Origin of the sequence: Cognatundibacterium curvum (assembly GCF_014284235.1) — a bacterium.
Lineage (GTDB): Bacteria > Pseudomonadota > Gammaproteobacteria > Burkholderiales > Burkholderiaceae_D > Undibacterium > Undibacterium curvum.
This window is the reverse complement of sequence record NZ_JACOGD010000004.1, coordinates 230,687-288,357: the sequence shown is the minus strand read 5'-3', so window position 1 is coordinate 288,357 and position 57,671 is coordinate 230,687. Positions and strand designations below refer to the sequence as shown.

The following is a 57,671-nucleotide window of genomic DNA, read 5'->3' as shown; positions in this document are numbered from 1 at the left end:
TTCGTGCATGACTGACCAGCGGCCATCGGGCAGTTTGCGGATGATGCCCAGATGGGAAAAACGCAGCTGATATGCCGACAAATCCTGACCCGCGCGTGCAATCAGCGCCACTTGTGCGCCGCTGGCCTCCAGCGTTTGCCGGACTTTTTCGGCAAACTCCAGCGCCTGCATGGTTTTGCCAGGATTGTAGGCGGGTGGCTCGCAAGGACGACCCGCATGGGCAGGCTGGCTCATTAACATTAGACAGCTCAGCAAAGTCAGTAAGCTCAGCAGACTCCATGCGCTGAAGTGACGCGGTCTTGCTAAGCTGGCCGACGGCTGCGGTGTAGTTACATGCGTCATATCAGCCTCCGCCTCAGGCGCGTTGGTGGTGCAACAGGGCTTTGCCGATTTCATTCGGGATGAAGGCGATCGCCTTGCCGGAGGCGATCAGTAAATAGCCGGTGCTGACCGCACTCAGTTCCAGTACGCTGCCCGCCACCAGCGAGGTTTTCTCCAGTGCCTTGCCCGACAATTCGATGACCGTTGTGCTGGCCTGACCGGAGGCTTTGACCACCACAGATACGCCGTTGGCTGTGCCTTCCACGGCAGTGACGACTACCTTGCCAGAGCCTGCGAGTGCTGAGGCGCTGCCCAGCACCACGACACCCATCCCCAGCGAAATTGCTTCTGATCCTTTGGCTGAGCCGCAGGACAGACAGGGATCTGCCGCGTAAGCCATCGCGCTGCTGCTTAGTAAGGCCGCCAGCAAGCCGTTCAGCATGAAATGGCGCAGCTTAGCTGCAGATGAGGAAGTTGAAGTCGTTTGCATGATCTGTCTCCTGTTGTTTGGGGTAGGGACAGCATACTGGTTGCGTGCTAGCGTTCCAGCGTTGAATCCAGAGTCGCATGGCCTGTGTACAGAAGTAGCAGCTTGTGCGACCTTGCTCTAAAAAAATGGCTGCACCGCTGAGTCGCAGGTGCAGCCATTTTTTAGGCTAAACGCAGGGCAGTGCTTACCAGAGTTTGACGCGCTGTTCCGGTGGCAGGTACATCTTGTCGCCGGGTTTGACTTCGAATGAAGTATAGAAATCCGGGTGATTGCGTAAGCTGCCATTGACGCGGAATTCGCCGGGTGAATGCGGATCGGTCTTGATCAGCACCAGTGCCCGTGATTCACGTGCTTTGAAGCGGCGTGCCTGAGCCAGACCAAAGAACAGGCGCTGCTCCGCCGTCCAGCCATCGATCACCGGTGCCGGTTTGCCGCCCAGCGATAAATGATAGGCTTTGACCGCCATGATCAGACCGGCATTGTCAGCGATGTTTTCACCCAGGGTCAGCTGACCATTGAGGAAATTGCCAGGGACCGGAGCATAGCCATTGTATTGTTCGACCAGAATCCTGGTGCGTGCATTGAATTTTTCACGGTCTTCTTTAGTCCACCAGTCGCGCAGATTGCCGTCACCATCGTATTGCGAGCCGGAGTCATCAAACGCATGGCTGATTTCATGGCCGATAGAAATGCCGAGTGCGCCGTAATTGAAGGCGTCTTCTGCATCGACGTTGAACAGCGGTGCTTGCAGACGCGCTGCCGGGAATACGATTTCATTCATTTCCGGGCTGTAGTAGGCATTCACCGTTTGCGGTGTCATATGCCACACGCTTCGGTCTACCGGTTTGCCCAAACGTGCAAATTCACGTGCATGATCGGCCTGACGTATGCGCTTGAGATTACCCGTCAGATCATCTGGCAGTATGCGTATTGCGCTGTAATCGCGCCATTGCGCAGGATAGCCCACCTTGACGCTGATTTTGCTAAGTTTTATCTGCGCCTGCTTCTTGGTTTCCGGACTCATCCAGTCCAGTTCCTCTATGCTGGCTTTGAATGCAGCCAGAAAGTTCGCCACCATTTTTTCTGTTCTGGCCTTGGTCTCTGGTGCGAAATAACGCTGCACATACAATTTGCCTACGGCCTCGCCCAGCATCTGATCGGTCAGTGCCACTGCGCGTTTTTCAGCCGAACGGTTTTCTTTGATACCACTCAGGAAGGTGCCACGGAAAGCAAAGTTCTCATCGATAAAGGCTTGCGACAGATGCGGGCTGTAGGTATTCAGTAATTGCCAGCGGAAGTAAGCCTTCCAGCTTGCGAGACTGTGTTTATTGAGTACAGTTTCCAGACCGCGCAAATAGCTGGGTTGCTGTACCAGCACTTGCTGCAGGCCATTGCCGACGTGACTGGCTTTCAGATAACTGGCCCAGTCCAGGGAAGGTGTCAGCGCGCGCAGTTCAGCCAGGTTCAGCTTATTGTAGGTACGAACAGGATCGCGGTTTTCTACATTACTCCACTGGATAGAGGCCAGATCGGTTTCCAGCGCCAGGATGGCCTGCGCATGCGCGTCGGCCTCAGTGTCACCAGACAGTTGCAGGATTTTGCTGACATGGCTCAGGTAACGGCTGCTGATTTCCTGATTGCGTGCCTCATCCTGCTTCAGATAATAATCGCGGTTAGGCAAACCGAGTCCGGATTGGCCCAGCGTCAGGATGTATTGTGTCGATTGCCGGCTGTCTTGCTCGACGCTGGCATGGAAAGGCGTGGTCACACCAATTTGCTGCAGATGCGCGATCAGTTTAGCGAGTTCGCGCAGGTTCTTTACCGCATCAATTTTTTTCAAATCGGTGGCTAAGGGACGCCATCCTGACTGATTCAGTTTGTCCTGATTCACCACGCTGTTATACAGGTCACCGATTTTTTGCAGATTGGCATCCGTGGCGGCAGCGCTTTTACTCGCGGCGCTGAGTGCGGCCTGTTGTATCAGCCCGCGCAATTGGGTTTGCACCTCTTCGCGCGCCTGGGTAAATGCACCCCAGTCGGAACGGTCGGACGGGATCGCAGTATTGTTGAGCCAGCTGCCTTGCGCATGGCGGAAAAAATCATCCTGCGGTCTGACGGCCGGATCGGACTGGCTGCGGTCAACGCCGGAGCCGCTCGCAGTGCCGGCTTTGGTCTGGGGGGCGCTCGCTGTTGCGTGTTCATGCGCATGACTGACGCCAGTTGACAGGCTCATCAGGCTGAGTGCCAGGGTAGTGAGTAACAAAGGTTTCATAGCAAGGAATAGAGTTGAGCGCTTGTCTGCTGCGATAAAAAGGGCAACAGGAATTCAGCAGGAATGTGGCCAGAAAAAAAGGAAGGCTATCAATCACCATCAGCAGACACCTTGTGTCTGCATTAAGTTCCCGATTTGCTTACTTTTTTACACCAACTTCTGAGCAGACTACGGTGCAGCTGATTGCTGTTCGGAAGTCAGCGTCAAAGCAAAAAACGCATGTCCGCGTTTGCAGGCATGCGTTTCGTACTTCAGGTCAGCGTCTTCAGTGGTATCAGCAGCTGAGCGCTGAGCCTGGTTTTCAGACCTGAGCCGGGGCGTTTTCGTGGCGCGCTTTTTGGCAATGCGGGCAAGACACCCCAGCGATATACCAAGGTGATAATTGCTCACGTGGTGTGACCACGGCACGGCAGGCGAAGCATTGTTTGGTGTCGGTCGCTTCCAGCTGAGGATTGAGCGCTGTGCGGTAATCGAATACGAAGCAGTCACCGTGGTAATGCGCACCGCCGACTTCTTCAAAGTATTTCAGGATGCCACCTTCGAGCTGGTACACGCTGTTGTAGCCCACATTTTGCATATGGATTGCCGCCTTCTCGCAGCGGATACCGCCGGTGCAAAAGGTCACAACAGTTTTGTCGTTCAGTTCATCGCGGTGCTCTTCTATGACTTGCGGGAATTCGGTGAACTTGGTGATGCGGTAGTCGATGGTGTTATCGAAGCTGCCCACATCGACTTCAAAATCATTGCGGGTATCAACCATCACAACTGGTTTGCCATTATCGTCATGGCCCTGATCCAGCCAGCGTTTGAGGGTTTTCGCATCGACCGATGGTGCGCGGCCTTCTTCCGGCTTGATCAGCGGCATACGCATGGTGATGATTTCTGCTTTCAGCTTGACCAGCAATTTAGTGAAAGGCTGACGATCGGAAAAACTCTCTTTGGCGACCACATCGGCGAAACGTGGGTCTGCGTGCAGCCAGTCCATATAGGCATCGATTTCATGACGCAAACCAGCCAGGAACATATTGATCCCTTCCGGCGTCAGCAAGACGGTGCCTTTCAGGTTCAGTTCATTACATTTATCGATAAATTCCTGACGCTTTTCGGCAGTGTCATCGAAAGTGATAAATTTGTAAGCAGAGATATTGACGTAAGGCGTCTCTGGGGACAGGGTGGCAACAGGCATAATTAGGTGATATCGGAGACTAAATGAAGGATGACTCAGTCATACTGACTAAGTCTTTGATTTAGCAGCATTATAGTTGAAATCCCTGCTGCTGGCAGGGCTATCCTGGCTGCGCAGACTGAAGTATCAGTTGCGGCCGCTGCTGAGCAGCATGTCGATATGCGGTATATCGTCCTCCAGATACAGTTCCGACACCTGGACGAAACCAAAACTGCCATAAAATTTTTCCAGATACGCCTGCGCGCCGATGCGGATGGCGGCTTGCGGATAGATCTCACGCAGTGCAGTGATGCCGCGCATGAGCAGTTCCCGCCCTACGCCACTGCCGCGCCAGCTGGCGCTGCTGAGCACACGGCCCAGCGAGGCTTCTGCAAAACTGAGGCCGGGCGGCACGATGCGCAGATAGGCAGCAAGTTGTTGCTGGCTGTCCCAGGCCATCAGATGATGTGACAGCGGGTCTTTATGATCAATGTCCTGATATACACAATTCTGTTCCACCACAAACACCGCATTCCGCGCTGCGTAAATCTGATACAACTGATGTACGCTGAGTTGATCAAATGGCAGGCATTGCCAGTGTAAATTTTCACATTGCTGTTTTGATTGGGATTGCTCGCTCATACGATATTCGGTGTCCTGGGTAGTAGGGGCGTACTGCTTCACATCTGGCGGAACAGATGCGCATAGACGCGGCTGACGCTGAGTTTATCATCGCTGTCACGCAGCTTTAGCGTGACTTTGCCTGCCTCATCCCGCTGCGCCAGACTGACCTGACGGATATTGACCACGGTACTGCGATGGATTTGCCAGAACAGGCTGCTGTCCAGCTGCGGCAGCAATTCGCGCAGACTGCTGCGTATCAGCGAAGAATGCTCGCGCGTCACGACATTGATGTATTTGTCGGTCGCTTCGAAATACAGCACATCTTCTATCGCTATCATACGGACATTGTTACCGACCGCGGCCCGTATCACGTGCAATTTGTAAGCGCTGCCCGTGTTGCTACCGGTCTCTGCGCTGCTGGCAGCTTTGTTTGCGGGAAGCGCGTGCGTAGTCAGCCCTGCGCTTTGCTGTGCAGGCAGCAGATTGCGTAACTGGCCCAATACCCGTTCCAGCTCGTCACCGGCATTGTTAGTGGTTTTGCTTTGTAAGCGCGCCTGCAGCCTTTGTATGGTTTTTTGCAGACGTTCTTCGCTGACCGGTTTTAATACATAGTCTGAAGCAGAATGCTCAAATGCCTGCACCGCGTATTCATCATAGGCAGTCACATACACGATCAGCGGAAAGGCGTGCTGCTCCGGCCATTCTTCAGCCAGCTCCTGTGCTACATCCAGCCCGGTTTTACCCGGCATTTTAATATCGAGGAACAGGATATCCGGCTGCGTTTCCAAGGCCAGTTGTACCGCTTGCACTCCGTTTTCTGCAAGGTGGCAAATCTCAAGTTCCGGCCACAGTTTATTCAGCATACGCTGCAGTGTCAGGGCGAGTATCGGTTCATCTTCGGCGATGATGGCACGTATTGGCTGGCTCATAGTGATGCTTGTGCTTGAGTAGGTAAGGGGAGAGTGATGACAGCTAAAGTACCTTCCGGTGTGTTCGGACCTAAGCGGAATGCGGCTTGCGGGCCGAAAATGGCCTGCAAGCGTTCACGGATATTGATGTTGCCGAGTCCGTGACCATCGGCCGTGTTGGTGCTGCGTTCTACATAGTCAAATGCCAGTCCCAGACCGGTATCGGCAACCCGCAATTCCAGTTTGTCTGCATGCCGCACTGCGCTGATGTGCAGGCTGCCGCCTTCGAGCTTGGGTTCCAGTCCATGTTTGATCGCATTTTCCGCCAGCGGTTGCAGCAGCATGGGCGGGATGGACAACTGTGTCAGTTCTTCGGGTAAATCCAGCTGATACTGCAATCGTTTTCCCATACGGATCGCCAGCAAGTCCAGATAGGCGCGCAACAGGCTGAATTCGTTTTGCAAGGTGGTGCTTTCTGCGCGTGAGGCACTCAGTGTGGCGCGCAGATAGGTGATCAATTGGGCCAGCATGTGCTGGGCACGTTCAGGATCGATGGCGATCAGTCCCTGCAGATTGGCCAGGGTATTGAACAGCATATGCGGTTCAATCTGGGCTTGCAGCACCTGCAATTGCGCTTGCACCGCTTGTCGTTCTATCGCAGCAAAACGCGCTTTCTCGGCTTCGGCGGCGGCGGTCAGTTCGGTAATCCTGATCCGGTTCCACAGCGACCAGGCGGCCACGGTGCTCACGATGCCGCTCAGTATGACAAAGCCTTGTACATAACGCCATTGCATGGCGAGTACATTCTGCACCGGATAGCCATACAGGTAAGCCGCCAGCAGCGTACCGCAAAAGAAACCAAGCGGCGCGAGCAGGATGCAGGTCAGATAAAACGCCAGGGATCGCGGATTTTGATTCGGCCAGATCAGAATTCTGGCGGCGCGTATCAGCACATAGCAGCAAAATCCTATGCAGTTAGAGAACACCCAGTTTTCCAACAGGCTGCTGTTATGTCGCATCACATACGTCACCAGCACGGTACAGATGACATTGATGGCCAGGATGTAGGGTAATTCGGACAGGATTTTTCTTGCAGATGCACCTGAAACCGCAGTGCCTACCTGCTGCCAGTAAGTGGTGTTTGGTGTGTCGGGGGTGGTCATAGTCTGCGCCGGTTCAAAGTGAGCTGCGATGGATAGCAGCGTAGTGTAGGTACTCGCCCTTGCCTGTGCCATGGACTTGCGACCAAAGGCAGCAGGCGTTCGCGAAGCAATCAGGCGATGGCGCAAACTGCATTTCCAATTTCAATGCGCTGCGCCGGATTGCATTCCTGTCAGACGACTTTGCGTGCACGCAGTTCAGCGATGCGCTCTGCGTCATAGTGCAGCAGATCGCTCAAAATCTGCTCAGTATGCTGCCCCAGCAGCGGTGGCGCGTTGCGATAGCTGACCGGTGTGGCGGACAGCTTGATCGGACTGGCGACCAGTGGTGCGCTGCCAGCACTGGGGTGGGGCAGGCTGATCTGCATCTGGCGCGCCTTGACCTGAGGATCATCAAACACTTCATTGAGGCGGTTGATCGGACCGCAGGGGACGCCAGCCTGTTCCAGCAACGTAATCCATTCCTGCTTGGATTTCAGCCTGACCATCTCCGCCAGCAGCGGTATCAGTTGCTCACGATGTTGTACCCGCGCCGGATTGCTGCTGAAGCGCGCATCGTCAGCGAGTTCGGGACGACCGCCGATTTGCACAAATTTTTTATACTGGCTGTCATTGCCTGCAGCGACGATGATGTGTCCATCTGAAGTGGCGAAGGTTTGGTAGGGCACAATATTGGCATGCGCATTACCCCAGCGCTGAGGCGCGACGCCAGTGGTCAGGTAATTCATATTCATATTCGCCAGCATCGCCACCTGGACATCGAGCAAGGCCATGTCGATATACTGGCCTTCGCCAGTCCGGTCGCGGTGACTGAGTGCTGCCATTACCGCAATGGTGGCATACATGCCCGTCATCAGATCAGCAATCGCAACACCGGCTTTTTGTGGTCCGCCACCGGGCAGATCATCGCGCTCGCCGGTCAGCGACATGAAACCGCCCATGCCCTGCACAATGAAGTCATAACCAGCACGCGCCGCATACGGGCCTTCCTGACCAAAACCCGTGATGGAACAATAGATCAGATCGGGTTTGATCTGTTTCAGTGAGGCGTAATCCAATCCGTATTTGGCAAGCTGACCGACCTTATAATTTTCCAGTACCACATCAGATTGTGCTGCCAGCTCACGGATAATTTGCTGACCTTCCGCCGTTGCGATATCGACTGTGATGGCGAGCTTGCCGCGATTGGCGGTCAGATAGTAAGCAGCTTCTGAAGTGTTTGCTCCATCCTCATCGCGCAGATAAGGTGGTCCCCAGCTACGGGTATCATCGCCCGCGCCGGGGCGCTCGACTTTAATCACTTCCGCCCCTAAATCGGCCAGATTCTGGGCGCACCATGGACCCGCCAAAACACGGGTCAGATCGAGTACGCGTAAATGTCCTAATGCTGTTTTTGTTGATGTTGTTGCTGTCTCCGTACTCATCCTGGTTTATCCTGTTATGAATTATTTTCGTTATTGTATTGGGACTGCTGTAAAACTGTCGCTGCGACGCGATGGCTGCGCTGGATTGACGGTTCTCACAGTTCAGACCTGTTTATATACTGTGGTCAGCTTGATCAGCGTGATCTGCTTTGTTTCATGCAAACGTGCTTATCCCCCATATTGCTACAGATGAAGGAAAGAAAATACCATGTGGCCTTATCCTAAAGTGTTAGCGCATCGCGGTGCAGGTAAGTTGGCGCCGGAAAATACCCTGGCCGCCTTGCGTTGCGGTCTGGCACTGGGTTTTCATGCGGTCGAGTTTGATGTGATGTTATCAAAGGATAGCGTCCCTGTGCTGATGCATGATCCCGAATTTGGGCGCACTGTGGCGGGAAGTGGACTGGTTGCCGGGACGGATGCGGCAGATTTACTGACTATGGACGCGGGTAGCTGGCTGGATGCACGCTTCCAAGGCGAGCCAGTACCCAGCTATGAGCAAGTCATCCATTTTTGCCGCGAACAGCAGATCTGGATGAACGTCGAGATCAAACCCAGTCCTGGCCATGAAGAAGTGACCGGACGCATTGTGGCCGCGCTGAGCGCAGCTTGCTTTGCAGATGTGGTGAGCAGCGATCCTGCACGGCTGCCCTTGCTCTCATCATTTTCAATGACTGCATTGCGTGCTGCCAAAACCGCAGCACCGCAAATTCCGCGCGCCTTGCTGCTGGATAGCCCGCATCCCGATTGGAAATCCATGCTGCAGGAGCTAAGCGCAGTTGCGCTGCATGTGAACCACAAACACCTGAGTCAGGAATGGGCGGCGCAGGTGAAAAATGCGGGCTACGGCCTGTTCTGCTACACCGTCAATGAGCCTGAACGTGCACACGAATTGCTGCGCTGGGGTGTGGATGCGTTTTGTACCGATTATCCGGACCGTATTCCAGCTGATTTCTAACCGCAGCCTGCGCTAAACTGGCTGCGTGATTTTTCATAGCATGATGCGGGTTGTCCGCGACTGGTATTTTTCATCCTGATACAGTGTGCAGAGTCTGCTACTCCCCGTTACATGCGCATACAAAACCGTGTCAGCGCGGAGTTCGCCAGCCCGTTATACAGCTAAGAATATCAGTGCGCCAGTCATCACGCTGCGTTCTCAGACCGCTGCTCAATACCTTGTTGAGCCTTATCTCTACCGACCAAAACAGGAGTCACAATGAAAGCTCATCCATTTGCCATGCTGGCCCTTATTAGCCTGTTTGCCGCACCGGCTTTTGCACAAAACACCAATACCCCGAAAATCGATCAGCGTCAGGTGCGTCAGGAAAAACGCATTGCACAGGGCGTCAGCAGCGGCGAGCTGACAGCCAAAGAAAGTGCGAATCTGGAAAAACGTGAAGCGAAAATCGAAGCCGACAAGCAGGCAGCGAAAGCTGATGGTGTGGTGACTAAGCAGGAGCGCGCCAAACTCAGGCATGAAGAAGATGTTGCCAGCCGTCGCATAGAACAGAAAAAGCACAATGCACGCAAGGTAACGCCTTGATACGCTGATACGCTGACCCGCCAGACATCTCAAAGAAAAACCGGCTTAGTGCTGGTTTTTCTGTTTTTGTTTTCTTCTATAGCCACTTTAGACTGAGATGCAGTCTGGCTGTGGGCGGGCTGCGCAGCTGACTATAAGCGGGACAGCGAAGCGGGCGGGGGATGATGTTGCTAATTTGAGCAGCTTTTGGATTCGGGCAGGTTTGGGGTGCCGGAGTCCAGAATTTATACCGTATAATCAGACGTTAACTTCATTTTCAGCAAAATTCTCACTATCTATGAACTCGTCCGAAATCCGCGATAAATTCCTCAGCTTTTTCGAATCTAAAGGCCATACGCGTGTGCGTTCTTCCAGCCTGATTCCCGGTAATGATCCTACGCTGCTGTTCACCAACTCCGGTATGGTGCAGTTTAAAGACGTGTTCCTTGGTCAGGACAAGCGCGCCTATACCCGCGCCACCACGGCACAGCGCAGTGTGCGCGCCGGTGGTAAGCATAACGATCTGGAAAACGTGGGCTATACCGCACGTCATCACACTTTCTTTGAAATGCTGGGTAACTTCTCTTTCGGCGATTACTTCAAAAAAGATGCGATTCACTATGCCTGGGAATTGCTGACTACCGTGTATCTGCTGCCTAAAGAAAAGCTGACCGTGACCGTGTATCAGGAAGACGACGAAGCCTACGATATCTGGAAAAATGAAATCGGCGTGCCCGTCGAGCGCATCATACGTATCGGCGACAACAAAGGCGCACGCTACGCTTCCGATAACTTCTGGCAAATGGCCGACACCGGACCTTGTGGCCCATGTACCGAAATTTTCTACGACCATGGTGCTGATATCTGGGGCGGTCCTCCGGGATCTGCTGAAGAAGACGGCGACCGCTACATTGAAATCTGGAACCTGGTGTTCATGCAGTTCAATAAAGATGAACACGGCGTACTGCATCCATTGCCTAAACCATGCGTGGATACCGGCATGGGTCTGGAGCGTTTGTCTGCAGTGCTGCAGCATGTGCATTCCAACTATGAAATCGATACCTTCCAGGCCCTGATCAAAGCCGCCGCACGTGAAACCGGCTGCACCGATCTGGAAAACAATTCCCTGCGCGTGATTGCTGATCATATCCGCTGCGCCGGTTTCCTGATTGTGGATGGCGTCATTCCAGGTAACGAAGGCCGTGGCTATGTGCTGCGCCGTATTACCCGCCGCGCACTGCGTCATGGACACAAGCTGGGTCAGAGCCAGCCTTTCTTCTTTAAACTGGTCAATGATCTGGTGCAGGAAATGGGAGGAGCCTATCCTGAGCTGGCCGAGGCTGCTGAACGTGTGGCACAGGTGATTCGTCAGGAAGAAGAACGCTTTGGTGAAACGCTGGAAAACGGTATGAAAATTCTGGAGGCGGCGCTGGCGAAAGATGGCAAAAACCTCGATGGTGAAACTGCTTTCACTTTGTATGACACTTATGGTTTCCCGCTTGATCTGACGGCCGATATCTGCCGTGAACGCAGTGTGACGCTGGACGAAGCAGGCTTCAATGCTGCGATGGAATTGCAGCGTAAAAAAGCACGCGAAGGCGGCAAGTTCAAGATGGCAGCTGCGATTGAATATAGCGGCGAGAAAACCCGCTTTGTCGGTTACGAACAACTGCAACACGAAGCTAAAATCATCGCTCTGTATGTGGATGGCAGCGCCGTGAATGAAGTGCAGGCTGGCCAACAGGCTATCGCGGTACTTGATACTACGCCTTTCTATGCTGAGTCCGGCGGCCAGTGTGGTGATTCCGGCGTGCTGGTCGGCAGCGACGGCGCGGTATTCGAAGTCGCTGACACCCAGAAAATCCAGGCTGAAGTATTCGGTCATCATGGTGTTCTGAAGTCTGGCAAGCTGACTATCGTGCAGACCGTGAAAGCAGAAGTCGCCGCTGATGTGCGTGCGCAAACCATGCGTAATCACTCTGCCACCCATCTGATGCACAAAGCGCTGCGTGAAGTGTTGGGCAGTCATGTGGCACAGAAGGGTTCGCTGGTGGATGCAGATAAGACCCGCTTTGACTTCAGCCACAATGCAGCGATGACGGCTGAGCAAATCCGTCAGGTTGAACAGATCGTAAACCGCGAAATCCTGGCGAACGTCGCGACCCAGGCGCAGTTGATGGGCTTTGATGATGCTGTTAAACACGGTGCAATGGCCTTGTTCGGTGAAAAATACGGTGATGAAGTGCGCGTGCTGGACATCGGCTCCTCACGTGAGCTGTGCGGTGGTACCCACGTCAGCCGTACCGGTGATATTGGTCTGTTCAAGATCGTGGCAGAGGGTGGCGTTGCTGCCGGCATCCGTCGCGTTGAAGCTGTTACAGGTGAAGTCGCGCTGGCGCTGGTGCAGAACCTGAACAATCGCGTGCTGGAAGCAGCGGCAGCATTGAAAGCTCAACCGGAAGAGCTGACCCAGCGTATCGCGCAGGTGCAGGATCATGTCAAAGCGCTGGAAAAAGAACTTGCTACGCTGAAGTCGAAAATGGCATCCAGCCAGGGCGATGAACTGGTGAATCAGGCAGTCGACGTGAAGGGCATCCGCGTACTGGCAGCGACGCTGGAAGGCGCAGATGTGACGGCCTTGCGTGAAACCATGGATAAGCTCAAGGACAAGCTCAAAACAGCGGCTATCGTGCTGGCATCGGTCAGCGATGGCAAGGTCAGCCTGATTGCGGGCGTGACTGCTGATGCGACTGCACGTCTGAAAGCGGGTGAGCTGGTCAATTTCGTGGCCCAGCAAGTTGGCGGTAAAGGCGGCGGCCGTCCTGACATGGCGCAGGCCGGTGGTACCGATCCATCGGGCTTGCCAGCAGCATTGGCTGGTGTCGCTGATTGGGTTAATTCACGCGTATGATCCACATCCGTCGCGCAGAACTCTCTGATGCGGCCCAGATCCAACGGGTCTATGCAAGTTCCGGCGCCTACGCCGGAACGCTGCAACTGCCACATCCCTCACTCGATATGTGGCAGGAAAAATTACGGCATTTTCCTGCCGAAGATGTCTTGCTGGTCGCAATTTATGATGGCGTGATCGTGGGAACGGCAGGATTGCACACTGAGAAAAAACAGCGACGGGCCCATGCGGCAACACTGGGTATCGGTGTTGCCGATTCTTTTACTGGCCGTGGAGTCGGTACGGCACTACTCACGGAATTACTTGAGTTCGCCGATAACTGGCTGCCGATATTGCGTATAGAGTTGCACGTGTTTTGTGATAATGCTGCAGCCGTACATCTGTATCAGAAATTCGGTTTCGAGATAGAAGGTACACACCGTGCGCATGCCTTGCGTCACGGCAGTTATGCTGATGTGTATTCCATGGCCAGGCTGCATCCACGCCAGCCGTTACTGCCATTACATCAGCGCTGATGAACTTACGTTATTGCCCGGTCTGCGCGCAGACCCTGACCGAACGTGCTGATTCCGGTGAGGGTGGCAAACTCAGGCTGGCCTGTCCTGATGGACATTGGACACATTGGGATAATCCTTTGCCTGTTCTGGCAGCTCTGGTTGAGTACGAAGGGAAGATTTTATTGGCACGTAATGCGGCCTGGCCTGAAAAAACCTTTGCACTGATTACAGGCTTCATGGAGCGTGATGAAACGCCGGAGCAGGGCGTGGCACGTGAACTCAAAGAAGAAACCAATTTGCAGGCGGAGCAGATCAGTCTGATTGGTGTGTATGAATTTATGCGCAAGAATGAGTTGATTATTGCCTACCATGTGCGTGCATCCGGCGAAATCCGCTTATCTGAAGAGTTGATTGAGTATCGCCTGATTGCGCCGGAAAAACTGCGACCCTGGCGTGCGGGAACTGGTCTGGCCATGGCGGACTGGATGCGCACGCAAGGCTTGGAACCGGTTTTTACAGATTTCTAAATCTGCATCTGAAAAATCCAGATTGTCATGTTGTTTGCAGCATAATTAAAAGCAATGCTTTAGCAGTTTTTTGTTTCTTTGCTGCATTTTGGTGCAAAAATATTGGTAGAAAATTCAGAAAATGTTGTTAGTGTGCTGCATTGCACCATGTCTGTCGAAATTCCGGTAGAATTGGTGCATCACAAGTTTTGCGAATGGTCGTAATCCATTTGCTGCTACAGGAAAAATCATGCAATTCAATAAAGAACTGGATGCCCGTGGACTGAATTGTCCACTGCCTATTCTGAAGACTAAAAAGGCGCTGGCCGAGATGATTACCGGCGAAGTGCTGCATGTGCTGGCGACCGATCCAGGCTCAGTGCGTGACTTCAAGGCATTTTCCAAACAGACTGGCAATGAATTGCTGGCGCACGAGGAAAAGAGCAGTGAGTTTGAGTATTTCATCAAACGCAAATAAGCACTGCTGGCAGTTTGTGTCTGTGCCATATATACGCACAGACTATTCTCAGCCTAAGATGTACGTGTTAATTTCAAGCATCATGCTAATAATAAAAAACCCGCTAAACAGGCGGGTTTTTTATTATTAGCTATTTATCCGGCGTCGCTGTTGTATTTGACTGTTTGGGCTAATTACCGACAGGATGTCGCAATTTTGCAGGTATTTCTGGGGATTAGACCTACTGCTCTAGCTTCAGTTTGCGCAAAAAAGGAACGATCGTGCTAAATTTGCGGAAATGTTGATAGTTTCGATTTATAATTCTTAAGATTTACGTATACGTCAATTTGAGTGCGCAATTGGCCCAAAACGCTTAAGATGCTTTATTTGTACATCAACGATGTTGCTACAAAGTTTAAATACGCTACGCGTAGATTTCCTGTAAATGCATCCTGTTAGTTAAGTAGGACTTACGCAAAACCGCCCCAGCGGCGTTATGGCTCCTTGTCGTACACTGCGTACTGCCTGCGTCGCTATGCCTTGCTGGGACAATTTTGCGTAAGTCCCATTAAGTATTTTAAGTATTTAAATTTTAACTTTTCTGTATCCCTCATTAGCTCATAAAGGCAGAACTATGAAAGTCCTGGTACCAGTCAAACGAGTAGTCGATTACAACGTCAAAGTACGTGTTAAATCCGATGGCACTGGCGTTGATATTGCTAACGTCAAAATGTCGATGAACCCATTCGATGAAATCGCGGTGGAAGAAGCTACCCGTCTCAAAGAAGCTGGTGCGGTCACTGAAATCGTTGCGGTTTCCTGTGGCGTTACACAATGCCAGGAAACATTGCGTACTGCGATGGCCATTGGCGCAGATCGCGGCATATTGGTGGAAACCGATGCTGAGCTGCAACCATTGGCAGTGGCAAAACTGCTCAAGGCATTGGCAGACAAAGAACAGCCACAACTGATCATCCTGGGTAAGCAAGCGATTGATGATGACTGCAATCAGACAGGTCAGATGCTGGCCGCATTGCTGGGCTGGCCACAGGCGACTTTCGCATCGAAAGTCACAGTCGCTGACGGTAAAGCAACAGTGACCCGTGAAGTTGACGGCGGCCTGGAAACAGTCGCTCTGACGCTGCCAGCCATCGTAACGACCGATCTGCGTCTGAACGAGCCACGCTATGTGACTTTGCCTAACATCATGAAAGCAAAGAAAAAGCAGCTGGACAATGTGAAACCTGCTGATCTGGGTGTGGATGTGACTTCCCGCGTCAAGACACTGAAAGTCGCTGAGCCAGCAAAACGCAGCGCCGGTATTACCGTACCTGACGTCGCGACACTGGTGTCCAAACTGAAAAATGAAGCCAAGGTACTGGGCTGATTTGCCCGGCTTGCTTGCTGATACAGACACATCTTTTACGAATCTTTGCACCAGATCTGATGCTGGTGCTTTATTAAGTGGAAAACATCATGACTACACTCGTCATCGCTGAACACGACAATGCTGGCCTGAAGGGCAGCACTTTGAATACCGTTACTGCCGCTCTCCAATGCGGTGGTGATGTGCACGTACTGGTTGCTGGCTCCAATGCTGGCGCCGCTGCTGCTGCAGCTGCTCAAATCGCTGGCGTGAGCAAGGTATTGCACGCTGACGCGGCACATTTTGCAGATGGACTGGCAGAAAACATTGCTGAACAAGTGCTGGCAGTTGCTGCTGCTTACAGCCATATCCTGGCACCGGCAACCGCTTACGGTAAAAACATACTGCCACGCGTCGCAGCGAAGCTGGACGTAGCACAGATTTCTGAAATCACTAAAGTTGACGCACCAGATACCTTTGAGCGTCCTATCTATGCCGGTAATGCTATCGCTACTGTGCAATCTTCCGATGCAGTCAAAGTCATCACCGTGCGTAGCACAGGTTTTGATGCAGCTGCTGCCAGCGGTGGTTCTGCTGCTGTAGAAACAATCGCTGCAGTTGCTGATTCCGGCAAGTCTGCTTTCGTTTCGCGTGAGGTGGCGAAATCTGATCGTCCAGAACTGACGGCAGCCAAAATCATCGTTTCCGGCGGTCGTGGCATGGGTTCTGCTGACGCGTTCAAAGTACTGGAACCGCTGGCAGATAAGCTGGGCGCGGCGATGGGTGCATCCCGTGCTGCGGTCGATGCTGGCTATGTGCCAAATGACTGGCAGGTTGGTCAGACCGGTAAGATCGTTGCGCCTCAGCTGTACATTGCAGTCGGTATTTCCGGCGCGATCCAGCATTTGGCAGGGATGAAAGACTCCAAAACTATCGTTGCTATCAATAAAGATCCGGAAGCACCGATTTTCTCTGTGGCTGACTACGGTATCGTTGGCGATCTGTTTGAGATCGTTCCGCAACTGGTTGCTGAACTGGGCTGATTGCAGTTGGCTTGAGTTGACATGAAATACCCGTGGATATGCAGCTTGCCTGATATCCACCGAGGACAGAGTGAGTGGTTTGTCGCGTGATTGACAGCATAGAAATTGTTGTTGTGACACATTGCTGATTCTGTCCTTTTTTTACGACCAGCGTTTGTGCGTGTTGCTCTGAGCACGATTAGCAAGGTTTGAATAATTGTAGGTCCTCACTATTTTGGGAAAAGCTATGAGTTATGTTGCTCCTGTAAAAGACATGCTGTTTGCGATCAATGAACTCGCCGGTTTGTCTGATGTGAACGTATTGCCGGGTTGCGAAGATGCTACTGCGGAAACGGTTGAAGCCGTGTTGGAAGAAAATGCCAAGTTTGCCGGTGAAGTCGTTGCACCTTTGAACTGGGAGGGCGATAAGGCGCCAAGTTACTGGCAGGATGGTCAGGTATTCACCACTAAGGGCTTCAAAGAAGCATTCAAACTGTTTGGTGAGGCGGGCTGGCAGGGTGTTCAGCATCCGCAGGAATTCGGTGGTCAGGGCTTGCCTAAGCTGGTTGCGACGCCGTGTATCGAAATGTTGAATTCCGCCAGTATTTCCTTTGCTTTGTGCCCTTTGCTGACTGATGGTGCGATTGAGGCTTTGCTGACAGCGGGTAGCGATGAGCAAAAAGCGATTTATCTGGAAAATCTGATTTCCGGTAAATGGACTGGTACGATGAATCTGACCGAGCCTCAGGCTGGTTCTGATCTGGCCATGGTACGCAGCCGTGCAGTTCCGCAAGGCGATGGTAGCTATAAAATTTTCGGCACTAAAATTTTCATCACCTATGGTGAGCACGATATGGCAGAAAATATCGTCCATCTGGTGCTGGCACGTACGCCGGACGCGCCTGAGGGTGTCAAAGGTATTTCCCTGTTCATCGTGCCTAAATATCTGGTCAATGCCGATGGCAGCCTGGGCGAGCGCAACGATGCGCATTGCGTATCGATAGAACATAAGCTGGGTATCAAAGCCAGCCCGACTGCGGTATTGCAGTTCGGCGATCACGGTGGTGCGATAGGCACGCTGGTCGGTGAAGAAAACCGTGGTCTGGAATACATGTTCATCATGATGAATGCAGCCCGCTTTGGCGTTGGTCTGCAGGGCATAGGCGTGGCTGAGCGTGCTTATCAAAAAGCCGTTCAATATGCGCGTGACCGCGTGCAGTCGCGTGATCTGGCAGGTTCTGCTGGTCCGGTTGCGATTATTCATCATCCTGACGTGCGTCGCATGCTGATGTCGATGCGCGCACAGACTGAAGGCGCGCGCGCATTGGCTTACGTGGCTGCGGGTTTCAGTGATATTGCACATCACCATACCGACGCGGCAATTCGCAAAGAAAACCAGGCTGTCTATGAATACCTGGTGCCTATCGTGAAAGGCTGGTCGACAGAGATGTCGCTGGACGTGACTTCGACTGGTGTGCAAGTGCATGGCGGTATGGGCTTTATCGAAGAAACCGGCGCAGCACAGCATTACCGTGACGCGAAAATCCTCACGATTTACGAGGGTACGACCGCAATTCAGGCGAATGATCTGGTGGGCCGTAAAACGGCACGTGATGGTGGTGCCACTGCCAAGGCATTGATCGCACGTGTGCGTGAGACAGAAGAAGCGCTGGCTCTGCTGGCAACCACAGACAGCGTCGCGATTCAGCATCAGCTGGCGGCGGGTTCTGCTGCACTGGAAGATGTAGTTAACTTTGTGGTGGCAAATGTGAAGCAGGATATCAAAGGCGTATTTGCTGGCAGCGTGTTGTATCTGAAGCTGGCTGGTATCGTGCTCGGTGGCTGGCAAATGGCGCGTGCCGCAGTGATTGCGCAGCAACAATTGCAGGCGGGTCAGGGTGATGCTGACTTCCTGCAAGCCAAGATCGCCACTGCGCGTTTCTTTGCTGACCATATCCTGTCTGCCGCGCAAGGTTTGCGCTCTGCTATCGTGGATGGCAGTGCAGGCGTGCTGGCATTGCGTGAAGATCAGTTCTGATTCAACTGGTGTTCACCGCCTGATTTCTGGGCAGTGACGGAATCTAAAAAGCCCGGGTGCAGTTCAAACTGCCCCGGGCTTTTTTACGCGGTTCTCAGGGCTGGGGTTTTAGCCGTAGGCGCCGCCAGTGTAAAGCAGGTCAAAGCTGCGTGCTAACACGCCTATCAGGGCTATTGCACCGACACCGGTAGCCAGCACCAGTAGCAAGGCCAGCAACCAGCCAGAATCACTGTAGCCGGGGGCACCTGGATTATATTGCGCGTCCCATTTCTCATCCGCAGTCAGGCCGAATACCAGGCCGCATAGCAGTGCAATCAGAAATGACAGGATGAGTAAGCCGTAACTGAACAGGCCTGGCCAGCCAAAGAAAATGCTGGCGATCAGGGCGGAGACCGGTAAGCTGCTAAAATGCAACCAGCCCAGCTTATCGCGCCAGCCGTGTAAATAGAAGCGATGTGCACCCAGGCTGCCCAGGGTAATCGCCAGTAAGCTCGCCAGCGTCTTGTTTTTCGGGGATGTGGTCATGGCTTTAGCAGGTAGTCTCAGAGGGGTTGATTGTAGACTAACACTCTGCTGGTGTCGAAAAGCAGACGGGGTGACAGGATATCTTGGATAATCCTTGCTTCTTTTGATTTAAGCGGGCTATAATCTACAGCTTTTTCCGCGTTTAGTACATTTTTTTTGGAAATATTATGGTCGTTATTCGTTTAGCTCGTGGTGGTGCAAAAAAGCGCCCTTTCTACAATATCGTTGCTGCTGACTCTCGCAATCGTCGCGATGGTCGTTTTATCGAACGCATCGGTTTTTACAATCCAGTAGCAACTGGCAATGCTGAAGAAGTTCGCGTTGCTGCAGACCGTCTGGCTTACTGGCAAGGCGTAGGCGCACAACTGTCCCCATCAGTTGCACGTCTGGTTGCTCAAGTTGGCAAAAAAGCAGCTTAATAGTTTGCTTTCTATGTCCGCAGGAGTTCATGTTCCTGAAGATCTGGTCCTGGTGGGCTATGTCTCGGGAGCATTTGGCATTCAGGGTTGGGTAAGGATACGTCCTTATTCTGCCGACGCAGATGCGATGTTATCCGCTAAAGACTGGTGGATAGACCGGCCGGAATTGCAGGAAATCTCACGCCTGGAAGCAAAAATCCATGGCGAGGATGTCGTTGCAAGACTGAAGGGCGTCGCTGACCGGAATGCAGCTGAGGCACTGAAAGGTGCGACAGTTAAAATTTCACGCAAGCATTTCCCACCTCTGGCTGAAGGGGAGTTTTACTGGATAGATCTGGTAGGGCTGGAAGTTCGTAACCTGGCCGGCGAAAGTCTGGGCGTGGTACGCGATCTGATGGATAACGGTGCGCATCCGATTTTACGGGTGGCGGCGCCGGATGTTCCTGAAGCTGAATTGCACAAGCACGAAAAGCTGATCCCATTTGTTGAACATTTTGTCAAACAAGTAGATCAGGCTGCGCGCAGCATACAGGTCGACTGGGGTACGGATTATTAAGCGAATGGAATCAGAACGCACAAGTCTGCAGTTTGATGTCATCACGCTGTTTCCGGAAATGTTTGCCGCGCTGACGCAGTCTGGAGTCACGCGCAGAGCATTTGAACAAAATAAATGTGGCTTGAAGTTGTGGAATCCACGTGATTTCACGACTGATCGGCATCGCACCGTGGATGACCGGCCGTACGGCGGCGGGCCAGGCATGGTGATGATGGCTAAACCCTTGCAGGATGCCATACAGGCAGCCAAAGACAGGCAAATCGCGGCTGGTGCGCAAGCGCCAAAAGTGATTTATCTGTCGCCACAGGGACAGCGTTTGTCGCATCAGAAAGTGATGCAACTGGCTGATTTGAGTGGTGTTGTGCTGCTGTGTGGTCGCTACGAGGCAGTTGACCAGCGTTTGCTGGATAGCTGTGTTGATGAAGAAATCAGTCTGGGTGATTTTGTGCTGTCTGGCGGAGAAATTCCGGCGATGGCCTTGATGGATGCAGTCATTCGTCAAATCCCCGGTGTGCTGCATGATGATGCATCTGCAGTCGAGGATAGTTTTGTCAACGGTTTGCTCGATTGCCCACATTACACGCGCCCTGAAGTGTTTGAGGGTGAAGCGGTACCTGCCGTGCTGTTGGGCGGGAATCATGCCGAGATCGAAAAATGGCGTCGTCAGCGTGCTCTGGAAGCGAGCGCACAAAAACGACCAGACCTGATTCAGAGCGCACGTGAAGCCGGCTTATTAAGCCGCGCTGACGAAAAGTTTTTAAGTAGTTTATAAGTTTCCTGTTTACGTTTTTTGTTTGCAGGGAAGTAAGGCGTATGCCAGTTGGCATACATGTTAACCCCCATCCTCTACCGGGCATCAGTCAGAATTTCTGCAGCGTCGGCAAGATGGTTATCGGAGTATAAAAATGGATCTGATCCAAAAATTAGAGCAAGAAGAAATTGCTCGCCTCGGCAAAAACATTCCTGAATTTGCACCTGGTGACACAGTTGTTGTTAGCGTCAACGTTGTTGAAGGTAACCGCAAACGTACACAGGCTTACGAAGGTGTTGTTATCTCCCGTCGTAACCGTGGTTTGAATTCCAACTTCATCGTTCGTAAAATCTCTTCCGGTGAAGGCGTTGAGCGTACATTCCAGTTGTACTCTCCACTGATCGCTTCGATCGAAGTGAAACGTCGCGGTGACGTACGTCGCGCTAAGCTGTACTACCTGCGTGAACGCTCTGGTAAATCTGCTCGTATTAAAGAGAAATTGCCAGCACGTAAAGTTGTTGCAGCAAAAGCAGAGTAATATCTGTTTCTGCCTGTATAAAAAAGGGATGCCTCAGGCGTCCCTTTTTTTATCACTGCGTTTTTTTACAAGTCGCTCCGGTCTGCCGATGATCAACCGTCAATGGTCAGCAGGCAAGGGCAGTCAGACCTTCGTATTTTGTAAAGTTTTTTCCGGAAAGCCTGTAGTGAGCCGAACACTGAACAACCCGCAATTATTTCCCGTCACTGCGATTGATGATCAAGGCATGCCAGCGGCTGAACGCATGACGGTCGCTGGCTTGCGTCAGCGCTTCCGCCAGACGCTGGATTGGCAGCCTGAAATCAATGTTGATGAACAGTCTATGCATAGCGGTGCCGCATTTCGTCCGGCCTCGGTGCTGATACCGGTCGTGAACCGAGCTCAGCCCAGCTTATTGCTGACGCAGCGCGCGGCTAATTTACAGCATCATGCGGGACAAATCAGCTTTCCTGGTGGTCGTTTTGAAGAGAGTGATGCCTCACTGATTGATACCGCATTGCGTGAAACCGAAGAGGAAGTCGGTTTGTCGCGCCAGCAGATCGAAGTGCTGGGCGTACTGCCCGAATATAGGACCGGCACTGGTTATCTGGTCACGCCAGTAGTTGCGATCATCGAACCACCGTTTGAGATACGTTACGACGAAGGCGAAGTGGCATCTGTGTTTGAAGTGCCGCTGGCTTTTCTGATGGATGGCAAACACCATGAGCGGCGCTTAGTGGCCATGCCAGACGGCAGGGAAAGACATTTTTATGCCATGCCCTATGAGCAGCACTTCATCTGGGGTGCCACCGCTGGCATGCTGCGCAATTTGTACCACTTTTTGCGCGCCTGATTTTTCTATTGTTGAATAACAAGCTGTGCTCAGTGCCGGGCAGTCAGCTTAATGCAATGAAATGAAGTGACCAGCGCAGGCAAATTGAGCTCGCTGTGGTCCGCACGCAGCAGAGCAGATTTAGTCTTGCTCATGATTATCAAAAGTAATCAACGCAAAGCTTCATAATCCCATCAAATCGGTTTACACTTGCCGCATTTGCAAACTATGCGCAGGCATCTGGTGCAGCCAGTACGGATCAGCCCACTATGACATTTATCTCGATATTGTTAGCTTTACTCATTGAGCAGTTGAAGCCTTTGCGGGCGGATAATCCCATTTACACGCAGATTCAGATTCTGGCCAATAAAATCGAGGCTTCCTTTAATGCGGGTACCGTCAAGCACGGTCGCCTTGGCTGGTGGCTGGTGGTGGGTTTGTTGACCGTTCCTACAGCGCTGATTTACTGGCTTTGTCTGCGCCTGAGTCCGTTTGCGGCGCTGGCCTGGAATGTGCTGATTGTCTACCTGACGCTGGGTTTCAGACGCTATAGCCATTACTTTACTTCTATTCAACTGGCACTCAGTTCCGGTGACGATGAAGCTGCACGGCGCTATCTGGCCGAGTGGACGCATCTGGATACCAGCGACATGGATGTCTCGGAAATTTCGCGTTTGACAGTAGAACGCGCGCTGATGGCGACGCACAGGAATGTATTTGGCGTGTTTTTTTGGTTCCTGATGCCGGTTGGTCCCGCCTGCGCGGTGATGTATCGGGTTGCCGAGTACCTGGCGCGGGCCTGGACCGAGCCTGAACATATGCAGGATGAGGCCTTTGGTCAGTATGCGACCAAAGTGTTTTACTGGATAGACTGGGTACCGGCGCGTTTGACGGCGGTTGCATTTGCGGTGGTCGGTAATTTTGAAGATGCAGTGTATTCCTGGCGTAATTATGCTGATCGCTGGAAGGACGAAGTGGTTGGCATTATTCTGTCTGCTGGCGGTGGTGCGCTTGGCGTGCGACTTGGCGAGCCGGAAGAAAAAGCCATGATCTTACAGGCTGACGCAAGTGCAGTCGATATCGATAGCCTGGATCTGGAAAGCCAGCCTGGTACGGAAGCTACACCGCGCGCGCTGCAGAGCGCAGTGGGACTGGTTTGGCGAGCTTTACTATTGTGGATGCTGCTGCTGGCCTTGTTATCATTTGCCGTCTGGATCTGACAAAACTCAAAAAACGCGATGCCTGCATCGCGTTTTTTTATGCCCGCTGATTTGTATAGTCTGCGGATGGGTATGTAGAAAACAGCGGATGCCGGGTTTTTATCATGCAGGAAATCGCCTATAGTGGAACGGCAAGCACGAAGCTGCTGTAACTGTAATATGCACCAAAAGAGTGATTTTATTCTGCTATCCTGTTGATTTTGCAAGTGTTTTTGGGAGGGCTGCGTCAGAAATCAGGCTTCGAGCCCTGCCTCCACAGATTTATCTGATGCACAGGTTTCGAACCAAGTCTTCTATAAGATATAATATGGAAGTATCTTGAAAGCTTAGTGTCACATAATGATGTTTTGCTTTTTTCAATTTTGCTTCACAGCGAGCCGAGCACATGGCCGAATCCAATAAAACACCTTCTCAGCCAGTCCGCGAGTTTTTCATCCTGGGTCTGACCAGCAGTGGAAAACAGTTCCGTCCCAGCGATTGGGCCGAGCGCTTATGCGGTGCCATGTCGTGTTTCAGTCCCGACGGGGGCAGGCATGCCCATTTGCAGTATTCGCCCTATGTGCGTCCGATTTTGCTCAATGGTGTGCGCTCTGTGGTGGTGAATGAAGCGATTCGCGATATCGAGCCCCTGGCCTATCACTTTGTCCTGAGTTTTGCCAAGGACAATGATCTGCAGATTATTGATGCCTGTCTGCTGCCGGATGAGGCAGAGACTAAAAGGTAAAAGAGTAGCCTGACTGGCTGGCCCGTTGTCCTATGGTAGCCCTTGTCACGCGCATTTCCCATGAGCCAGCACCTCATTCATAGCCTGCCAGTCAGCCTCAGTCTGTCGTCACGGGTGTTGGCGCCAGGGTGGCAGGTGCCACCGCATTGATCACCAACTCACGTAACCACAGATTGGCCGGATCCTGATCCACATTCTGATGCCAGTACAGATACACATCCCAGGTAGGCATGGCCAGCGGCAGGTGCAGCATCTGATGGCCAAACTGTTCATTCGCAATACGCGCATAGGCTTCCGGCATGGTCAGTAGCAAGTCGGTCTGACTGACGACCCGGCAGGCGGCGTAATAATGCTGGCAGCGCAGCCGTATCTTGCGCTGCAATCCCAGGCGACTCAGCTCCACATCTTCCAGCCCCGGTCCGTGCCTTCTCGAGCTCGCCAGTATGTGCTCCGCATGCAAATATTGCTCCAGCGAGATCTGCGCTTGGATTGCAGGATGTTCCTGCCTGACCAGTATCACAGTTTTATCCTGCAAAATGCGCTGACGCCGGATTTCACCCGACAGCGGCAGCAGCATATCGATCGCCAGATCCAGCGTGCCGGCCGCCAGTTCAGCCACCAGTTCGCGCCGCTCGACCTGGATAGCCTGTAGCTGTATCTGCGGCGCCTGTTGCGTCAGTTGATGCAGCAGCGGCGGCAGGATAGTGGATTCCAGCACATCGCGCAAAGCAAGATGACACTGCTTGCTGGCGGTTGCCGGGTCAAAGCGCGCATGTTCCTGCATACTCAGCTCCAGCCCGCGCAGTGCCTGCCTGACCGGCTCGATCAGGTTACGCGCCATTGGCGTAGACACCATGCTTTGTCCTTGCCGGATAAACAAAGGGTCCTGAAATAAATCGCGTAAACGTTTGAGTGCATGACTGATGGCAGGCTGCGTCAGGTTCAGTTGCTGCGCTGCGCGCGTCACGCTGCCTTCGGTGTACACCGCGACAAACACGACAAACAAATTCAGATCAACACGGGATAAATGCATAATATTTATAAATAATGATTACTAGTATTCATTTGATTGATTATAGGGCTGGACTTACACTGCGCACATACTTTTTAGTTTGTTGCAGCGCATTGCAGCTTGTCGACGTCTTCCCAGTCAGGCACTGCTGCAAGCAAGGAACTTCAGACAGCATTTCTATACTCAGCATTGAAGGGCAGATATGGCACAGATTTTTTTAGTGCGACATGGACAAGCTTCATTTGGCAGTGAAAATTATGATCAATTGTCGCCTTTGGGTGCTGAGCAGGCACGTCATCTGGGGCGATGGTGGGCAGAACGCGATATGCCGGTGGCGCGGGTCGTCACCGGAGCGATGCAACGCCATCACCAAACAGCAGCAGCTTGCCTGTCCAGCTGGCTGGATTTGCCTGAGGCCGCACTGGATGCCAGTAACTGGCAGCAAGACGCACGTCTGAACGAGTATAACCACCACGAAGTGCTGGCACGCCACACGCCGGAGTTTGATGATCCGCGTGTGGTAAAACGCTTTTTGATGGATACCCCGGACGGCAAGCATGCTTTTCAACAGATTTTTGCGGCCGCCATCACACGCTGGATTTCAGGTGAGTACGATAGCGAATACTCGGAAACCTGGCGCGCGTTCCAGCTGCGTTGCGTACAGGGTCTGCAGGCGCAAATGGCGTTGCAGGATGGTGCGAAGCACATTGTGATTTTCACTTCAGGCGGTACCATTTCTGCGATTTGCCAGCATCTGCTGGGCTTTGAAGATGCGCGCTTCGCCGGGTTTAACTGGTCACTGGTGAATACCGGTGTGACCCGTCTGCTGGTGCCGGAAGCTGGCCCCGGCGCCGGTTCCGCTTTTCTGACCGGTCTGAACCAGTATGCCCATTTAGAAGTATTGAATCAGTCTAAGCTGATTACCTTTGTCTGAAACGCATTTTTGAGAGCAAACAAATACTGACTTGCATCCGCGATTTCGGATTTCGGATCAAGCTCAGGAACTAGTCTACCCCCCACACATCAACGGAGCCCGCATGGATTTTCAATACAGCCAGAAAGTACAGGATCTGCAACAGCGTCTGATCGCGTTCATGGACGCGCATATTTATCCGAATGAGCGAGCCTTCTTCGATGAAGTGGCGGCCAACCGGGCTGCAGGTAATGCCTGGATACCGACCCGTGTGGTGGAGTCGCTCAAAGAAAAAGCGCGTGAAGCAGGTTTGTGGAATCTGTTTTTGCCAGAGTCAGGTCATGGCGCAGGATTGACGAATCTGGACTATGCACCGCTGTGTGAAATCATGGGGCGGGTAGTCTGGGCGCCCGAAGTATTCAATTGTTCGGCACCGGATACCGGCAATATGGAAGTGCTGGCACGCTATGGCACGCCGGAACAGCAGGCGCAATGGCTGCAGCCTTTATTGCGCGGCGAGATACGTTCTTGCTTTGCCATGACAGAGCCGGCAGTTGCTTCCTCAGATGCGACCAATATTGAAGCATCGATCCGCAAAGACGGTGACAGCTATGTCATCAATGGCCGCAAATGGTGGTCGTCAGGCGCGAATGATCCGCGCTGTCAGGTGTTTATTTTCATGGGTAAGAGTGATCCGGATAATGCCGATCGTCATCGTCAGCAATCCATGATCATCGTGCCACGTGATACGCCGGGCGTGCGCATATTGCGCGCCTTGCCGGTGTTTGGTTATGACGATGCGCCGCATGGTCATGGCGAAGTCTTGTTCGAGAACGTGCGCGTACCGGCTGCCAATATGCTGTTGGGTGAGGGACGTGGTTTTGAAATCGCACAGGGAAGGCTGGGGCCGGGCCGCATCCATCATTGCATGCGCCTGATCGGATTGGCAGAACGCGCATTGGAAAAAATGTGTCAGCGTGCGGTCACGCGGGTCGCGTTTGGCAAACGGGTGGCCGAGCAGACCGTGACGCTGGAACGTATCGCTGAATCCCGCATCCTGATTGATCAGGCGCGCTTTCTGGTGCTGAATGCGGCGCAGATGATGGATACCGTAGGCAACAAGGCTGCCGCCAAAGAAATCGCCATGATTAAAGTGGCCGCACCGACTATGGCTTGCCAGGTGATTGACTGGGCGATACAGGTACATGGCGGTGGCGGGGTGTCCGATGACTTTGGTCTGGCCTACGCCTATGCCCAGGCCAGAACCTTACGCCTGGCCGATGGCCCGGATGAAGTGCACCGCAATCAGATCGGCAAAATGGAATTGAAAAAGTATCTGCCTGCCCGTCCGCACTGATGCCTTGCAGCTTGTCGCGCTATGTGGCCTGCTATCTGTGTTAGCAGGCCACATAACACCATGTGTCTGCTGCTAATACCAGCTGGACTCTGACCGAGCACCTGTCAGGACTCAGGTAGCATTTTTCAGGCTTTTTTAGTCGGATATGCAGGACAAAAGCGCGCAAGCTGCGCGCTGTTGTCCTGCTGTTGCAATGTGCTGAAGATGGAGTGGCATACCAGTTCTCTTTTTCTGGAGAAATGTTGCATTATGTTCTAGTATGCAGGCAAATTATTTCCCTCAATAAGGTTTGCCCGTGTACCAAACTCAGCTTCAGACGCAGACGCCTCCCGCTGCGCGCGCGGGTGCGACAGTGCCGGTTTGTCGTGTGTTGATCCTGACTTTCGCCTATTGGGAAGGTTTGTCGCGCCTGCCTGCTGTGTTGCATCAGGCTGGCTGCGAAGTCAGCGTATTTGGGCCTCCAGCAAATTACCCCGCCTTGTCGCGCTATGTCACGCGCCGCACTTCGGTCGCCGGGGATATAGATCAGTTGCTGGATCAATTGCAGCAGTATCTGGCACAGCCCCAGCATCAGGCAGACTGGATCGTGATAGGCGATGATCCCTTATTGTATGCACTGGAAAAACGTCAGCAACAAGGCTGGGTGCAGCAAGTGCTGCGCCATTGCATTGCGCCGGATAAACTGGGGTTTGCTACTTCTAAGATACAGTTTCTGCAAGCTTGTCAGGCCGCAGACATTCTGGTCCCTGCATTTCAGATTTGTCATACCATGCAGGACTTGCAGCAGGCTGCGCAGCGCTTTGGTTTTCCGCTGGTACTCAAAGAGGCGCAAGGTTATGCGGGACTGGCGGTGCGCATCATTCACACTATGGAGGAGTGCGCGCAGATCGATCTGAGTCATGCCTGGATTGCGCAGGAGTTCATTACTGGCCGTTTGCTGAGCGCATCTGCCGTATTCCGTCATGGTCAGTTATTGAGTCTGTTTTCGTATTACCGCAGCCGTACCTGGGGCGAGCTGGGACCGTCCGCCGCGATACAGTTTCAGTCCTTTCCGGGGCTGGACGATATCGTGCAACGTAGCGGGACGTTGTCTGGTTTTCATGGGCTATGTGGCTTTGACCTGATACAGCAAGAGGGGAGCGGTGCTTTGTATTTGCTGGAACAGAATTTCCGTCCCACGCTGACGCTGGATCTGGGCCGCCTGGCCGGGGTGGATGTGGTCGCGGCCCTTAAGCGTATGCTGGCAGATGGCCAGGTCAGCGAAGAGTGGCGGCAGTCTGCGCAACATACTCAGCATAAAGCGGTGATTCCCTTATTTCCGCAAGATGTATTCCGCGCTGTGGATAGCGGTGATTTCGCGGGTCTGCTGCGCTGGATATGGGACCCACGTTACTGGCCTTACCTGCGCTGGCATGAGCCACGCATTGCCTTGCGTAACTGGCGCCATGTGGCGGCGAAACTGCGACTACGTATCCGGCATCGCCTGCGTTTTAACGCCACATAAAAAAAGCTGGCCTCCTTGCAGAGGCCAGCTTTTTTGCTGAGCTATTTCAGTTTCAGGATTTCTGACTCAGGGTGCTGTGCACAGACAATGCGTCAGTGCGGTGTACCCATTGCTCCCCTTGTTGACTTCATTGAGCCAACTGAAATCATTCGCGATCTGCTGTGCAGCAGCCGGTGCGATACCAGTTGGTACCAGCGCGACTTTGAACTGATCGTGCAGGATTTTCGCAGTCTGCGCTCCCAGCAATTCAAACAGCTTATCGACGCGGGACATTTCCGGTTCCACATAGCTGATGCGATAGTCGCTTAGCTTGGCACGTTTGGCTGCAGTCAGTATCGCATCGTTATAGCTGCCGGTACGGTCGATCAGGCCACGTTCTTTGGCCTGGGTGCCAGTCCAGACCCGGCCTTGTGCCACTTCATCGATTTTCTCAGGCGTGGTTTTACGTGCAGCAGCAGCCTTGCCGGTAAAGTCGCTGTAAATATGATTGATACTGCTTTGTACCAGCTCAGCAAACTTAGGATTGAGCGGGCGCAGCGGATTGTAAGGCTCAGCCAGCCAGGTGGTGGTGGTGCCCGCAGTATGTACGCCTAACTTGTCGATCGCTTTTTCTGCAGTCGGTAAAATCGCGAACACGCCGATAGAACCGGTAATGGTCGCTTCATCAGCGATGACTTCGTCAGAAGACATAGAGATCCAGTAGCCGCCTGATGCTGCCACATTACCCATAGAGATCACGACTGGCTTCCCGGCTTTACGGGTCAGTTCCAGTTCACGGCGAATCAGCTCAGAGCCAAATGCACTGCCGCCAGGTGAGTTCACACGCAGTACCAGTGCTTTGACGGAGTCATCTTCACGTGCTTTACGGATCAGCGAGGATGTGGACAAACCACCGATAGAGCCAGCTGGCGCCTTGCCTTCACTGATTTCACCTTCAGCCACGATCACGCCGACCGCATCACCAAACAGCTTAGGTTTTTGCAGCGCGAGGTAGTCATCAAAGCCGATCTGACGGAAGCTCTTGTTGTGCGCGTCACGTGGTGCAAATTTGTACATGTGCTCACGCAGCTCGTCGCGGGTTTTCAGGCCATCGACCAGCTTCATATTGATTGCCATCTTGGCTGCATCGTCGCCGGCTGCTTTCATCAGTTCCGGCAACTGATCAATACCGGCATTGATACTGCCCGCCGCTAATTTACGGGATTGCTCCACGTTGTCGGTATAGGTCTTCCACATGGCGTTGTACAGGAAGGCTTCTGCTTCGCTGGCGGCTGGTGACGGGCCATTGGCGATATACGGTTCAGCAAAGCTCTTGTAGGTGCCAACTTTGAGCAGATTCACTGTCACGCCGACTTTGTCGAGCGCATCTCGGTAGTAATTGCGATAACCACCGAAGCCGGTAATCATCACATTCCCCATAGGATGCAGGTAGATTTCATTCGCATGTGAAGCCAGGAAATACTGGCGCTGATCGAAATGCGAGCCCCAGGCGATCACGGTTTTACCGCTGGCTTTAAACCGGTCCAGTGCAGCGCCGACTTCACGCAGCATGGCCAGACCAGAGCCACCCATATCATCCAGCAGCAGTACGGCGCTGCTGATTTTAGGATCTTTCGCTGCATTGTCGAGCACGCTTAGTATGTCACGCAGCTGTGTCGATTTTTTTGCACCTGCCCCCTGCGCTTCCGCCAGCAGGGCATCCCGTGCGTTGCCGGTATGTTGTTCGACCAGCGCACCTTTAAAGTCCAGTATCAGTGCAGTTTTGTCTTCCAGCTTTCTGGGGCCGCCGGAAAACATGCCGATCACGATACTGATTAGTATCAGTAACAAGAGTAAATTCAGAATAATACGGCGACCGGTATCGAGGGCATTCCAAAGATACCGGAAACCGGTTGCGATCCAGCGAAATGGGGTAATACGCATAGTAGTAGCTCCTTGTGTTATTCAGGCCAGATTGCTTGCAGTATCTGAGTCAGATGCGCGCCCGCACGGACCAGTGCATCATCCTTCAGGTTGGACATGGTTTTTTCATATTCCAGTGGCAGTGCGATAGACCAGCTATTGCCGCGTTGATTCGGTGTGCTCTTGCTGAATTGGGTACCATCAAACAGTTTTCTGGCATCGCGTATGGCGTCATTGGCCCACAATACCGGCAACTGCTCAACCGGTGCTTTCACCACCGAATAGGTCTTGGCTTTTTTGCTCAAGGCCTCATTCATTTTGCCGCGTTTGTAATTAAACGGTACGTCATCCCACAGCGAATGCAGATTACCGCAAGGGCATTGCAGCGCGTTGCCGCCCACGGTATTCGAGCCACGGTCGTACTCGCCACTATCCGGGTCGATGACTTTACCCTCTGCATTCAGAAAAACTGAACCTACGTGCAAAGGTTGGTGAATATCACCGACATAGTGAACTAACAGCGCCAGAGCCTCTTCTTTGTCTTTGAATGAAAATGGTTTTGGGGCTTCCTTACCTTGCAATACCAGCGCGGCTGCGCGGATTGCCTGTACCACGTCATGATCGCTGGTGCCGACATAACCGGTCTTGTATTGATCGTGTTGAATCGCGACGTCGGCGTAGTGGTATTGCTTATGGCAGGTTTCTTCATCAAACGCAGGATTGCATGCGGAGTTATTCCGTTTGACGTAATCTGCCATCGCTGCAATCCCGGCAGCGGTCTCAAACGGTGCACATTCCGGATAACGACCAGTCGAGGTGTAAGCAAAGTCTTTTTCCGGTGCGATGCCTTTCACGCAATCGCCCCAGACCGCGACTTTTTCCAGCGTATTGTTACCCAAAATGGCTTTCACCTGAGCACCAGCCTTGGTACCCGCCAGCAGATTGTCTGCCACTGCACCTATACTTTGGTGACCATCTGCACCCCAGGCAAAACTGAGTTGTGGAAAGGCAGTTGCTGCCATGAGTAACGTAGTGATGAATAGTTTTTTCATTTGCAATCAGAAAAATTCTTAAATTTACTGCCCTTGGAGCAGCGTAAAAAGTGGGTGATGCGTAGCGCACCAGGTAATCTGCCTCGCCTGAACAGCACAGGGTTTAGCGTCGCGGATTTTGACCGCTGTTCTTTATCTATCGTTCCATGATCTGCATTTTAATTTCCGTCAGTCTGAGAAACGCGGGCTGTATCGCTGCCTTGATCTGTTGTTCCGGTTTGCGCTGCCAGTCTTCGTTAAGCATATTGATGGTCCAGCGATCTGCTTCATTGGCCGGGCGGTACTCCAGCCGTAATTGCGCTGGCACAGAAATACCCTCAGCATTCTGTGAAAAATCAATCTGGGCCGTTGTTTCATTTTCTGTTGCCGTTACACGCAGCGGGCGTCCCGAGTTCTGATCAACACTGGTTGTCAGAGTGTAGTTGACGGCCTTAGTCTCAATTTTGCATTGAAATACGACGGTGCCAGCGGCAGTTGCCGGTGTCGCGACACGCTTAGGAAGTGGGCAGTCGGCCAGAATCAGCTCTGGATGATTGGCAATCGCGCTGCTGATGTGGACGGTACGTGAATTTTTTTTGTCAGACCGGTCTTCGGTCATGCGCACCGGTTCGCCATTTTCCCAGCTTTGCAGCCTGGCTGTCGGTACCAGATCAGCCTGCTCTTTCCAGTTATTTCCTTTGGCTATATACGCTGAAGTGATGCTGCCAGCAACCCAACCCGAACTGGCACGCACATAGTGCAAGGTGTTCTGCCATAGCGGATCGGCTTTGGCAGGCTCTGCTGTGAGGGCAAATGCGCTGGGTGTGATACCAGCGAGTGTCAGTGTGCAGAGCAAAGCTATTCTTTTCATTGAAGGCCTCTTTTGATTTTATTTTTGAGGACGGACGCAATTTAGTCCCGATAAGGGGGAGATCATGGTCAGCATCCCCGGCCCTGGCAGTTTTACGTTAATCCCGTTTTTATCTGATATGTCCAATCCAGGTGCTGCTATGCATTGGTATTAACATATCGCACCGGCAATATTACCAGAGCTGGATGTTGGTATCTGTCTAATCTGTAAGGCGTACTTGTCAGTACACTATGATTCGACTTGAGGAGCAATACCAGCTAAAATGATGGGTTTTCCTTCCAATTTGCGGCACCTGTTATGACTACCATCAACGAATCCCCGGACGACGCTACTTCAAGCACGGTCACCAACAGTGCGCCGTCAAAAAATCTGATCAACCGTGAAGTGGCCCGGCGCCGTACTTTCGGCATTATTTCTCACCCGGATGCGGGTAAAACCACACTGACAGAAAAGCTGCTGATGTTTTCCGGCGCGATTCAGCTGGCCGGTACCGTCAAAGCACGTAAGAGCGGCCGTCATGCGACCTCGGACTGGATGGAAATCGAAAAGCAGCGCGGCATTTCCGTCGCTTCTTCAGTCATGCAGTTTGAATACCGCAATCACGTGGTGAATTTGCTTGATACCCCGGGTCACCAGGACTTTTCTGAAGATACCTATCGCGTACTGACGGCAGTGGATTCAGCGCTGATGGTGATTGATGCGGCTAAAGGTGTGGAAGAGCAAACCATCAAGCTGCTCAATGTCTGCCGCATGCGCAATACGCCTATCATCACTTTCGTCAACAAGATGGACCGTGAAACGCGTGATCCGCTGGAATTGCTGGATGAACTGGAATCGGTGTTGAAAATTCAATGCGCCCCCGTGACCTGGCCTATCGGCATGGGTAAAAACTTCCGCGGTGTGTATCACATCCTGAACGATGAGATTCTGTTGTTTACGCCGGGTAGTGAGCGTGCCGATCAGGAATTTGAAGTCATCAAAGGCATAGACAATCCACGCTTGCAGGAGATGTTCCCGCTGGAGATGGATCAGTTAAAAATGGAAGTGGAATTAGTGCATGGCGCTTCCCATCCCTTCAGTCTGGAAGACTTCCTCGCAGGTGTACAGACCCCGGTATTCTTTGGTTCTGCGATTAATAACTTCGGTGTACGTGAAATTTTGAATGCCTTGCTGGACTGGGCACCGCCGCCACGTGAGCGTGATGCGACTGTGCGTTCGGTTGAGCCAAATGAACAGCCTTTCTCTGGCTTTGTATTTAAGATTCAGGCCAATATGGACCCGGCGCACCGTGACCGTATCGCATTTTTACGCGTGTGTTCCGGACGTTTCGAGCGTGGCATGAAACTCAAGCACCTGCGTCTGAACCGCGACATCAAAGTGTCCTCAGTGGTGACCTTCATGGCGTCCTCGCGTGAGCAGGTGGAAGAGGCGTATGCAGGCGATATCATCGGTTTGCCAAATCACGGCAATATGCAGATTGGCGACAGTTTTTCTGAAGGCGAGATGTTGCAATTTACCGGTATTCCTTACTTCGCTCCGGACTTCTTCCGTACCGCACGTATCCTGAATCCGCTCAAGATCAAGCAATTGCAAAAAGGTTTGCAGCAATTGGGTGAAGAGGGTGCGGTACAGGTGTTTAAGCCTGTGGTCAGCAGTGATCTGGTGCTGGGCGCGGTTGGTGTGCTGCAGTTTGAAGTGGTGGCCAGCCGTCTCAAAAATGAATATGGTGTGGATGCCGTGTTTGAGGGCACCAGCATCAGCAGTGCACGCTGGATCACCTGTGACGATAAGAAAATGCTGGCCGATTTTGAGCGCTCATCGGCGGGTGCGAACATCGCTTTTGATGCGGCTGGTAATATGGCCTATCTGGCGACTTCCGGTGTCAATCTGAAACTGACGCAGGAACGCTGGCCTGGCGTTACCTTCCATGCTACACGTGAGCATGCAGCGAAACTGAGCTGATGTTTACTCTGCAGAGTTAGCAATAAAACCGGCCTTGAGCCGGTTTTATTTTTGGCTGCGTGGTTTCAGATTCGGTGCCAGTGCCAGCGTAATCAGTCCAAGTGCAATCGGTACTGTTGCGACAAAACCCAGATGCTTGAAACCCGCTGCACCCACTAAGGCACCACCAAAAAATGCGGCTACCAGCACGCTGCACAGACGTAGTTTTTCTATATTCACACCAGCCAGCTCCTGATCCGGCAACAGCTTTCTGACACGGCGCCAGTAAAGCAGTTTGCCCAGTTCTATGCCCAGATCGGTGACCAGGCCTGTCACATGAGTAGTGCGTATCTCTGCATTCGAAATTTTCGTGATCAGTGCATTTTGCAGGCCCATCAGATAGCACAGCAAGACGGTGGTCAGCGATACCGTGACCAGCGCATGGGTCTGTAACTCTGTGCCAGTCAGGCCGAACACCAATAGCAGCGCGGCTTCCAGCAGCAATACCGGCGTGTAGATATAGCGCATGCGGTGATCGCGTGCGAAGTGGATCATCATGGCAGTACTGGCCGCGCCTGCCGCGAAACTCAGTAACATGAATAAAGCTGCCAGTGCAGCCAGCCAGCGTCCCAGTACAAAATCATCCGCGGCTTCTGACAGCATGCCTGTCATGTGCGAGGTGTATTTGCCCACCGCCAGAAAACCACCTGCATTGATCGCACCAGCTATCGCAGCCAAAGCGATACCCAGATGCAGATTGGTTCTGGCGGTGCGTTTTGGTGAGGTGAGTGCAGACAGATAGTGAAGCGGCATAATCAGAGAGCGGCGTAGTGAGGGCAGCATGAAGCGGGCATAGGGGTGTCTCCGGGCATTGTACCTTGTGAGCAAGGGAAAGAGTGCCATGTGGATAGTACCAAATGGAGACCGCAAAAGGGGGACTGCAAAATGGAGACTGCAAAATGGAGAGTGCCATCCCGGCACTCTCCTTGCCTGTCGTTTACCTGCTAGTTATCAGGCGAGAGCTTCGCTGTTCAGCGCACTGGAAATTGGCGCGGATGCGGGTGCAACTGTGGGGGTATCCGGCGTCAGCTCAAACTGTTGCAGATACTCTGCGCTTAGTTTGCTTTCGATCGCCTGTTCTAATAATTGCCTTGGTGAGAGTGCGGTCTCATCGCGGTGCAGTATTACGTCTTTTCCCGGTACGTAATCAAGCCGAAACCCATATTGAGTCAGGCAGGCACAGATCCAGTCTTCCAGTATGGATGAAATATAGTGACGTTTCCCCATGGGAGACAGGAAGCTGATGCCTTGGGGACGTAACTGCTCCCACAAAGTGTCGACTCTGCTTGCCAGGTCAGGAAGATTGCGCAGACTCAGTTTGTGCGGGTCCATCCAGCTGCCGGCAAAGCGTTCACTGTTCTGGCTTTGCACGATATCTACGCCATATCGCTCCCAGCTGACTTCTTTAATTTCCTGTTGCGACCAGGACTGATACCAGGCATGTTCAGTAGCTGCCTCGCCGCCGGTCAGATGCAGACATTCCGCAAGTGGTGGCATACCAGGCTCTGAACCCGGACAAATTGCCTGTACCCGTTCTGCCAGTGTGGGATGGGTATCAAACTCTGTTTTGGCGGCATTTTCGCTGCGCTGTATCGTTTTGATCACTTCTGCACGCCGGATGCCAGGTTTGCAAAAGCGACGAAAGCCTTCGAAGATTGGGACTTTCGCGCCATGCTGCAACGCGTTGCCTAATTCATGATCAAGGTAGGCTGACCACATAGGATCAATCAGATGTACTTTTTCCAGTGCGGCACGGCTGGCAGTGGTGCCGAACTTCTGTGCCGCAAGCGCATCTGCTGCGAACTCCTGTGATCGGGAAATGCTGGCAGAAATGCGCAGAAACCATTTACCGTAACTCAGGAATAGCAAGTCCAGAAAAAAAATCGAATCATCCAGATCATAGACTGTGTTAGCGATGGACGCACGGGTCCGGTAAATCCATGGGCCCAGAGATAAGTCACCTCCGACGAAGTGTCCAAATTCATGCGCAATGACGGTGCTGAGTTCGCGCTCACTTAAACTTGACAATAAGGGCAGGCCTAAGCCGACTTCAAGTGAGCGGATCTGGCCTAACCAGTTTCTTTCAGGACTGATGTAAGCGGAGGCCGCAGCGATCAGTTGAATATTTACCTGGGCTTTCACCTCAAGCGATGCCGCGATGTTTTCCACCAGAGTATACAAGGCAGGTGCCTGCTCGCGCTGCAGCGGATGTACCTTGTTGGACTGCTGTTTTTTTTGCCAGCGTGGGCGTAATGCATAAGCCAGCGAGAATGCGGCAATGGCGGCGATTACGCCGGAAAAATTGAGTGAGCGAAAATGAATTTGTGTATACGGTATCCATAATAAACCAGCTATCAGACTCAGTGCGATCAGCCAGAATCCCAGCCAAAGAGCAACGATCAGAATAGCGCGGTAACGCAGATTTTTTTCTTGTGTTTGCATGATGATTATCCTTGCCAGTGTTGTGCTGCATAGCTGATGGCACCGTGCATCACGTCATTTTTGATGACTTGCTGGCGCAGCGACTGCTGTTCAGTTTTCGGTATACCTGGATGGAAAGAGCGCAGCAGCCGGGCGGCATTCCACAAATCCGGTTCGATGTCGTATTCATCCAGATTCATTGCTTCGCCACGGATATAGGCTTTGATTTTTTCGCGCTCAGGTTTGGCAAGGTTCAGTGCAATAGCCAGACGGTCTTCCAGTTGTTTTTTCTCACTCTGACTGGCTTTGACGAATAGTAAGTACAGCTGGTCACGCCCGAAATGCTGATTGAGTTGCTGTATGCTGAAATTCTGTACTATGCCCATCAATTTTTCAGGTTGCTCACGCAACGCTTTATACGATTTAAGAAGAAGTTCAGTTGCAGGATTTTTTGTTTGTGTTAACAAGCCGGTACGGGCCGATAAAACCTCCAGTGCTGCCGGGTCCTTGCGCAGTTGTTCCGGCAGTCTGCTGATAGCCAGACCGGTATCTTTGCCAAGCAATTGGTATATGCGTATCAATTGCGTAGCTGCACCGAACTTATCTTCATAGCTGTCACTGCTCAGATAGCGGTCGAGCATGGCCATTGCATCCTGAGGACGTTGCAAGGCTACTAGCATGAAAATCTCTTCGTCACCAAGATGCTGAGCATCAGGTTCTGAAAGCTGGTGTAACCGGGCAAGGTGGCGCAAACCCTGTTGGTAATCGCCATGTATATATTCACGCCATATCAGGCTACGCAGAATTGCCGTATGGTCTGGAAAGCGCCCATGCAGTTTCTGGATTGCGGTCAGCCCAGCCTTGCCCTGCAGTAGCGACGCATACAGATACTGCGCGTCAGGATTATCGGGACTGGCTTTCGCTTTTGCGTCATATTCGCTGAGCTGTTCGCGGTTCGCGCCCTGTTCGTTGCGCAGGTCTTGCAGTATGCGTTCCAGGCGCAGGTTTTCCGGCTGCTTTTTATGCGCCAGGCGGCTAAGCCGGATTGCTTCACTGAGGCTGGTCATACGGGCGGTATAGATTGCGGAAAGCGCATCGCTCTCCGTCCATTGATTCATCTTTGCAATTGCTTCTAATGTAGCAACCATCAATTGTTCACTACCATTTCCAAATGCATATCTGACACAGGCATGTGCTCCGTCGCCATCCTGAATCCGGATGACATCCAGTTGCTCTACGCTTTTACTTTCTGCGTGTTTGCTCATTTGTATGGATTGCGGTGGTTCGGTGAATGGATATTCAATATTCTCAAACTCTATAAACTGTTTGCCGCAATATACGACTTGGTTTCCAGCTGACTCCGCCTGAACCGGCTTCACCTTGTAGTAAGTGTGGGTGTTTTTAACCAGCGGTGCAGCACCTGCGATATTCCAGATACTGAGCTTATCACTGCTCTTTAATTCAATATCAAGACGGTCTATCACTTCCTGATTATTTGCTCTGGCGATTAATTGCAACTTGCCGGCAGGCAGAGTCAGTTGTTGGCGCTGACCTGCACCCAGCAGCACTGATTGTCCGGCCGCCTCTATCGTCAGCGTCTGATTAAAACCATTGAGCATGGTGATTTCCTGATGCTGACTTGCGTACTGACTGTGTATCGCACCTGCCATCACCATGACGACCAGACTGGCTGCCACGCCCCGTGTGTAGAGCCAGCCGGCCAATCCCAGCGGTGCGCGGGCATAGATTTGCCATTGGCGATCGCCCGTACTCTTGACCACATAGGCCCCCAGCGGTATCACTGGCACGACAAACAATACCGCCAGGGCGTGCATGGCGATATAGCTGTTGTCGGTGTCGGTTTCCGACTGGCCGATAAAGTTGAAGCCCAGCGAATAAAAGCTACCCAGTGCAGGCGTACCCTTGAGTGGCTTAGCGAATAGCCGGCGTTCACTGGTCAGTTGCTTCAACAGTTGCTGATGTTGCGGCAAGCGGCGTAGCAGACGTGCAATTACCAATGCCCGGTAAACTTTAAAGCTGTCGCCGCTGGCAATGGCACGGATAATTTTAGGGTCTGCGCAGAGTTCCTCGAGTTCGGGAATGCGCTGTAAAAGCTGAGCAGGATCTGAAATGGACATAAAGCTGATACAAAAGAAATAGGAAAAATACCCGCATGTTCAGTGCTGTTGATAATAAAAACGAAGCTTGTGGAGCAGTGAATTTCCGGTGCATGCAGGAGCTGATACCGACTTCCCCGATGAGTCAGAAGTTGAACCTAGATGCACATGCGGGCAAGCCGGTGAATGGCACTGTCCATCAATCATTCGCTGTATCGCAGGCTTGATTCGCTGAGGTGATAGTGCGGATGTCTGATACATTCATCAATTTTGATTGTTGATATACCAATTTTTATCATGTCTTTTCGTATTTTCAGACATTTATTTAAAAAAAATATACTTTTGAGCGAATTTGCAACAGAGTAAAACATCCTTGCTGCGGTTTCCAGCTTGGGTTGTCGGGCCGCCATGCAGGTGCGGAACCAAATAATTTTGGCTAAGGATGACTGTAATACCACTTTAAATTTGGCATGGCGCTATCTTTTCATTTTTAATATCAAAAAAATACTGTTAATGATGGATTGCTGAAATGTTGAGTTTTACACAGGGGCTGGTTTTATTTCAGTGTTGCCAGTGACTGAGGCACTTTTCTGCTTGTCACGGATTGGGAGTGCAGGCTGATCTCAGGTGAAAAATGATGGCGCCTGGATCGCCTCACTTTTTTTTCCTTAGCAGGCCTCATGCCGTAAATTGTGATCTGTGACTTAGAGTGATGTTGGGAAAAATAAACAGACCACTTTTGCTTAGGAAAAAATTTTTATTTAAAAATACTCTTTTAAAATATCAACTTAGCTTATTTATTTCACGCATATAATTAATACCAATAAGATGATAGGTAATACCACGTAGATACCGCTTGACAACCACTTTTGTGCTACTTAAAGTGAGACCCGTTTGAGCTTGATGTGAAATTATAAGAGGGCTAATACCTTGAATTTCATGCTGATATCAGACCGGAGTCTCCAGCGTTATTGTGATGGCGACTTCAGGCCAGAGTCTGAAAAACGTGTGCAGCGGCTTTCAGTCTGATCAGGCGAATTCTGTATTGATATCCAGTTAATTTTGTAGGCTGCTGGGTCTCAATATCAGCCCACTTCTGATTTGAGTGGCATTGAAGTGGATTTTCCTCGTTTGTTTGGCTGTGTTTTATGGTAGGTGAAAAAACGGTTTGCGGACACAAAGACTGCGAGCTGGAAATCTATTTAGAAAATCTTGGGGGAGTAAATGAAACGTAATTCAACACCTGGTTTGACGCCAATCGCGTCAGCAGTTGCACTGATGGTACTCAGTGCTTCCATGTCCGCGCAGGCGCAACAGGCCGATCAGTCCAAGGCGCAAGAAGTTGTGGTGACTGGTATACGCTCAGCTTTGCAAAGTGCGACAAATATTAAACGCAACGCCAATTCTGTGGTTGATGCCGTTTCTGCAGAAGATGTAGGTAAATTGCCGGACACTGACGTCGGTGAATCGCTGGGTCGTATTCCGGGCGTGTCGGTTGGTCGCGCATTTGGTCAGGGTGCCTCTGTTTCGGTGCGTGGCTCTGATCCACAAATGACTTACACCACACTGAATGGTCAGACAGTTGCTTCTACTGGCTGGTATGATCAGCAAACCATAGACCGCTCTTTCAACTACTCTTTGCTGCCATCCGAACTGATAGGCGGCATGGATGTGTACAAATCCTCCCAGGCTGATCTGACTGAAGGCGGTATCGGTGGTACCGTCATCGTCAAAACACGCAAGCCCCTCGATATGGCTGCAGGTTCTGCTTTTGTCGGCGCCAAATTGGGCAAAGGTACAGTCAGTGATGGTCTGAGCAAAGATCTGTCGGGTCTGTTCAGCTGGAAAAATGACGCTAACTCTTTTGGTATCCTGGTTGCTGCTGCTGGTGAAAACGGCGACTATATTCGCCGTGGTATCGAATCGGATTCGCGCTGGTCTGCCGACGTGGCACCGACTACTTTTGTTCAGGAGCGTAAGCGCACCGCGCTGAATCTGAGCGTACAGGCACGTCCGGTCAAGGGTCTCGATATCGGTTTGAATTATCTGAAATTGCAACTGGATGCAGATAACTCGAATACCAGCCATTACATTTTCCATGATCCTAACTGCACCAGCCGCAATGCTGCTGTGACCTCGGATTTCAATCCTAAAGGCGTTTGCTTAAGCAGTAACACCAGTGCGGCCAAAGCAACTGACGCTTTCCTGCAAACCTGGGCACGTACTGCGAAAATGAGTTCTGACAGCCTGACACTGAACGGTACGTTCAAGGGCGAAGGCTATAAAATCGATGCAGTAGCAGGTACGACTAAAGCGGATGGTGGTACGTCGATGACGACTAACTATTCTTATGGTTCCTGGACTGCCGGTGCCAATCTGCCGAAATGGACAGGTGGTGTGGATGCGACCGGTAAGCAAATTATCCTTACACCGGGATCGAACCAGTCTGTTGGTCTGGGCAATCTGCCAGCCAGCGCAGGTCCTGCAGGTTCATGGGCGACTTCACGCGGACCCAACTCCGACAAAGAAAACTTTGCTCAGGCAGATTTGTTGCTGAATCTGGATATGGGGGCGATTTCCTCGTTCAAGACCGGTTTCCGCGCTTCTCAGCATACCTTTGAAAAAGGCACAGACCGTGCTCAGTTCGCAGCGAAAGCGATAGAAGTGCCAACAGCTGGTTTGTACGATGGCACGATCGCGATGGGCACGAATGGCTGGTCATCTCCACGTCCTAACATCAGCGCGATGATGGCAAACACAACCCAGAACATCACTGGCTGGGTACGTGAACGTGGTGGTTACGGTGTACTGAAAGAAGACAACACTGCAGCTTACGGTATGTTCAATTTCGAAAAAGACCAATGGCATGGTAACTTCGGCGCGCGTTATGTACGCACTAAGGCAACTGCTGAAGGCTATAAGCTGGATGGTACTGCAGTGGCAGCTGGCGATATCGCACAGAATGCTGGCTGGGGCAAATCCATCATCAGCCAGTCTGCAGATTACAACGATATTTTGCCTAGTCTGAATGCTGCTTTTGATCTCAATAAAAACACTATCCTGCGTTTTACTGCTTCGCAAGCAATCACCCGTCCTAATTTCGATAACATGTTTATCGCAACCCAGACTGGTTTCCAGGATGGCGTGGCAGGTAATGAAACAGTGACTTACGGTAGCGTAGGCCTGAAGCCGATGAAATCCACACAGCTGGATTTGGGTGTTGAGTATTACTACGGTAAAGGTAACCTGATCTCTTTGATGTACTTCCACAAAGATATCAATAACTTCATCACCACCAACACTAAGATCAATCAAAGCATCGGTGTGGTCAGCCCTGACAGCGGTAAAGACAGCTGGACTGTGAACCAGTACGTCAATGCTGGCGGCGGTAAGATTGATGGTATCGAAGCACAGATCAACCATTCGTTTGATAATGGCTTCGGCGCAGTCGCTAACTACACACTGGCTAATGCAACTGCACCGGCTACCAGCTATCAGGATCAGCTGAATGTGTTCACTTTGTCTTCCAAGCACAATGTGAATCTGGTTGGTTACTGGGAAAATCCAACGTACTCAGCACGTCTGGCGTATAACTGGCGTTCTAAGTACATGGTTCGTGAAACTGGCTGGTACGGCAACCGTATGCACGATGCTTACGGCACGCTGGATCTGAGCCTGGGCTGGAACATCACTGACAAAGTACGTATCGCATTTGAAGCCACGAATCTGTTGAAAGCTGATGATGTGCAGTACGGTGCCGCAGGTGTGAACACAACGGTGAAAGATCCTTTGAAAGCCGGCTACCCAGCCTGGTCCTTCATGGGGGAGACTACCTATCGTGTCAGCGTCAGCGCGAAGTTCTGATCAGTGTGACTCTGAATGAAAATGCCCGGTGCAGACCGGGCATTTTTTTCGTCAGGGCAGAGTTTCAGTTGCTGACAGCACGCCAGAGTAAGGCTTCAGAAATCAAAGAAACTGTTTAAAGTTAACCTGCCTTGCAAAGGATTGCTGCTTAAGCTGATCGCGGGATTAATGCAGGCCGAGTGCAGCAGGCTGCCATGGTAGATTACCAGGCGGTTGAATTTGGCAGGAATCATGCCGAGGAAAGTGAATTCTGCACTGGAGTCATCAAAATAACGCTGGGCCGGACGTCTTGCATTGATTTCCTCGTAATACACATCGAGATAATGTTCGCGGTTGTCAGCATTGATTTGCTGTAGCCCGGTTGTATTGTGCCGGTAAAAGCCGGTACCACCATGTTTTTCGTCGCACAGATACAGCAGCACTGCCATGTGATGCGGGGTGCTCGCATCAAAGTGTGGAGTGCGCTGCAATGGTCCCAGTTCCGCGGCGGGTGTCGTCGTGAGTGAAAATGCGCAGATGCTTTTACGTAGGCCGAGCTCTTCCGGGATGGCAAAAAACTGCCTCATCACAGGCTCGAGAAATTCGGTCAGTACTTGCGAGTAGTCTTCCGGTGCCTGTGCGCGTATGCCGGGATAGCCTTTTTGTTGAGCGACGCCAGGGTAGATTTCAAATTGGCTTTGTGCTGCGATTTGCAGTAAGACTTCAGGTTGTTCCAGAAAATCATCGATGATCAGAGCCTGATGACCTGCGATGTCTACGCATTGAATATCGACCGGTTGGCGGAGTGTGAAGCGGGATTTTATGGACATGATGTAGATGTGAAATCGTAACTGTTATGCGTTTTTTAGGTCTGTTCAAGCATAGCATTTTCAGGATGGATTTGTCGTATGTGCTTGTGAATTTGTAATACCACATAGATACCGCTTGACATCCAGTTTCAGCAAAACTACAGTGCAATGATTTAGTTGATTTTCCTCACGATTTTGATGGCATATGAATGATTGCCTGAAAAAGTGGTCTTAGTCTGCCTGCGCTTAAAACCTTAAAAGCGCTTAACACCTGAAAAGCGTTTAACACAGAGGCACAGAGACACGGAGAAAGGCTTAAGAGAAAGGCGACGAGTGTGACTGAATCAGACTACTTCTCCTCGCTTCGCTTTTCTTTGCTTTTCTCTGCTTTTCCTCTGTGTCTCTGTGCCTCTGTGTTTAAAGGTTTTAAGGTGTAAAGGTGTAAAGGTTTTAAGGTGTAAAGGTTTTAAGGTTTCAAGATGTGAAGCATCCCAAATTTTCGATGGCTAAGTGCTGGAGTTCAAAGGCACGGGTATCGATCAGTTATTTTGTCTAAGAGGAGAGGTATGGATTTTTCAGATCGCCAGCAAGAGCCGGGTAAGAAGTTCCTGGGCATAGGGCTGGTAGTGGCATTTCACGCGGTATTGGTGTACGCACTGGCCAATGGCCTGGGCACCAAGCTCGTTGAAATCGTTCAAAAGCCCCTAGAAACAAAAATCGTGGAAGAGGTCAAACCGCCTCCGCCACCACCAGACACGCCACCACCGCCGCCGCCGAAACTGCTGGCTCCACCGCCACCATTCATTCCGCCGCCGGAAGTGCAGGTACAGCCACAGGTACAGCCACAGAACACTATTTCTGCTACGACCAGCCAGAAGCCGGAAAACCCAACTTTCACCAAGACAGCGCCACCAGCGCCGCCAGCGGCTGCAACCACGTCCACCGGCCCGGTCAGCGTGGCACCTGTGATCGACTTCAATGTGGGCGGTTGCAAACCGGAATACCCACGCGCTTCGCTGCGTAATGAAGAAACCGGTATCACCACCTTAGCCGTACTGATCGGCGCAGACGGTACCGTCGCCGACGTCAAGATCGAGAAGTCCAGTGGCTTCCGCGGTCTGGACAATGCGGTCCGTTCCCAGTTGTTGTCAGGTGCCTGCAAAAACAAACCAGGCACAGTGGATGGCAAGCCACAACAAAGCTGGGCCAAAGTCCAGTACGTCTGGAAGCTGGATTAAGCATTTAGTGCAAAGCGCATTGAGTAAAAAGCAGGTCTGTACCGTCCTGAAGTGATCATAAGGCGCATCAAAATAATACGTCGCAGATTAGCTTGAAAGTGTAAAAAATCAGTTAGGCAGTTGTTTACAACACGTTGAAAACAGGAGTGGGCAGGCATCATATCCGCTCCGCAATTTAAAGGAAGTCATCACAATGAAAACCCGTTTCTCCGCATTCCTGGCTGCCGCCGTTCTGGCCCTGACCGCAGCTGTTGCCGCTCCAGTCTTCGCAGAAGAAGCTTCTGCCACTGCAGCCTCCGCAGCACCAGCCACTTCCGCACCAGCCGCTGATGCTGCTGCGCCTGCTGCAGCCCCTGCTGCTGAAGCCGGCCCAGCCAAAGAGGTCATCGAAAACCCATACGGCCTGGACGCACTCTGGAAAACCGGTGACTTCGTCGCCAAAGGCACACTGATCATCATGGTCATCATGTCCATGGGTTCCTGGTACATCCTGATCACTAAAATCGTCGACCAGATCAAACTGTCTGGCCAGGCGACAGACGCCCGCGCTAAATTCTGGAAATCCGCTTCTGTGCAAGCAGGTGCGGCTTCCCTCAAAGAAGGCAGCCCATTCCGCTTCATCGCTGACTCCGGCATCAAAGCCACAGAGCACCATGAAGGCGCCCTGCTGGAACAAATCGACCTGAACACCTGGGTTTCCATGTCCATCCAGCGCGCAGTCGACAAAGTACAAAGCCGCCTGCAAGACGGCCTGGCCTTCCTGGCGACAGTCGGTTCTACTGCACCATTCGTTGGTCTGTTCGGTACTGTATGGGGTATTTACCACGCGCTGACAGCCATCGGTATGTCCGGTCAGGCATCGATCGACAAAGTAGCGGGTCCTGTGGGTGAAGCGCTGATCATGACCGCGATCGGTCTGGCAGTCGCGGTTCCAGCGGTTCTGGGCTACAACTTCCTGGTCCGCCGCAACAAGAGCGCGATGGAAGAAGTCCGCGCGTTCGCCGCTGACCTGCACTCTGTTGTCCTGTCCGGCAACATGAACAAAGTCGCGAAAAAAGCATAAGGTCCAACCCGGTCAACGGGGCAGACTGAGTTGTAGGAACATTCTGAAAAGCGTTAAAACCTAAAAGCGTTAAAACCTGTTTAACACAGAGGCACAGAGACACAGAGGAAAAGCAGAGAAAAGCAGAGAAAAGCAAAGCAAAGCGAAGAGCAGTCGTCTGATCATTCAGTATCTCTCTTAAGCCTTTCTCCGTGTCTCTGTGTCTCTGTGTTTAAAGGTTTAAAGGTTTAAAACCTAAAAGCGTTAAAACCTGTTTAACACAGAGGCACGGAGACACAGAGGAAAAGCAAAGCGAAGAAAAGTAGTCTGATCTGCTTTACGCTCTTCGCCCTTCTCTGTGCCTCTGTGTCTCTGTGTTTAATGGTTCAAAGGTTTAAAAGTTTAAAAGTTTAAAAATTTCCACACTCCAGTCTCCCCCGACCGGACATACTGAAAGAGAACAAAATGGCAATGGCAATCGGCAACGATGGTGACGGCGAAGACGAAGTCAACAGCACCATCAACACCACACCGCTGGTTGACGTCATGCTGGTGTTACTGATCATCTTCCTGATTACCGCCCCGGTAATCACAGACACGGTCAAACTCAAGCTCCCGGCAGAACGTAACCAGATCTACAAAACCAAACCGGAAAACATCACCGTCTCGATCAACAAAGACGGCGACGTGTACTGGAACGGCATGATGAAACCCCTGCCAGGCGGCACCGAAGACCTGTTCGACCGTCTCAAAGTGGAAGCCGTCAAAGTACCGCAACCGGAAGTGCACATCCGTGGCGACCAGAACGTCCGCTACGAATTTGTCGGTAAAACCATCCTGACCGCCCAGCGCGCCGGGATCGCCAAAGTGGGCTTCGTGATCGAACCCCCACCACGTAACTAAGAAAGGATCTGACATGGGAATGCAAGTAGGTTCAGGCAGCTCATCGGCTGATCCGGAAGTCATGATCGAAATGAACATGACCCCGCTGATCGACGTGATGCTGGTACTGATCATCATGCTCATCATCACCATCCCGATTCAGAATCACTCCGTGAATCTGAACATGCCAACCAACCAGGCCGCGCCGAAGAATCCGGTGGAACCAGTGGTGGTCAACATCGACGTCGACTTTGACGGCACCGTGTTGTGGAATGGTGTGGCAGTCGCTAACCGTAACGAACTCGAAGCCAAGCTGACCGAAGTGGCAAGCCAGCCGGATCAGCCGGAAGTGCATCTGCGTCCAAACGCCGTGGTACCGTACAAATCGGTAGCAGCGGTGATGGCCTCAGCCCAGCGCCTGGGCGTGACCAAGATCGGTATGGTTGGCAATGAGCAGTTTATGAAGTAAGGCCGAAGTAAGGCTGAAGTAAAAGCATTCAGGGAAGTCGCAGGCATCGCAGATGTCTGCGCTCAGTCGGGCGCTCAGGTACTTGTGTGCCAGGCTGATATATCTGTCTGGTATGCGGGTCTGGGCTTTGAAAACAGGTCTGATGCCAGTGGGCAGATTCAGACAGTAAAGGTAGCGCTGAATCAGGAAGTGGTGTGGTCGTTCCGTGGTATAGCTTGAGGCTGGGTAAGTCTTAGCGCGGCATGTTGTATGCAGAGGTATGTAAGTGTGTGGCGGCTAAGGTAGCTTAAATTGCTGCACATTGTTAAATACCACTTAAATACCTATTGACAACCACTAGCTATTACTTTTACAGTGAAGCTTATGATTTTAACAGAAACTATTTGAGTTGATTCAGGCTCGCGTCTGAGTCTGAATTAAGCTGCAAGTCCAACGTGCCCACATGAATTCAGAAGAATTAAAATCAGGAAATTCAGTTTCCTTATCTAAGGCTGCAGACGTCGCTGAGTCTGCTCAGGCCTATCGCTATATCGTTGGTGTCGATGGAGGTGGAACGGGCACGAGAGTCGTGTTATGTGATGCCGATGGCGAAGAGATTGCGCGTGGTGCGGCAGGGCCGTCTGGTCTGGCGCATGGTCGTGATAAGGCATGGCAGCAGATTCAGCTGGCTCTGCAGTCAGCATTCAGCGCTGCGGGCGTGGCGAATGTGGCATTGAGTGAGGTCGCGATAGGCTGTGGTTTGGCGGGTGTCAACAATGTGCACTGGGCAAACGAATTTATCGCACTGAATCCAGGCTTTGGCCGCATCGTGGTTGAGACTGATGCCTATACCACCCTGCTGGGTGCGCATGCTGGTGCAGCCGGTGTCGTGATTGCACTTGGGACTGGCAGTGTGGGCGAGATGTTAACGCAAGATGGTAAGCGGCGCGAAGTTGGCGGCTGGGGCTTTCCAGTGGGCGATGAAGCCAGTGGCGCCTGGCTGGGCTTTCAGGCCGTTAATTACGCTCAGCGCGTGATGGATGGACGTTTGCCTGCAGATGCTTTTTCGGCAGAGTTATTTGAGCATCTGGGCACTGATCAGGCTGCGATGTTCAACTGGCTTGCAGCCGCCAATCAAACCCGTTATGCCACGCTGGCTCCGGTCGTGATACGGCATGCGGCGGGCAGTCAGGTGGCCAGAGAAATGATGTTGCAGGCTGGGCGTGATGTGCAACAAATGGCCTTGGCACTCGACCCGCAACAGAGTTTGCCGGTCGCATTGAGCGGAGGTTTGGCGGAAATGATACTGCCATATATTCCTCAGCCTTTACAGCAAAGAATACAGGCACCGGTGGGTGGGTCTGCGCATGGCGCGATGCTGCTGATTAAGCGTCACCTCCAGCACACCATGCACACCATGCACAAGAACGCATAAAAACGCATAAAAACGAAAAGCAAAACAGGGGAGGCACATATGTCGTCACACATAATTGATTTCAAACCAGATAGCGAGAGTTCCACACCGCTTTATCTGCAACTGGCCAATAAACTGGCCAATGGCATACATAGTGGTTTATGGCAGCCGGATGAAGCCTTGCCCTCTGAGCGCATGCTTTCCGAAACACTGGAAATTTCCCGGGTAACGGCTCGTAAAGCCATAGACATGCTGTGTGAACGTGGTTTGCTGACGCGCAAACATGGTTCCGGCACCTATATCACGCCTAAGCTGGAGCAGCCTTTATCGCGTCTGACTAACTTCAGTGAAGAATTGCGTCAGCGTGGTTTTGTGCCTGGTTCTCGCTGGATTTCTCGTGATACCGGGGTCGCCTCGCCGGAAGAGATTTTATCTTTAGGTTTATCACCGAATACAGTGGTGTCGCGCCTTAAACGTTTGCGTACTGCGGACAATGTAGTGATGGCGATAGAGAGTACGACCATACCCGCCATGTACATGCCTAATCCTAAACTGGTGACCGACAGTTTGTACGGCTATCTGGAATCGCATAATGTGGCACCGACGCGCGCGCTGCAGCATATCCGTGCGGTGAATGCGACAGCAGAGCAGGCAAGGCTGGCAGATATCAAGCAAGGCGCGGCGATGTTATTTATCACCCGTGTTGCTTATCTGCCCAATGGTACGGCAATAGAATTATCGCATTCATACTGCCGCAGCGATTACTATGACTTCGTTGCGGAGTTGTTCAGATGAGTTTGCATCAAGGCTTACAAGGGAAAATCCTGACGCCGGAAGGCTGGGTGCAGGGGCGCATAGAATTTAGCGAAAAAATCGCCGCGATACACGCTGGTGAAAATACGGCAGATGCTGAGCAGCCTTATATCCTGCCTGGTTTTGTGGATCTGCATGTGCATGGTGCCGGTGGCAAAGACACGATGGAAGCCGGAGACGCGGTTTCCGTGATTGCGCGTCAGCATGCCAAGCATGGCACGACCAGTTTGCTGGCGACCACCATGACCGCGCCGCAGGCGGATATTGAAGCGGCCTTACACGCGATTCGTCCACTGGTGGATACGCGTCCTGCCAACTCAGCGCGGGTGTTGGGTGTGCATCTGGAAGGCCCGTATATCAATCCGGGTAAGCTGGGTGCGCAACCGGATTTCGCTGGTATCGGCTCCTTACAACAAGTCCAGCATTTGCATGCGATCGCGCCGATACGTTTGATCACGGTCGCGCCCGAAATGGATGGACATCTGCAACTGGTGCGCGAACTGACCGCAATGGGTATGCAGGTACAAATTGGTCACACCCTGGGTAGCTATGAAGATGGTGTGGCTGCATTGGAAAACGGTGCCAAAGGCTTTACCCATTTGTATAACGCGATGTCGCGACTCGATCATCGCGCTCCCGGCATGGTTGGCGCTGCGCTCGCCCATGCTGAATTTTCAGAAATTATTCCTGATCTGCTCCATGTACATCCGGGAGCGATCAAGGCAGCGCTGCGGGCAATTCCGCATTTGTATTGTGTGACCGATTCAACCGCAGCATCCGGTATGCCGGACGGGCAATACATGCTGGGTCGTCAGGTGGTGCATAAATGTCTGGGTGGTGTGCGTCTGGAAGATGGCACGCTGGCTGGCAGCACCCTGACGATGGATCAGGCTCTACGCAATCTGGTCAGTATCGGACTCACACTGGAAGATGCTTCCAAACGGGTTTCTACTTACGCCGCTGATTACCTCGGTTTATCTGAACGTGGCCGCCTGCGTGCGGGGGCGTTCGCCGACCTGGTTGTGCTGGATGCCAGCCTCAACCTTATTGCCGTGTATGTAGAAGGAGAAAAGATTGACCTCTCAGATGCTTAAAGAAGCCTGTGCTTCATCCGAACGCGTAGCTTACCAACTCACTCAGGAACGCCAGGCTTATGCCGATCTGGGCGCGCATCTGCGCGCGCATCCACCAGCCTCCGTGCTGACGGTGGCGCGCGGCAGTTCCGATCATGCCGCCAACTATGCGGCTTACCTGATCATGGCGCGTCTGGGCCGTCTGGTGACCTCATTGCCTATGTCGCTGGTGACGCTGAATAAAGCACCGCTGCATACCAAAGACACGCTCGCAATTGCGATTTCTCAGTCTGGCCAAAGCCCGGATGTGGTGGAGCCGATTTCGTATTTCCGCCAGGGTGGTGCCACTACGGTAGCGCTGGTCAATGATGCTGCATCGCCATTGGCGCAGGCGGCTGAATGGACTATGCCTTTGCATGCAGGTCCGGAACTCAGTGTGGCAGCGACTAAGAGTTTTATCACTTCCCTGGTCGCTGGTGCCCGACTGGCGGGCCACTGGCAGAATGATGCAGACTTCCTGAGCGCGATCGATGCCTTGCCGGAAGCCTTGCATGCTGCGACCCAGCTCGACTGGTCGGCTGCACTGGATGTACTGACACCGGCTCAGCGCATCATGGTGGTGGGACGTGGTATCAGCTTTCCGGTAGCGCTGGAATCTGCCTTGAAGTTCAAAGAAACCTCAGTGATACAGGCCGAAGCCTTCAGCGGTGCAGAAATCAAACATGGTCCTATGGCCTTGATACACGATGGCTATCCTTTGCTGATTTTCGCAACCCGTGGTGCGGCGCAGGAAGGCCTGATCCGTCTGGCGGAAGAAATGCGCGGACGCGGTGCCAATGTCTTACTGGCAGCACCTGACAATGTGGCAGAACGTAATCTGACACTGCCGACTGCGGCTACGCCGGATCTGGACCCTATCGTTGCGATTCAGGCTTTCTACGTCATGGCTGCGCATTTGTCGGTAGCACGTGGACTCAATCCAGATCAGCCACGCCATTTAAGCAAAGTCACTAAGACGAACTAAACAACAGCACCGCCATACTTGAATGTGCTTCGTGCTTTACTGCGTTCAGGACTACTGTGCCTGAGCGCAGCGAGAATTGCGCTGTTCCAGAAAAAAACAGAGACATCTTCAACGCCGTCCGGGATTTAGAAAGTCGTGACAGGAAAATGAAATATATGCGATTTTTAAATAGCTGGTGGCAGCATGCCTGTCGCATAGGCTGTCGGTCCCGGCTCCCGGCTGGTATGTTCTCAGTGCTCATGCTGGCTGGCTTGATGCTGGCATTGCCTGGCCCTGTTTTGGCTGCCCAGAAAATTGAATTCTGGACCATGAGCCTCAAGCCAAAATTCATTCCTTATTTTCAGGAGTTGGTACGCCAGTACGAAGCTAAGCATCCCGGCGTCAAAATCGAATGGGTGGACTTTCCCTGGGACATATTGCAGCTGAAACTGATCACTGCGATTGCGGCCGGAAGACCGCCTGCATTGGTCAATCTGAGTGTGCCCTGGGCCGAAGAAATGGCGCGCGATGGCTTGTTAGAGCCGGTCGATCAGTGGCTGGCGGTGCCTGGTAGGGCGCCCGATTATACCGATGCTGCACTGGCTGATTTACGTTTCAATGGAAAAGTATATGGCTTCCCGCATTATAGTAATGTGAATGTGATTGCCTATAACCGCAGCATCCTGGCCGCAACAGGACATGTCAAAGCGCCAGAAAATATGGATCAGTTGCTGGCCTTGGCAGTGATGATTTCTGCGCGTACCGGCAAGCCTGGTTATGCACCGGCCTTAGGAAAGATAGATGGCTTTCTGATGCAGCAGGGCTTAGCGCTGGTCAGCGATGGCAAGGCGGTCTTCAATTCGCCTGCGCATGTGAGCCTGATACGCAAGCTCGCTGCGACTTACAAAGCGGGTGGCCTGCTCAAAGATAAATTGTTTGCAGAAGATAATTTTCCAGCCGTGGTCGATGCCTATCTGGGCGGACGGCTTGGGTTGATGGTGAGTGCACCAACCGCGATCCGGCGCATACAGACCGATGCGCCTGAGATTTATGCGCAGACCGGGATATTCCCTGTGCCTGCCGGGCCAACCGGCATCAATGATGGTGGCTGGATGTTCCATTTCGCGATACCTAAAGGCGTCAAAAAATCCGAATTACCGACGATTGCAGAGTTCGCACGTTTTCTGACCGGCGAAAATAATCAGCTCGCCTTTGCCAAAATGGCGGGCGTAATGCCGACTACCAAACAGGCTCTGGCGCACCCGTATTTCCGTATCCTGCCCGAGCAAACCGGCGCGGCAGAGCAGGCGCTGAATGTGGCGGCCAACTCCATGAATTCTGCGCGTAGTCTGTATGTGGCTGGTATCGACGACTACGATGAGTTACGCCGTTTTCTGGTGAAAGCAGTGGAGGCCGGAGTGACCGGTAAACGTGATATTCAGGAAGCGCTGGATGAAGCGGTGCTGATCTGGAATCGCAAGTTACACAGGCGCGCGCACTCATGAATCCACAACGTCTGCTTGCCTGGCTGTTCGTGACACCGGCTTTGCTGTTACTGGCGGCCTTTTCATTCTGGCCCGTGCTGTATGGCTCGTATCTGAGTTTCACCGATTTCAGCCTGATGCGCGAAACCCATTGGGTCGGTTTGGATAATTATGTCGCGCTATTCAATAATGAAATGTTCCTGACCGGCTTGCGCAATTCCTTTGTGTTTTTGCTGGTCGTGCCTTGCACGCAGCTGGCTGCCATCCTGTTGGCGGTGCTGGTGAATAATCGCTTACCTGCGATACGCTGGTTCCGCGCCGCGTTTTATGTGCCGGTGGTGACCACCGTGTCAGTGGTCGGCATCATGTGGGGCTTTATGTTTCATGAACAGGGCGCACTCAACTATGTCTTGCTGCGCGCGCATCTGATCGCCGCACCTTTGGGCTGGTTGTCGGACGATGTGCTGGCTTTACTGTGCGTGATGTTTGTATCGTTCTGGCGTGGTCTGGGCTGGTATATGGTGATGTATCTGGCCGCACTGCAATCGCTGCCGGCAGAAGTCGAGGAAGCTGCCTTGCTTGATGGTGCGAACCGCTGGCAGCGTTTCTGGCACATTACTTTTCCTATGCTGCTGCCTACCGTCATGATCTGCAGCATCATGTGTGTACTGGCTGCACTGAAGGCCTATCAGGAGGTCGATGTGCTGACCCAGGGCGGCCCGATGAACTCCACCTTTACCGCGCTTTACTATGCGTATGACCAGGGCCTCAAGCATTTGAAACTGCCGCGTGGTCTGGCCGCCAGTTTTGTGGTATCGCTCAGCTGCATCGTGATTGCCGCTGTGTGTTTGCAATACCTGAGACCGAGGCAGCGCACATGAAACATGCACTTTTTTCGAACGCACGACTCCATTTGTTGCAGCGCGTGCTCAGTCCCTTGCTGCATTATCTGCTACTGACACTGATCGCAGTGATATGCGTTTTTCCGTTTTGGTGGACGCTGGTGGTGGCCTTGTCGACCAAGGGCAATACCTTCGCGTTTCCGCCAGCTTTCTGGCCGCAAGGCGTGGCACTGGATAACTTTGCCGAAGTATTCCGGGTTATACCGATACTGGCGTTTTACAAAAATTCCATCCTGATTACCTTGCTTACCGTGGCCGGTAAATTAGTTATTTGCTCTATGGCGGCGTATCCGCTGTCGCGCATGCAATTCCGTGGCCGCCGTCTGATTATCGGTGTGGTGTTGCTGACCATGGTGCTGCCTTCTGAAGTGAATTTTCTGGTCAACTTCATCAGCATGACCCGGCTCGGGCTGGTCGATACCTATACCGCTGTGGTCTTGCCGAATCTGGTTACCGCCGTGTCTATCCTGTTACTCAAGCAAGCCTTCGATGAAGTGCCGCAGGATTTGCTCGATGCGGCGCGGGTGGATGGCGCCAGCGAATGGACCGTATTTTTCCGCATTGTGTTGCCATTGATCGCGCCCTGGCTGGCGACGGTAGGCATATTGACCGCGGTCGAAGCCTGGAACGAATATATCTGGCCATCCATCGTGATCGCCAAGCCAGAAGATTTCCCCTTGTCGGCCGGCGTGCTGTATTTACGCGGCACGTATGGCAGCAGCACCAGGGTGATAGCAGCAGGAACCATTTTGACGGTCGCACCGATACTGGTGGCCTTTTTATTTACCCAGCGCTTTTTTATGCGCGGCATGGATGGAGCAGTGAAATGACGCAAGAAACCCCATTAGTAATGAGTATCGAAGAAGCACGTCGCCTGGCTGGTCAGCTGGTCATGATACGCATGCCGGGCACCCAGCTGGATGAGGCGGCCGCCGCTTTCCTGAAGCAGCACCATATCCGTGCCATCTGTCTGTTCCGTGGCAATATGACCGATGAACTGCAATTGAAAAAAATGACGGCCGATCTGCGTGCTGTCATGGGGCCGGAAGCATTGATCGCATTAGATCAGGAAGGTGGTGCTGTGGTGCGTTCGACCTGGGTGCCACAACCGCCTGCTGCGATGTCGCTGGGTGCGAGTGGTGACAAGGAATTATGTTATCAGGTAGGCGCTGCAGTTGCTCGCGGCGTCAAGGCACTGGGTTTTAACTGGAATTTTGCACCGGTGCTGGATCTGAACAATAACGTAGATAATCCCGTCATTTCTGAGCGCTCTTTCGGCTCCGATCCAGGCCGTGCGGCGGAGCTGGCACTGGCCTGGATGGATGGCAGTTTGTCGGAAGGTGTGGCGTGCTGCGTCAAACATTTCCCGGGACATGGCGACACCAATGTTGATTCGCATCGCGACTTACCTACCGTCGATAAAACACTGGAAGAATTGCAGGCACTGGAGCTGGCGCCATTCCAAATCGCCGTCAGTCGCAAGGCACCTGCCATGATGACAGCACACATCGTGTATCCGGCGCTGGACGCCGACAATCCGGCCACCATGTCAGAAGCGATTTTGACCGGGCTGCTGCGCAAGCAATGGAATTACCAGGGCGTAGTGATCACCGATGGTATGGATATGCATGCGATTGCAGGACGCTATGGTGTCGGCAAGGCGGCAGTCAAAGCCTTGCTGGCTGGTGCGGATCTGGTGATGGCACTGGGCACCACAGAAACTCAGTTAGAAACCCTGGAAGCACTGACGCAGGTCATTGCGAGCGGTCAGATTACAGCGGCAGAGATAGAACAAAGGCTGGCGCGGGTACGTCAGCTGACCACGGCTTATCCTTGTCAGCAAAGCGCGTATCAGACTGAACTGGCTGACCGCATTTTGATGTCGTCTGCCTGGAAACGCGGACTTACCGCTTGCGGCAATCCGGTCGCACCAGCCAAGGGCAGCAAGCTGCGTCTGGTTATCAGTGCCGATGTGGTCAGCGACGGTGTGTCGGAAGCGGGCATACCGGCAGAAAAAGTCACGGCCATGTTAAGCAGTCTGTACGACGTTGAGACGGTGACCTTTGACAATGCCGATAGCTTCCGCTGGGATGATTTGCCGCAAGATGGGCGCTATGTGATTCTGGCCTCAACGGTACGCATACGCTATAGCCAGCAAGTCAGGGATAGCTGGAAACCCGACCTGCATCTGGTGCTGTGGAATCCTTTCCAGATGCTCGATATCGATGCACCTGCTTTGCTGACTTATGGCTTTGCCGCACCGGCGGTTGACGCGGCACGCGCCTGGCTGGCGGGTGAAGTGCGGGCGGAAGGAAAAATTCCTGTGAGCGGATTTCAGTAAATCCAAAGCCCAGCGCAGCGGATAAAGCAATACCAATATTCAGATAAGCACATTAAGGCAGAGGCAGAGACAGCGATGGCGGAAGTCAGCTTGCACCAAGTTCGTAAATCCTATGGATCGCAGACGGTACTGCAGGATATCAATCTGCATATCCGCGATGGCGAATTCATGGTCTTTGTCGGCCCTTCGGGTTGTGGCAAATCGACCTTGCTGCGCATGATCGCCGGACTGGAAGAAATCACCGATGGCGAATTGCAGATCGCCGGTGTGCGCGCCAATGAAACGCCACCGGCGCAACGTGGTCTGGCGATGGTGTTTCAGTCATATGCGCTGTATCCGCATATGACGGTGTTTGAAAACATGGCCTTTGCCCTGAGCCTCACACGTATGGCGAAAGCGGAGATACGCAAGGCGGTACAGCAGGCGGCTGAAAAACTACAGATCAGCCATCTGTTAGATCGCAAACCGAAAGACTTATCCGGTGGGCAGAGGCAGCGGGTGGCGATAGGGCGTGCCATCGTGCGTCAGCCGCAATTATTTTTGCTGGATGAGCCTTTGTCGAATCTGGATGCGAGTCTGCGGGTGCAGACCCGCATAGAGTTAAGCCGTTTGCATCAGGAGTTACAGTCGACCATGATCTATGTGACGCATGATCAGGTTGAGGCCATGACGCTGGGGCAGCGCATTGCGGTCTTTCATGCAGGCGGTATCGCTCAGGTAGGGACGCCTATGGAGTTGTATCACCAGCCCGCCACGCAGTTTGTGGCGGGATTTTTGGGTTCGCCAAAAATGAATTTCTTCCAGCTGCGTTTACTGGAAGTACAGCCAGCTGCTTTGCGCCTGAGTTTGCCCGGACTGGCGGATTTCTCTATACCAGTGACTAGTACCGCTCTGCCGCCAGCGCAGCTGCAGCCGGGAGCACCGTGGACGCTGGGCGTGCGTGCCGAACACTGGCAGCTAAACAGCGCACAATCCGCCGCAGCGGAAGGATACAGCGCCAGTTTCACAATGCAGCTGGGCTTTGTT

The 57,671-nt window shown here is 52.5% G+C and carries 51 protein-coding genes (2 of these 51 running past the window's edge); 34 read left to right on the top strand and 17 right to left on the bottom strand.

Going from position 1 to position 57,671, the window contains the following annotated elements; translation table 11 throughout:
* The 8 genes from H8K43_RS09470 to H8K43_RS09435 all read right to left on the bottom strand — a co-directional run.
* A protein-coding gene (locus tag H8K43_RS09470; protein WP_186903596.1) for a DUF2145 domain-containing protein crosses the window boundary here: on the bottom strand, positions 1–342 show its 5' portion. It extends 507 nt beyond the left edge of the window; 342 of the gene's 849 nt are visible here — the first part of the coding sequence; it begins with the start codon at positions 340–342; the stop codon falls past the left edge of the window.
* Positions 343–355: 13 nt separating this feature from the next.
* Entirely contained in the window at positions 356–811 is a 456-nt protein-coding gene (locus H8K43_RS09465) for a hypothetical protein (RefSeq protein WP_186903595.1), read from the bottom strand.
* 184 nt (positions 812–995) lie between these two features.
* Positions 996–3,083, bottom strand: a complete 2,088-nt coding sequence (locus tag H8K43_RS09460) for a M13 family metallopeptidase (RefSeq protein WP_186903594.1) — start codon at positions 3,081–3,083, stop codon at positions 996–998.
* A 301-nt stretch (positions 3,084–3,384) separates the two neighbouring features.
* Positions 3,385–4,269: a sulfurtransferase gene (locus H8K43_RS09455; protein WP_186903593.1), complete on the bottom strand. Its 885-nt coding sequence runs from the start codon at positions 4,267–4,269 to the stop codon at positions 3,385–3,387.
* 126 nt (positions 4,270–4,395) lie between these two features.
* A complete protein-coding gene (locus tag H8K43_RS09450) occupies positions 4,396–4,890 on the bottom strand; it encodes a GNAT family N-acetyltransferase (RefSeq protein WP_186903592.1) in 495 nt (164 codons plus the stop codon).
* A gap of 38 nt (positions 4,891–4,928) precedes the next feature.
* A complete protein-coding gene (locus H8K43_RS09445; RefSeq protein WP_186903591.1) occupies positions 4,929–5,801 on the bottom strand; it encodes a LytR/AlgR family response regulator transcription factor in 873 nt (290 codons plus the stop codon).
* The gene (locus H8K43_RS09440; protein WP_230403799.1) at positions 5,798–7,069 is read right to left on the bottom strand and encodes a sensor histidine kinase; all 1,272 of its coding nucleotides are present in this window, start codon (positions 7,067–7,069) and stop codon (positions 5,798–5,800) included. The genes H8K43_RS09445 and H8K43_RS09440 overlap by 4 nt, the downstream gene beginning before the upstream one ends.
* A 44-nt stretch (positions 7,070–7,113) precedes the next feature.
* Positions 7,114–8,364, bottom strand: a complete 1,251-nt coding sequence (locus H8K43_RS09435; RefSeq protein ID WP_186903590.1) for a CaiB/BaiF CoA transferase family protein — start codon at positions 8,362–8,364, stop codon at positions 7,114–7,116.
* A 208-nt stretch (positions 8,365–8,572) separates the two neighbouring features.
* Between H8K43_RS09435 and ugpQ the strand changes: the two genes are divergently transcribed.
* The 9 genes from ugpQ to H8K43_RS09390 all read left to right on the top strand — a co-directional run bounded on the left by ugpQ (position 8,573) and on the right by H8K43_RS09390 (position 18,680).
* Positions 8,573–9,319: a glycerophosphodiester phosphodiesterase gene (gene ugpQ / locus H8K43_RS09430; protein ID WP_186903589.1), complete on the top strand. Its 747-nt coding sequence runs from the start codon at positions 8,573–8,575 to the stop codon at positions 9,317–9,319.
* Positions 9,320–9,577: 258 nt separating this feature from the next.
* Positions 9,578–9,904, top strand: coding sequence for a hypothetical protein (locus tag H8K43_RS09425; RefSeq protein WP_222611000.1), 327 nt, complete (start codon positions 9,578–9,580; stop codon positions 9,902–9,904).
* A 277-nt stretch (positions 9,905–10,181) separates the two neighbouring features.
* Positions 10,182–12,794: an alanine--tRNA ligase gene (gene alaS, locus H8K43_RS09420; RefSeq protein WP_186903588.1), complete on the top strand. Its 2,613-nt coding sequence runs from the start codon at positions 10,182–10,184 to the stop codon at positions 12,792–12,794.
* Positions 12,791–13,309: a GNAT family N-acetyltransferase gene (locus H8K43_RS09415; RefSeq protein WP_186903587.1), complete on the top strand. Its 519-nt coding sequence runs from the start codon at positions 12,791–12,793 to the stop codon at positions 13,307–13,309. The genes alaS and H8K43_RS09415 overlap by 4 nt, the downstream gene beginning before the upstream one ends.
* Positions 13,309–13,818 carry an NUDIX domain-containing protein gene (locus H8K43_RS09410; RefSeq protein ID WP_408058508.1) on the top strand — a complete coding sequence of 170 codons (510 nt, stop codon included), beginning with the start codon at positions 13,309–13,311 and terminating at the stop codon, positions 13,816–13,818. The genes H8K43_RS09415 and H8K43_RS09410 overlap by 1 nt, the downstream gene beginning before the upstream one ends.
* A gap of 229 nt (positions 13,819–14,047) precedes the next feature.
* On the top strand, positions 14,048–14,275 hold the full coding sequence (locus H8K43_RS09405) for a sulfurtransferase TusA family protein (RefSeq protein ID WP_162021312.1): 228 nt from the start codon (positions 14,048–14,050) through the stop codon (positions 14,273–14,275).
* A 613-nt stretch (positions 14,276–14,888) separates the two neighbouring features.
* On the top strand, positions 14,889–15,641 hold the full coding sequence (locus H8K43_RS09400) for an electron transfer flavoprotein subunit beta/FixA family protein (RefSeq protein WP_186903586.1): 753 nt from the start codon (positions 14,889–14,891) through the stop codon (positions 15,639–15,641).
* Positions 15,642–15,730: 89 nt separating this feature from the next.
* Positions 15,731–16,663 carry an electron transfer flavoprotein subunit alpha/FixB family protein gene (locus H8K43_RS09395; protein ID WP_186903585.1) on the top strand — a complete coding sequence of 311 codons (933 nt, stop codon included), beginning with the start codon at positions 15,731–15,733 and terminating at the stop codon, positions 16,661–16,663.
* A 226-nt stretch (positions 16,664–16,889) separates the two neighbouring features.
* A complete protein-coding gene (locus H8K43_RS09390) occupies positions 16,890–18,680 on the top strand; it encodes an acyl-CoA dehydrogenase (RefSeq protein ID WP_186903584.1) in 1,791 nt (596 codons plus the stop codon).
* A gap of 108 nt (positions 18,681–18,788) precedes the next feature.
* Here the strand turns inward: H8K43_RS09390 and H8K43_RS09385 are convergent, their stop codons facing one another.
* Positions 18,789–19,205 (bottom strand): NINE protein, encoded by a 417-nt coding sequence (locus tag H8K43_RS09385; RefSeq protein WP_186903583.1) that lies wholly within the window; start codon positions 19,203–19,205, stop codon positions 18,789–18,791.
* A 167-nt stretch (positions 19,206–19,372) separates the two neighbouring features.
* Between H8K43_RS09385 and rpsP the strand changes: the two genes are divergently transcribed.
* From rpsP to H8K43_RS09350, 7 genes are all read left to right on the top strand, one after another.
* Complete coding sequence (rpsP, locus tag H8K43_RS09380) at positions 19,373–19,624, top strand: 30S ribosomal protein S16 (protein ID WP_162021307.1); 252 nt, start codon at positions 19,373–19,375, stop codon at positions 19,622–19,624.
* 13 nt (positions 19,625–19,637) lie between these two features.
* Positions 19,638–20,180 (top strand): ribosome maturation factor RimM, encoded by a 543-nt coding sequence (gene rimM, locus H8K43_RS09375; protein WP_186903582.1) that lies wholly within the window; start codon positions 19,638–19,640, stop codon positions 20,178–20,180.
* A 25-nt stretch (positions 20,181–20,205) separates the two neighbouring features.
* Positions 20,206–20,952 (top strand): tRNA (guanosine(37)-N1)-methyltransferase TrmD, encoded by a 747-nt coding sequence (gene trmD, locus H8K43_RS09370; protein WP_186903736.1) that lies wholly within the window; start codon positions 20,206–20,208, stop codon positions 20,950–20,952.
* A gap of 133 nt (positions 20,953–21,085) precedes the next feature.
* Positions 21,086–21,469, top strand: a complete 384-nt coding sequence (gene rplS, locus H8K43_RS09365; RefSeq protein ID WP_162021305.1) for a 50S ribosomal protein L19 — start codon at positions 21,086–21,088, stop codon at positions 21,467–21,469.
* A 166-nt stretch (positions 21,470–21,635) separates the two neighbouring features.
* Positions 21,636–22,301 (top strand): CoA pyrophosphatase, encoded by a 666-nt coding sequence (locus H8K43_RS09360; protein WP_329604504.1) that lies wholly within the window; start codon positions 21,636–21,638, stop codon positions 22,299–22,301.
* Between the two features lie 248 nt (positions 22,302–22,549).
* Positions 22,550–23,500 carry a CobD/CbiB family protein gene (locus H8K43_RS09355; protein WP_186903581.1) on the top strand — a complete coding sequence of 317 codons (951 nt, stop codon included), beginning with the start codon at positions 22,550–22,552 and terminating at the stop codon, positions 23,498–23,500.
* Between the two features lie 385 nt (positions 23,501–23,885).
* Positions 23,886–24,224 carry a DUF3579 domain-containing protein gene (locus H8K43_RS09350; protein ID WP_186903580.1) on the top strand — a complete coding sequence of 113 codons (339 nt, stop codon included), beginning with the start codon at positions 23,886–23,888 and terminating at the stop codon, positions 24,222–24,224.
* 97 nt (positions 24,225–24,321) lie between these two features.
* On the opposite strand, the gene H8K43_RS09345 is transcribed toward H8K43_RS09350, so the two are convergent.
* A complete protein-coding gene (locus H8K43_RS09345; RefSeq protein WP_186903579.1) occupies positions 24,322–25,257 on the bottom strand; it encodes a LysR family transcriptional regulator in 936 nt (311 codons plus the stop codon).
* A 181-nt stretch (positions 25,258–25,438) separates the two neighbouring features.
* Here H8K43_RS09345 and H8K43_RS09340 point away from each other — a divergent pair, with 181 nt between their 5' ends.
* The 3 genes from H8K43_RS09340 (at position 25,439) to H8K43_RS09330 (ending at position 29,010) form a co-directional block, all read left to right on the top strand.
* Entirely contained in the window at positions 25,439–26,170 is a 732-nt protein-coding gene (locus H8K43_RS09340; RefSeq protein ID WP_186903578.1) for a histidine phosphatase family protein, read from the top strand.
* Positions 26,171–26,273: 103 nt separating this feature from the next.
* Complete coding sequence (locus H8K43_RS09335) at positions 26,274–27,506, top strand: acyl-CoA dehydrogenase (RefSeq protein ID WP_186903577.1); 1,233 nt, start codon at positions 26,274–26,276, stop codon at positions 27,504–27,506.
* Positions 27,507–27,873: 367 nt separating this feature from the next.
* Positions 27,874–29,010 (top strand): ATP-grasp domain-containing protein, encoded by a 1,137-nt coding sequence (locus H8K43_RS09330; protein ID WP_186903576.1) that lies wholly within the window; start codon positions 27,874–27,876, stop codon positions 29,008–29,010.
* 66 nt (positions 29,011–29,076) lie between these two features.
* On the opposite strand, the gene sppA is transcribed toward H8K43_RS09330, so the two are convergent.
* The 3 genes from sppA to H8K43_RS09315 all read right to left on the bottom strand — a co-directional run bounded on the left by sppA (position 29,077) and on the right by H8K43_RS09315 (position 32,814).
* A complete protein-coding gene (sppA, locus tag H8K43_RS09325; RefSeq protein ID WP_186903575.1) occupies positions 29,077–30,933 on the bottom strand; it encodes a signal peptide peptidase SppA in 1,857 nt (618 codons plus the stop codon).
* Between the two features lie 17 nt (positions 30,934–30,950).
* Positions 30,951–31,964 carry a S1/P1 nuclease gene (locus H8K43_RS09320; RefSeq protein WP_186903574.1) on the bottom strand — a complete coding sequence of 338 codons (1,014 nt, stop codon included), beginning with the start codon at positions 31,962–31,964 and terminating at the stop codon, positions 30,951–30,953.
* A gap of 136 nt (positions 31,965–32,100) precedes the next feature.
* Complete coding sequence (locus H8K43_RS09315) at positions 32,101–32,814, bottom strand: hypothetical protein (RefSeq protein WP_186903573.1); 714 nt, start codon at positions 32,812–32,814, stop codon at positions 32,101–32,103.
* 297 nt (positions 32,815–33,111) lie between these two features.
* On the opposite strand from H8K43_RS09315, the gene H8K43_RS09310 reads away from it, so the two are divergent.
* On the top strand, positions 33,112–34,776 hold the full coding sequence (locus H8K43_RS09310; protein WP_186903572.1) for a peptide chain release factor 3: 1,665 nt from the start codon (positions 33,112–33,114) through the stop codon (positions 34,774–34,776).
* Positions 34,777–34,821: 45 nt separating this feature from the next.
* Here H8K43_RS09310 and H8K43_RS09305 read toward each other — a convergent pair whose 3' ends face one another.
* From H8K43_RS09305 to H8K43_RS09295, 3 genes are all read right to left on the bottom strand, one after another.
* The gene (locus tag H8K43_RS09305; protein WP_329604503.1) at positions 34,822–35,598 is read right to left on the bottom strand and encodes a YoaK family protein; all 777 of its coding nucleotides are present in this window, start codon (positions 35,596–35,598) and stop codon (positions 34,822–34,824) included.
* 168 nt (positions 35,599–35,766) lie between these two features.
* Positions 35,767–37,257, bottom strand: a complete 1,491-nt coding sequence (locus H8K43_RS09300) for a M48 family metallopeptidase (RefSeq protein WP_186903571.1) — start codon at positions 37,255–37,257, stop codon at positions 35,767–35,769.
* Between the two features lie 5 nt (positions 37,258–37,262).
* A complete protein-coding gene (locus H8K43_RS09295) occupies positions 37,263–39,374 on the bottom strand; it encodes a tetratricopeptide repeat protein (protein ID WP_186903570.1) in 2,112 nt (703 codons plus the stop codon).
* Between the two features lie 1,203 nt (positions 39,375–40,577).
* On the opposite strand from H8K43_RS09295, the gene H8K43_RS09290 reads away from it, so the two are divergent.
* The gene (locus tag H8K43_RS09290) at positions 40,578–43,217 is read left to right on the top strand and encodes a TonB-dependent receptor (RefSeq protein ID WP_186903569.1); all 2,640 of its coding nucleotides are present in this window, start codon (positions 40,578–40,580) and stop codon (positions 43,215–43,217) included.
* Between the two features lie 95 nt (positions 43,218–43,312).
* Here the strand turns inward: H8K43_RS09290 and H8K43_RS09285 are convergent, their stop codons facing one another.
* On the bottom strand, positions 43,313–44,026 hold the full coding sequence (locus H8K43_RS09285; protein WP_222610999.1) for a DUF6445 family protein: 714 nt from the start codon (positions 44,024–44,026) through the stop codon (positions 43,313–43,315).
* Between the two features lie 545 nt (positions 44,027–44,571).
* Between H8K43_RS09285 and H8K43_RS09280 the strand changes: the two genes are divergently transcribed.
* The 13 genes from H8K43_RS09280 to H8K43_RS09220 form a co-directional block, all read left to right on the top strand.
* Positions 44,572–45,243: an energy transducer TonB gene (locus H8K43_RS09280; protein ID WP_186903568.1), complete on the top strand. Its 672-nt coding sequence runs from the start codon at positions 44,572–44,574 to the stop codon at positions 45,241–45,243.
* Between the two features lie 193 nt (positions 45,244–45,436).
* The gene (locus H8K43_RS09275) at positions 45,437–46,306 is read left to right on the top strand and encodes a MotA/TolQ/ExbB proton channel family protein (RefSeq protein ID WP_186903567.1); all 870 of its coding nucleotides are present in this window, start codon (positions 45,437–45,439) and stop codon (positions 46,304–46,306) included.
* 444 nt (positions 46,307–46,750) lie between these two features.
* A complete protein-coding gene (locus H8K43_RS09270; protein ID WP_162021926.1) occupies positions 46,751–47,188 on the top strand; it encodes an ExbD/TolR family protein in 438 nt (145 codons plus the stop codon).
* Positions 47,189–47,201: 13 nt separating this feature from the next.
* Positions 47,202–47,636 carry an ExbD/TolR family protein gene (locus H8K43_RS09265; protein ID WP_186903566.1) on the top strand — a complete coding sequence of 145 codons (435 nt, stop codon included), beginning with the start codon at positions 47,202–47,204 and terminating at the stop codon, positions 47,634–47,636.
* Between the two features lie 442 nt (positions 47,637–48,078).
* Positions 48,079–49,050, top strand: coding sequence for a glucosamine kinase nucleotide-binding domain-containing protein (locus H8K43_RS09260; protein WP_186903565.1), 972 nt, complete (start codon positions 48,079–48,081; stop codon positions 49,048–49,050).
* Positions 49,051–49,089: 39 nt separating this feature from the next.
* Positions 49,090–49,824, top strand: a complete 735-nt coding sequence (locus H8K43_RS09255; protein ID WP_186903564.1) for a GntR family transcriptional regulator — start codon at positions 49,090–49,092, stop codon at positions 49,822–49,824.
* On the top strand, positions 49,821–50,936 hold the full coding sequence (nagA, locus tag H8K43_RS09250; protein WP_186903563.1) for an N-acetylglucosamine-6-phosphate deacetylase: 1,116 nt from the start codon (positions 49,821–49,823) through the stop codon (positions 50,934–50,936). Before H8K43_RS09255 ends, nagA begins: the two co-directional genes overlap by 4 nt.
* The gene (locus H8K43_RS09245; RefSeq protein WP_162021291.1) at positions 50,929–51,939 is read left to right on the top strand and encodes an SIS domain-containing protein; all 1,011 of its coding nucleotides are present in this window, start codon (positions 50,929–50,931) and stop codon (positions 51,937–51,939) included. Before nagA ends, H8K43_RS09245 begins: the two co-directional genes overlap by 8 nt.
* A gap of 155 nt (positions 51,940–52,094) precedes the next feature.
* The gene (locus H8K43_RS09240) at positions 52,095–53,423 is read left to right on the top strand and encodes an ABC transporter substrate-binding protein (protein WP_230403797.1); all 1,329 of its coding nucleotides are present in this window, start codon (positions 52,095–52,097) and stop codon (positions 53,421–53,423) included.
* Positions 53,420–54,283, top strand: coding sequence for a carbohydrate ABC transporter permease (locus H8K43_RS09235; RefSeq protein WP_186903562.1), 864 nt, complete (start codon positions 53,420–53,422; stop codon positions 54,281–54,283). Before H8K43_RS09240 ends, H8K43_RS09235 begins: the two co-directional genes overlap by 4 nt.
* Positions 54,280–55,134, top strand: coding sequence for a carbohydrate ABC transporter permease (locus H8K43_RS09230; protein ID WP_186903561.1), 855 nt, complete (start codon positions 54,280–54,282; stop codon positions 55,132–55,134). Before H8K43_RS09235 ends, H8K43_RS09230 begins: the two co-directional genes overlap by 4 nt.
* Positions 55,131–56,645, top strand: a complete 1,515-nt coding sequence (gene nagZ, locus H8K43_RS09225; protein WP_230403795.1) for a beta-N-acetylhexosaminidase — start codon at positions 55,131–55,133, stop codon at positions 56,643–56,645. The genes H8K43_RS09230 and nagZ overlap by 4 nt, the downstream gene beginning before the upstream one ends.
* Positions 56,646–56,720: 75 nt before the next feature.
* Positions 56,721–57,671: the 5' portion of an ABC transporter ATP-binding protein gene (locus H8K43_RS09220; RefSeq protein ID WP_186903560.1), read on the top strand. 201 nt of this gene lie beyond the right edge of the window; the window shows 951 of its 1,152 coding nt (coding positions 1–951); its start codon is at positions 56,721–56,723; its stop codon lies off the right edge, out of view.

Coding starts and splice junctions, on each gene's coding strand:
- H8K43_RS09255 (WP_186903564.1), top strand. CDS start 49,090: ATGTCGTCACACATAATTGATTTCAAACCAGATAGCGAGAGTTCCACA.
- H8K43_RS09335 (WP_186903577.1), top strand. CDS start 26,274: ATGGATTTTCAATACAGCCAGAAAGTACAGGATCTGCAACAGCGTCTG.
- sppA (WP_186903575.1), bottom strand. CDS start 30,933: ATGCGTATTACCCCATTTCGCTGGATCGCAACCGGTTTCCGGTATCTT.
- H8K43_RS09310 (WP_186903572.1), top strand. CDS start 33,112: ATGACTACCATCAACGAATCCCCGGACGACGCTACTTCAAGCACGGTC.
- H8K43_RS09320 (WP_186903574.1), bottom strand. CDS start 31,964: ATGAAAAAACTATTCATCACTACGTTACTCATGGCAGCAACTGCCTTT.
- H8K43_RS09400 (WP_186903586.1), top strand. CDS start 14,889: ATGAAAGTCCTGGTACCAGTCAAACGAGTAGTCGATTACAACGTCAAA.
- H8K43_RS09390 (WP_186903584.1), top strand. CDS start 16,890: ATGAGTTATGTTGCTCCTGTAAAAGACATGCTGTTTGCGATCAATGAA.
- H8K43_RS09425 (WP_222611000.1), top strand. CDS start 9,578: ATGAAAGCTCATCCATTTGCCATGCTGGCCCTTATTAGCCTGTTTGCC.
- H8K43_RS09235 (WP_186903562.1), top strand. CDS start 53,420: ATGAATCCACAACGTCTGCTTGCCTGGCTGTTCGTGACACCGGCTTTG.
- H8K43_RS09415 (WP_186903587.1), top strand. CDS start 12,791: ATGATCCACATCCGTCGCGCAGAACTCTCTGATGCGGCCCAGATCCAA.
- H8K43_RS09280 (WP_186903568.1), top strand. CDS start 44,572: ATGGATTTTTCAGATCGCCAGCAAGAGCCGGGTAAGAAGTTCCTGGGC.
- H8K43_RS09340 (WP_186903578.1), top strand. CDS start 25,439: ATGGCACAGATTTTTTTAGTGCGACATGGACAAGCTTCATTTGGCAGT.
- H8K43_RS09460 (WP_186903594.1), bottom strand. CDS start 3,083: ATGAAACCTTTGTTACTCACTACCCTGGCACTCAGCCTGATGAGCCTG.
- rplS (WP_162021305.1), top strand. CDS start 21,086: ATGGATCTGATCCAAAAATTAGAGCAAGAAGAAATTGCTCGCCTCGGC.
- H8K43_RS09230 (WP_186903561.1), top strand. CDS start 54,280: ATGAAACATGCACTTTTTTCGAACGCACGACTCCATTTGTTGCAGCGC.
- ugpQ (WP_186903589.1), top strand. CDS start 8,573: ATGTGGCCTTATCCTAAAGTGTTAGCGCATCGCGGTGCAGGTAAGTTG.
- H8K43_RS09295 (WP_186903570.1), bottom strand. CDS start 39,374: ATGTCCATTTCAGATCCTGCTCAGCTTTTACAGCGCATTCCCGAACTC.
- H8K43_RS09300 (WP_186903571.1), bottom strand. CDS start 37,257: ATGCAAACACAAGAAAAAAATCTGCGTTACCGCGCTATTCTGATCGTT.
- rimM (WP_186903582.1), top strand. CDS start 19,638: ATGTCCGCAGGAGTTCATGTTCCTGAAGATCTGGTCCTGGTGGGCTAT.
- nagZ (WP_230403795.1), top strand. CDS start 55,131: ATGACGCAAGAAACCCCATTAGTAATGAGTATCGAAGAAGCACGTCGC.
- H8K43_RS09435 (WP_186903590.1), bottom strand. CDS start 8,364: ATGAGTACGGAGACAGCAACAACATCAACAAAAACAGCATTAGGACAT.
- H8K43_RS09260 (WP_186903565.1), top strand. CDS start 48,079: ATGAATTCAGAAGAATTAAAATCAGGAAATTCAGTTTCCTTATCTAAG.
- alaS (WP_186903588.1), top strand. CDS start 10,182: ATGAACTCGTCCGAAATCCGCGATAAATTCCTCAGCTTTTTCGAATCT.
- H8K43_RS09315 (WP_186903573.1), bottom strand. CDS start 32,814: ATGAAAAGAATAGCTTTGCTCTGCACACTGACACTCGCTGGTATCACA.
- H8K43_RS09450 (WP_186903592.1), bottom strand. CDS start 4,890: ATGAGCGAGCAATCCCAATCAAAACAGCAATGTGAAAATTTACACTGG.
- H8K43_RS09465 (WP_186903595.1), bottom strand. CDS start 811: ATGCAAACGACTTCAACTTCCTCATCTGCAGCTAAGCTGCGCCATTTC.
- H8K43_RS09350 (WP_186903580.1), top strand. CDS start 23,886: ATGGCCGAATCCAATAAAACACCTTCTCAGCCAGTCCGCGAGTTTTTC.
- H8K43_RS09275 (WP_186903567.1), top strand. CDS start 45,437: ATGAAAACCCGTTTCTCCGCATTCCTGGCTGCCGCCGTTCTGGCCCTG.
- H8K43_RS09305 (WP_329604503.1), bottom strand. CDS start 35,598: ATGCTGCCCTCACTACGCCGCTCTCTGATTATGCCGCTTCACTATCTG.
- H8K43_RS09290 (WP_186903569.1), top strand. CDS start 40,578: ATGAAACGTAATTCAACACCTGGTTTGACGCCAATCGCGTCAGCAGTT.
- H8K43_RS09395 (WP_186903585.1), top strand. CDS start 15,731: ATGACTACACTCGTCATCGCTGAACACGACAATGCTGGCCTGAAGGGC.
- H8K43_RS09245 (WP_162021291.1), top strand. CDS start 50,929: ATGCTTAAAGAAGCCTGTGCTTCATCCGAACGCGTAGCTTACCAACTC.
- H8K43_RS09385 (WP_186903583.1), bottom strand. CDS start 19,205: ATGACCACATCCCCGAAAAACAAGACGCTGGCGAGCTTACTGGCGATT.
- H8K43_RS09265 (WP_186903566.1), top strand. CDS start 47,202: ATGGGAATGCAAGTAGGTTCAGGCAGCTCATCGGCTGATCCGGAAGTC.
- H8K43_RS09405 (WP_162021312.1), top strand. CDS start 14,048: ATGCAATTCAATAAAGAACTGGATGCCCGTGGACTGAATTGTCCACTG.
- H8K43_RS09355 (WP_186903581.1), top strand. CDS start 22,550: ATGACATTTATCTCGATATTGTTAGCTTTACTCATTGAGCAGTTGAAG.
- rpsP (WP_162021307.1), top strand. CDS start 19,373: ATGGTCGTTATTCGTTTAGCTCGTGGTGGTGCAAAAAAGCGCCCTTTC.
- H8K43_RS09270 (WP_162021926.1), top strand. CDS start 46,751: ATGGCAATGGCAATCGGCAACGATGGTGACGGCGAAGACGAAGTCAAC.
- H8K43_RS09285 (WP_222610999.1), bottom strand. CDS start 44,026: ATGTCCATAAAATCCCGCTTCACACTCCGCCAACCGGTCGATATTCAA.
- H8K43_RS09410 (WP_408058508.1), top strand. CDS start 13,309: ATGAACTTACGTTATTGCCCGGTCTGCGCGCAGACCCTGACCGAACGT.
- H8K43_RS09240 (WP_230403797.1), top strand. CDS start 52,095: ATGCGATTTTTAAATAGCTGGTGGCAGCATGCCTGTCGCATAGGCTGT.
- H8K43_RS09445 (WP_186903591.1), bottom strand. CDS start 5,801: ATGAGCCAGCCAATACGTGCCATCATCGCCGAAGATGAACCGATACTC.
- H8K43_RS09455 (WP_186903593.1), bottom strand. CDS start 4,269: ATGCCTGTTGCCACCCTGTCCCCAGAGACGCCTTACGTCAATATCTCT.
- H8K43_RS09345 (WP_186903579.1), bottom strand. CDS start 25,257: ATGCATTTATCCCGTGTTGATCTGAATTTGTTTGTCGTGTTTGTCGCG.
- nagA (WP_186903563.1), top strand. CDS start 49,821: ATGAGTTTGCATCAAGGCTTACAAGGGAAAATCCTGACGCCGGAAGGC.